The sequence below is a fragment of the Pseudomonas sp. PDM30 genome, assembly GCF_019218985.1.
GTDB classification, from domain to species: domain Bacteria; phylum Pseudomonadota; class Gammaproteobacteria; order Pseudomonadales; family Pseudomonadaceae; genus Aquipseudomonas; species Aquipseudomonas jessenii.
In genome coordinates, this window is sequence record NZ_JAHUWM010000007.1 from 112384 (window position 1) to 170054 (window position 57671).

Consider the following 57671-nt stretch of genomic DNA (forward strand, 5'->3'; position numbering starts at 1 on the left):
GGTCAGTGATGTGGATGGCATGCCGGCAATCCACTTGATTGAATGCCCGCTTTCCAGCCAACCCACTGCCGCATTGAGTAAAAGCCTGTTCGATAAAAGCGTGGCTCTGATGGCCATTATCGCTCTAAGCCCGTTACTGTTGATCATTGGCCTGGCCGTCAAATTCACCTCCCATGGTCCGGTATTTTTCAAACAGGACCGCCACGGGTGGAACGGAAAGGTCATCAAAGTCTGGAAGTTTCGATCCATGCGCGTGCACGACGATCACGAGGTGAAGCAAGCCAGTCGTAACGACTCGCGGATTACCCCGATCGGGCGCTTTATCCGTCGCACTTCCATTGACGAGTTGCCGCAGCTGTTCAATGTATTGCAAGGTCATATGGCGCTGGTCGGACCTCGCCCTCATGCCGTTGCGCACAACAACTACTACTCCGGCAAGATTCTCGCCTACATGGCTCGCCATCGAATCAAACCGGGAATCACCGGGCTGGCTCAAATCAACGGTTGCCGCGGCGAGACCGACACCATCGACAAGATGCAGAAGCGCGTCGAGATCGACCTCAAGTACATCAATAACTGGTCGTTGTGGCTGGATGTGAAAATCCTGGTGAAGACGCCGTTCACCTTGCTGTCAAAAGACATTTATTGAGGGGACGCCTGCAGGCTAACCAGGGGACGCAAGCCATTTACCCAGTGCGCTTGCGCCGTCACTAGTGGCTGGGTTTTCCCAGCCATGCCTGCAACTGCACCAACACCGGCAGGTTGTTCTGCTGTCGACTCTCGTGGCGATACTCATCGCCAACTTCTTTTAAGTCTCCGCTCGATACCGTACGGCTTTTTGACCAGGTTCAGGGCGATATCGACACGCCCGGGCTTACCTTCAGGCAGGCGCAACGGCAGCAGTTGACCGCTAAAAAGTGGATACCGGGTAATCGCGTGACGACAAACACCGTATTAGCGAACGGGAGCGTCAGCCATGGCGTAAAGCTGCGGCCCTGGCCGAGACCGCTGCTTTCCTGGTGCTGCGACAAAAGCTTAATGCCTACTGGGGAGGGGGAACTAAGACGACGGCAATTGACCTTGTTGCCAGGCGGTATCTGTTGATTGGCAGGCCGGGAGCAACGCTCCGTGTCAATGCTTACTGATACCAACCAAGGGCATGCTGATTCTTTGCTCACGTTGCAGCAATGTCATCAGGAGCAACACTCGCTGCTCGCCCTCCATCGCCAGGAAGATCGCTTCCACATCGACAAAAGGCCCCTCATTGATACGCACCCGCTCTCCACAGGCAAACCGAGCCTCCACAGGGGCTCCGCTATCGTGCTCATGAAGTTGTGCGATCAAGTCATCACCTACGGGTACCGGTTTGCCTCCAAAACTGACAATTCGCAATACACCGCGAGTAGAACGCAAAGGCGCCCAACTCTCACCTAAGCCGAGCTGGATAAACAGATAACCCGGAAACAGCGATTCGCGAACAACCCTCCTGCGCCCCTGCATATCACGCTCGCGCCGATGCGTAGGGCGAAAACAGGTATACCCCTGGTTAACCAGATTGATCTCTGCACGCTCGTCCTGGCTCGCCTTGCATTGCACCAAATACCATGCGCTAGAGGTGAGACTCTCAGGCAAGGTCATTTGAACAGCCGAAGCACTATGGATGGACACAATCAGCCCCTTCTGCACCTGTGTGGTCAAGTAGCTCCGTGGTTTTCTCATCGATCTTGCGACGAATTTCTCCCAAGGATGGAAATGCACCTGAAAAACGGAGTTGGCCGATCATGGAAACGTAACCCTTCAAAAACATACGAAACTTATTAGCAATACAGGAACGCTAGTGAACCCTTCGCCCAAGGCAAAACCCCGAACATCATTAGCATCAAATTACGTATCAAGACGTTTAACACACTCCAATACAGGACAACACAAAAAAGCCAAAAACGTTAAAATCCGTCAGGCAAGAACCAACAATGTTATTTAACTGTTATTTAATATCTGGCTTTATGTATGGAATTTTTTTTGCCATATGCTTTCAATACTCGCGTGGCATTTAATGGTTGATGTTGTCGTGGGTTGCCAGTTATGATTTTTAGCATAGCAACTGTCAAGCACACTCCAAGTCCGGATTCCAGCAGGCCAGAGTCTTCGCAGTCAAAAGCTTCATCCAGCACGGTAACTCCTCACGGAAAGAGGCACACACCCAATAGCTGCAAGCCGTCACAAAAGTGCCATTGAAGAAAAGCATAGTTTTAGTCTTTCCAATTGCACATCACCACAAGTGTGGAATTTCCAGGGAGGTTGCCTTGTTTAACAAGATTCTAATCGTTTGCATTGGCAACATTTGCCGAAGCCCCACTGCCGAACATTTGTTGCGAGCAGCACTGGGGCAGTCCGATATCGAAGTTAGCTCTGCCGGTCTTGGCGCACTACAAGATCACCCGATCGAACCCACCGCCCGGATCGTACTGGAAGAGCATGGCCATCTGCCAGAAGAGCACAAAGCCAATCAATTGACCCATGCAGCCATCAGCGAATCGGATCTGATTCTGGTGATGGAGCAGTCGCACATAGACCGTGTTCTCAAGATCGCGCCTGAAGCGCGAGGAAAGGTCTTCTTGCTGGGCAAGTGGCAGAACAACCGCGAAATCAGCGATCCCTACCGTCAAGGCAAACCTGCTTTTGTGCATGCATACGCGTTGACTGAAGAAGCAGTAACCGCCTGGGCAAGGCGTCTCGCACGCTAAACCACTCCTCGAATATCTGTTAAAAAAGAACCCACTTATGCAGCAAACTCCAGCATTAACCTCACATGACGATGATGAAATCGACTTGATGGGCCTACTCGGGACACTGGTCGATCATAAATGGTTGATTGCCGGGATCACTGCTGCCTCCATGGCCGTTGGCACGGCGTATGCGGTGCTGGCCAATCCTGTTTATCAGGCAACTGCCTTGATACAGGTGGAGGCAAAGAAAAATGACATGCTCGGCTTCTCCGATATCAACAGCATGTTGGGTAAAGAGTCACCTTCAGCCACAGAAATTGAATTAATCAAATCGCGCGCGATCATCGGCAAGGTTATCGACAATCTATCGCTCGATATTACCGTCGAGCCGAACCATTTTCCGGTGATCGGCGACTTTATTGCTCGTCGGTTCAAACCAGACGCTGTTAATACGGTCGCAACGCCATGGCTTGGCATGAACAGTTTTGCCTGGGGTGGCGAAACCCTGAAAATATTTCAGCTCGAGCTCCCACAAGAGCTCCTGAGCAAGACGCTTACATTGGTCACCGGTGAGAACGGTCACTTCACGTTGATGGATGAAGACGACAATGCCCTGGTCCAAAGCCAGGTAGGCCAAGCCTATGAGCAGAACGGCATCAAACTGCAGGTCGAAGTGTTGCAGGCGAATCCTGGTACAACGTTCAGCATTGTGCGTGACCCACGTCTGACCAGTATTTTGAAGTACCAAAAGGTACTTGATGTATCAGAGCGCGGTAAAGAATCCGGCATGATCGGGCTTGCTCTTGAAAGCGAGAAACCGGCTGAAGCCATTCAAATCCTCAATGAAATCGCCAAGCTCTACGTACGGCAGAATGTCGAGCGGACTTCGGCCGAAGCCGCTCAAAGCCTGGAGTTTCTAAAAGATCAACTGCCTCAGGTCCGCAAAGACTTGGAGAAAGCCGAAAACGCCCTGAACAAGTATCAAATTCGCAGTAAATCCATCGATATCAGCCTGGAAGCCAAAGCCATTCTCGATCAGATCGTGGCGCTTGATACCAGCATCTCCGAACTGAAATTGCAGCAAGCGGAAATGGATCGCAAGTTTACCCGTCAGCATCCCGCCTATCGGGCCTTGCTCAGCCAATTAGGCGAGCTGACAGCCAAGCAGGATGGCCTCGCCAAAAAAGTCGAGGGCCTGCCTTCAACACAGCAAGAACTGCTTAGCCTCACCCGCGATGTAAAAGTCAGTACCGAAATTTATACCCAGCTCCTGAATAAATCCCAGGAACTGGATGTGATGCGTGCCGGCACCGTGGGCAACGTGCGCTTGATCGATACCGCCGATGTGGATCTGCTTAAGCCCGTTAAACCCAGGAAGCCACTGATCGTTCTCATCGCCACCCTGTTCGGGGCTTTCCTGGCGACTGCAGTGGTGCTTTTTCGCAGAGCCCTTAATCGTGGCGTGGAAAATCCGGATCAAATTGAACAGCTGGGATTACCGGTGTACGCATCCATTCCTTTCAGCACTCTGCAAAAAACTGAAGAAAGCAAAACCTTCCGAAGTGGCCGAGGCCGCGCTAACAACGCCGCCCCCATACTGGCCAGCAGTCACCCCACCGACCTGGCCATAGAAGGATTGCGCAGCCTGCGCACCAGTCTGCACTTCGCCATGCTCGAAGCCAGCAATAATCGCCTTATGATCTCCGGCCCGAGCCCCAAGGTTGGTAAAACGTTCGTTTCCGCCAATCTCGCTTCAGTCATCGCTCAGACCGGCCAGCGTGTATTGCTTGTCGACGTGGATATGCGCAAAGGGTATTTGCATAAAGTATTCGGGACCCCCGCTGAAAACGGGCTTTCTGATCTACTCGTCAAGCGCTGCGACCTGGCAACCGCGATCAATAAAACTGAATTCGAGCACCTTGACGTTATCGGTCGCGGACAAATACCGCCCAACCCTTCAGAACTGCTAATGCATGCAAACTTCAGTGCCTTTCTGGAGCAAGTCAGCGCCCAGTACGACCTGGTAATTCTGGATACACCACCGTTGCTGGCGGTGACGGATGCGGCGATTGTCGGTCGCCAGTCGGGTACAAGTTTGATTGTGACGCGCTTTGCGCTCAACCCGGTTCGTGAAATTGAATTGACCATGCGCCGCTTTGCACAAAATGGTGTTGATTTGAAAGGCGCCATTTTCAATGGTGTTGAAAAAAGAGCCTCGGCCAAATATGGCTATGCCGACTATGGTTATTACAACTACGAATATAAATCAGAGAACGTTTAGTTAATTAACTGCTGTCTGTACCCCCGCTACCGTCGAGCAGTAATGAATGGCGGTAGCCATATCAACTCCACCTTGCTACCTGCAGCTGAAAAAAATGCAGACACATTAATAAATAGTGACGCTCTCAGGGACTGGCAATTAATCCTGGGGCGGTAGCGTGGCAAAAATCAAATTCGTACTGCCCCACATCGATGGCTATCCGTTAATTCGGCGTATTTCTCTGGATCAACAAAGGTTGGGTCGCCGTTGTTTTATACAGCATCGGTCCGAAACGACATTTGTTATGTCATCCAAACATTCCTCCACCTTAAGCTACGAACATAGCAATGGATCGCCCTATGAAGACCCTATGCATTTTTGGTACCCGTCCTGAAGCCATTAAGATGGCTCCACTTGCATTGGCACTGGCGGCAGATGAACGCTTTGAGGCGAAAGTCTGCGTCACCGGCCAACACCGTGAAATGCTCGATCAAGTACTGGGGTTGTTTGCCATTGAGCCAGACTTCGACCTGAACATCATGAAACCCGGTCAGGACCTGACCGATGTGACCAGCGCGATCCTGCAAGGGCTGAAGAAAGTCCTGGCAGAATTCAAACCCGATATCGTGTTGGTTCACGGTGATACCGCCACCACCTTTGCTGCCAGCCTCGCGGCCTACTACCAGCAGATTCCGGTTGCGCACGTAGAAGCCGGTTTGCGCACGGGTAACCTCTACTCTCCGTGGCCGGAAGAAGGCAATCGTAAACTCACCGGGGCGTTGGCCAACCTGCACTTCGCGCCAACCGAAACGTCAAAAGCCAATCTGCTGCGCGAGGGCGTTGATCCAGACACAATCGTCGTCACTGGCAACACAGTGATCGATGCCCTGCTGGATGTCGTCAAACGTCTCGATCAGGATCAGGCCCTGCTTGCCCAGGCCTCTGCACCGGCGGCCTTCCTGAACCCTGCTCGAAAATTGATCCTCGTAACAGGCCATCGCCGGGAAAGTTTCGGTGACGGCTTCGAGCGCATTTGTCAGGCATTAATGGAGGTTGCCCAGCAACATCCAGAGGTTGATATCGTCTATCCCGTGCACCTCAATCCCAATGTGCGCGAGCCCGTCAATCGTCTACTGACCGGCATTGACAACATCTACCTGATCGATCCCCTGGACTACCTGCCTTTCGTTCACATGATGAGCCGTGCGCATATCATTTTGACCGACTCCGGAGGCATCCAAGAGGAAGCGCCGTCACTGGGCAAACCTGTACTGGTGATGCGCAATACCACGGAACGGCCAGAGGCTGTTGCCGCAGGCACCGTGAAACTGGTCGGCACCGAAACCGCCGATATCGCCCGCGAGTTGAACCGCTTGCTGACCGATACGGTCGCCTACCGCACCATGAGTTACGCCCATAACCCCTACGGCGACGGTAACGCCTGCCAGCGCATCATCGAGGCGCTGCTCGCTCGATAACCCCCTCCCTTGCTTAACAGCCGTTGCGTTGCGCGGCTGTTATCTCGCTTGAAAAACGTATCAACACATCACTATTCAAGGACGTTCCATGCCTTTCAAAACCATCTCCGTCGTTGGTCTCGGGTATATCGGCTTGCCCACTGCGGCTGTCTTCGCTTCGCGCAAAAAACAAGTGATCGGTGTCGACGTCAATCAAAACGCGGTTGATATCATCAACCGTGGAGAGATTCATATCGTTGAGCCAGACCTGGACATGGTTGTGCATGCGGCGGTGACGGAAGGCTACCTGCGCGCCACCACCCGGCCGGAACCCGCCGATGCTTTTCTGATAGCGGTGCCCACACCATTCAAGGGCGACCATGAGCCAGACCTGGGCTACATCGAATCGGCCAGTAAAAGCATTGCCCCGGTGTTGAAAAAAGGCGACCTGGTCATTCTTGAATCGACCTCCCCCGTCGGCGCTACCGAACAGATGGCCGCCTGGCTAGCCGAAGCCCGTCCAGACCTGAGTTTTCCGCAAACCCACGGTGAAAGCTCCGACATCCGCATTGCTCACTGCCCGGAACGGGTACTGCCCGGCCATGTGCTGCGCGAGCTGGTGCAAAACGACCGTGTTATTGGTGGCATGACGCCAAAGTGCTCCGAATTAGCCATCAGCCTTTACAAGGTTTTTGTCCAGGGCGAATGCATCGTCACCAACGCCCGCACTGCAGAAATGTGCAAACTCACCGAGAACAGCTTTCGCGACGTGAACATTGCCTTCGCCAACGAACTCTCGATGATTTGCGACAAGCTGGATATCAACGTCTGGGAACTGATCCGCCTTGCCAACCGCCACCCAAGGGTCGATATCCTGCAACCCGGGCCAGGAGTCGGCGGACACTGCATCGCTGTTGATCCATGGTTCATTGTCAGCAAAACTCCTGAAACTTCAAAACTAATAAGAAGTGCCAGGGAAGTTAACGACTCAAAACCACAATACGTAATTGAAAAGGTAAAACGCGAAGCCGATCGCTTTAAACAACCAAAAATCATGTGCTTTGGTTTAGCTTTTAAAGCCAACATTGATGACCTCCGCGAAAGCCCAGCTGTCGAAATTACAAAAGAACTATCCGAGCTATATCCGGACGCTGTATTTGGAGTAGAACCAAACATAGAAAAACTGCCTGAAACCCTTAGCAAAAAAATACAACTAATAAGTCAGGAGCAAGCCCTCCGCGAGGCAGACATCATTTTACTTTTGGTGGACCACAAAGAATTCAAAGCTATTGAGAAAAACAGACTCGACAGAGCCCTAGTAATAGATACAAAAGGGATATGGTGACGAGTGAACGCGCAGACAAAAAAGGCTGCGTCAACAAATGAAAAATATTATCTACAGCGCCTTAAGCAACCTGATTAACTTTCTTTTCTCAAAAGGCGCAATGGTCGTAGCGGGGGCTTTTGCCTCCCACTACGCAACCATTGAAGACGCTAAGACCCTGACAATAATAATCACGACCATCTCAGCCTTTGGAACACTATTCCAACAGGCCATTAGCACCACCCACATTAGATACAATGGAGATACGATTACCCATGACAAAAAATACAAAGCAACCTTAGTCGCTTTAATTGGAGTGATGTCGGTACCTGTTTCGATGTACCTATATTACTCGTCCTCTCTCTCACTCACCAATGCAGCATTAACAATAGTACTTCTAATTGCACACGGCGCTAGCGGCTTCAAGATAGCCGCAGCAACCCAATCAAAGAAATTTAAACTAATCTCTTTGATTGGCACCCTGCAAGGATTATTACTATTATTAACGTTACTACCACTTATAGCATACTCAGGAAACTCTTACTTATACACCGTTCCATTTCTTCTCACCTCCATACTATGGCTATTTGTAAACCCCACCCGAACTGAAACAGAAAAATGTTCTGCAACAATTTTAAGCATTGTGAAAAGAACATTTCTCCCTGCCATCTTTACCGGTTTATTTTTCATGCCCGTAATTTGGTTACTCCTCGGGTATGTACAGAGTAGATTTGGAGATCAGGAGTCTTTTCTGCTTGCGACAGCAAATCAGTGGAGAATGACCATAGGTATATTGCCCACGATTTTTGGAGGATATTTACTTCTGCTACTCGTCAACAGCCCGAAAGACACTCAACACAATAAAAACATAAACTTTTCGATCACCTACTACCCTGCCGTAATCATTGCAATTTTTCTTGCATTATCCACAAATAAATTATCAATGATTTATCCGGATGCGATTGTAAGAAACGGGGACCTTCAGCAAACAATAATGTTATTTATGCTTGCGAGCATTCTTACCTCATTCAAGAGCTCAATATCTCGAGAAATGGTAGCTGCTGAACTTGCAAAACTAAGCATACTAAGCAACATGATATGGGCGGGAATATTCTCTCTAATTTACTTTACGGCTTTCAATGAATCAGGAGCCACCGGAGTTGCTAAAGCCTTTTTAGCATCCCAGGTTATACATCTAATTCTTTGGGCCCCAGCACTTTCGAAACACAACTTAGTACCCAAAAGCTTCTTTGACAAGAAATTCTACATCAGCCTAATACCAATCGCCTGGATAACGTACACCTATGCCATCTAACAAAAAACCTTTAAACGCTTATATTCGAGGTGCTTATGGTCCGGGAAACCTGGGCGACGACGTCCTTCTTGAGGTGTGCATTAACATCTTGCGCCCGCACTTTAAAGAAGAAAATATATCCATAGGAGTTAAGCAGCCCAATAACGTCGGCTATCTAAATAAATACAAATGCAATTACGTGCCGATATCTGCCCCCATCAACACAGATTTTCTTTTTTTTGGAGGTGGAGGACAGTTTTTTGAGTTTAATGGGAACAAGGCCAAAAAGCCCTTTATCAAAAAATATCTGGAAGTTAGAAAACAAGGCCTAACTCACTTTGATATTTTGAAGATATTTTTATTGCGAGCGCTAAAAAAAAATCACCCTTTATACAAAAGAAGCGCAGCCATCTGTTTGGGCGTGGGCCCGTTTGAGACTTCTTCGCCCACTCAAATAGAACAAGCCATAAGTCCTTTTCTCAGCTGTGACTTCAGATCCGTACGGGACACTGTAAGCCTCGACATACTCAAAAAACTTCTTCACACGTCTGCTCTCTATACTGATCCGACCTTTCTACTTAGCCACTGGAATATTGATACATCGAAACCAGTTAGAGAAAAAAGTGATTCTATTGGAGTCATATTACGAGATTGGAAATTAAATCAGCACGGCGAGAATGTACTACAAAACACTATTGAAGCAGCGCGCCAACTTATTTCCCGAGGTTATGTAGTTAAACTCATTTCGCTATATCACGAGCATGACCGCGCAATTATAGATAAACACCCTGATTTTGAATGGCTAATCTGGGATCCTCAAAAGGGCACACCAAGCACATTCATAAGCAAATTACAACAAGAGTTCGACATATTAGTCAGCACTCGGGCCCACGGGGTTTTGCTACCCGCACAAGTTGGACTACCGAGCGTAGTAGTTGGCATAGAACCCAAACTGAAAAACATCCACAACTTATTACCTCAAGGCACCCTTTACAGTGACGGGCTGAATCCAGATGACATTATTGAGAAAACCTTAATCGGCCTCAATAATCAAAATGAGCTTTCTCAACAACTGCTTAGCGATGTTAAAAAGCAGACCACCGTTGCCAACAACTTCTTAAAAGACATAAATTCATGGATAACAAAAAGCGTTCGGGAACTGCAGTAATCCTATACTTCGGGGTTGGAATTGAAACAACCCCAAAAATCGCCTTAATAAAGAGCACACTTGAAAAACAATATGAAAAAGTAACAATCGCAGGCATTACAGCCAATCACTATTCATCAACTGAACCACACAAAGTTATAGCGGTGAGCGCCAAAAATAAGCCATTGAAAATATTTAAATCTGTAACTGGAATATTAAAACTTTGCCACTGGATCAACAAAACACCTCCACAATTGATTTACGCAGTTAACCCAATACCAGGTTTGATTGCGGCTGTATTTAAAAAATTTAAATCCATTGAGTACATCTACGAAACACTCGAGATTTTTTGCGGACTAGATTACTTCCCCTATAGCAAAAAATATCGCCCAATCTGGTACTTCTTAGAGAAGATGACCATCAACAACAGCCTAAAGTCGTTCACGACAGATGAGTTCAGAGTAAAATTTCTTCGACGATTACTAAAAGTAAAAAAAGAAAAAATCACCTATACCTACAACACCAATAGCCAAGCGCATATTTTACCAGAGCAAGCCAAAAGTCAGCCGACCATTTTAAGCTACTGTGGCGGTGTATATCCAGGCAGAGAAATTGATAAAATTATTCGAGCATTTTCCCTACTAAAAACATCTACACCGAATATCAGACTAATAATAGCGGGCGGGGGAAATGCACTTTACATCCAAGAATTAATGCAATTGAGTAGTGACTTAGAAATAGCCTCATGCGTTGACTTTACAGGATCCATATCCAATAGCCAGCTTAAGAAAATAATGAGCGAATCCAAAATAACATTCGCCTTTTACAAGCGAGATTCACTCAACAACAGGCTCAACAGCCCCAACAAAATTTTTGACGCAATTTTCTGCCGCACACTTCTACTAACTACTAACTCTCCACTCTCAAGAAAAATCATACAATTAAACAACATAGGAGAATTGATTAAAGAAACCAGCGCTACAGAAATCAGTAAAAAATGTCATGAGCTTCTCAACAACCGCGAAAACCAATCACATTTCAATGAACTGATAGACAAGTATTCCTGGGAAACAGAAGAAAGAAAAATATTAAAAGCACTTGGATCAGCCTTACAATGACTTACATCGTTCTTTCTCTTCTATTTTTATGCCTAGGCCTTCTGAGGGAAAAAGGCCTACTACCTTTCCTGACGTTAATTGCCTGCTTACCATTCTCAAACTCTTTCTCCATTTATTTTTACCAATACGGATTGTACTCTTACGACTATTTTTTCTTCGGAGTACTGATTTCGACAAGTATCAGTGGCATTGCCACTAAAGCCAACGTTATAAATGTTCCCAAATGGGCAACCATTTCGTTTTTAATAATTGCAACTTATTCAGTCATCCCTGTCTTCTCTGGGACCTCCCTGGATGTATATTTTTTGCGGGATTATAGGCCCGCAATTTTTGCTCTTGAGTTAATCGCGGCATCGTTACTGCTCAGGTCACGAAAACTACAATTATCAAGTCGCAACATCCTCACCATAGCAACTCTAGCAGGCGCTACAAATCTCATTTGGCTGGCACTTTCCATCGCGGGGGTAATGTCATCAGAGGACGAGTATTACACGACAAACAACTTCAAGTACTTTGATGCAAGTACATATATATCCGCACTATTCATAATATATTTTTTCTCCAAAGCAAAGGCTCACAGGCACCCCGAACGCAAACTAGCTTTTAATCTGAGACAGACCCTCGCAATCACTGCTTCATTACTTTCAGTCATTTTGTCAGGGTATAGAATACTCGCCTTCGCGACGATTATTGCAGCCGCCTTAGCTGCAGCCAAAAGCCCAAAAAAACTTATCCCTATCGTAATAATTTTGGCCATCTCCTCACTGATATTTATATACTTGGCTGAATATTTCGGTGCCGCAAGGGTAGCTGAAGGTCTCACTGCAAGTGGATTACTACAGCAATTATCGACTAGGTATGGGCCAGCCTTAGACGTCATATCCTCTTTTAAACCATATAACTATTTATTTGGAAGCGGCTTTGGCACTTCATTCGATATAACATGGTTTGAATACAGATCGCTAGACACCAGAAACAATTTCGTTGACAGCGCCTACATTACATTTTTCGCAAAATATGGACTTCTCGGAATACTGTACATCACATCAATCACTTTATCCCTTCTATCCCTAGTACCAAAGCCGATCAAACTTTCGCTCTTGGCATATCTACTTATTCTATTCATTGCTTACGCAATATCTTACCAACCAGCATCAGCGGGAATCATCATAGGCTGCATGATAGTTAGGATACTTCAATCAAATTCGGACAGCGCGGCAAAAATATGACCACGAGATTAAACATGCAAAGAATCGATTTTTTGGACTGCCCCATGGATGTCGCCTCCATGGACAACACCGTCGAGACAATTCGTAGCGCGATTACTGCCGGCCAGTTCACCCAGCACGTGGTGGTGAATGTCGCCAAGCTTGTAAACATGCGTGACGACCCTCAGTTGAGCGAATCTGTTCGTTCTTGCGACATCATCAATATCGACGGTATGGGTGTGGTGTTGGGTGCCCGCTTTCTCGGCCACTCAGTGCCCGAACGCGTCGCGGGTGTCGACCTGTTTCATGAATTGCTGGAGATGAGCGCGGCCAACCACTTTTCGGTGTTCTTGTTAGGCGCCAAGGACGAGGTCGTTTCCACCGCCGCCAGCAAGGTGAAAGCGCTTTACCCTGGGCTGAAAGTCGCCGGGTATCACCATGGCTATTTCTGGGACGACGAAGCCGCACTGGTCGAGAAGGTTCGGGCTTCAGGTGCTCAGCTGCTGTTCGTCGCCATCACCTCGCCGATGAAAGAAAACTTTATCAACCGCCGGCGCGATCAGTTGGGGGTCACCTTTGTGATGGGGGTGGGCGGAACGTTCGATGTGGTCGCGGGGAAGGTAAAACGTGCGCCGCAATGGATGCAGAATTACGGGCTGGAATGGCTGTACCGTGTTATCCAGGAACCCGGCAGGATGTGGAAGCGCTACTTGACCACCAACAGCAAGTTCGCTTGGTTGCTTATCAAAGAAAAGCTTAAGCGGTCTTGAATATCATCGCCGTACTCGTGGCGTGGGCGGACAATGTTAGAAACAGTGGGTGCGCGTTATAAAACGTCAGACCTGTCAGGCGTCCTACACAGGTATTCTTAAGGCAATAATCGCAAGATAAACCTCACTGAGGAATGACCCAGAGGTCCACTCTCATCGAGTTCGAATCAATACTATCCTTAACGTTAATGGACGCTCAGCGTTTTTGGCCTTGCACGCTCGCTTTTTAGTTTCACCGCCAATACCGACGATGCATCAAAAAGGAATCTACTATGACCAAACTACTTGCTTCCGCTCTATTGCTGTCTTTAAGTGCCTCCGCTTTAGCCGCTGAGCCCCCTGCAGCGTCTTCCGCTCCAGGCACACCTGTAAAAAACACTTCTTTGAATCAGTCCACCCCTCTCGTGGGCAGCCTGTCCACAGAGGCTGCTCTTGGCCTCGGCGCCGTGGTTGTCGCCGGAGCCGCTGCACTGTCATCCAGTGGTGGCAGCAGCAATGGCGGCGGCACTACCGGCACTACTGGTACTACCGGCACCACCGGTACACGCTAAGCGTACCGCGAGGTCGATAGCCTTCCACCACCCGGAGCAATCCGGGTGGTTCAGTTCTGATGTGTTCCCTCCACAAGTGTCCTCAATCATGATTCGTAGTTTGTCGCTCGCTGTGCTTGCAGGCGTAGCCCTGCAAGGCTGTATGTTCTCACCCGGTCAACACTTGGATACCAGTCAGGTCGGCCGTGATGGCTCACCGGAAAGCAGTCGGATCGAGTTGATTCCGATAACGCCCAAACTGATTGCCCAGAACGCGGCGACAAAAGTGCAAGCCTCGGTGCCAGCCGAGTTGTTGGCGTTCAAGCCGCAGGCTTACCGGATTGGCGCCAATGATGTGCTGTACATCACGGTGTGGGACCATCCTGAGTTGACTGCACCATCGGGTGCGCAACAGCAAATCGATGCGAACGGTCGCCTAGTACGCCCGGACGGCACCATGTTTTACCCCTATATCGGCAATATTCATGCCGCAGGTAAAACTATCGAGGAGCTACGCGGTTTTATTGCCGAGCGCCTGACGCAATTTGTCGACAGCCCCCAGGTTGACTTGAGTGTTTTGCGGTTTGCCAGTCAAAAAGTGGTGATTTCCGGTGCCATTTTAAAAGCCGGTCAACAACCCATTACCACTTCGCCACTCACTGTCGTCGAAGCCATGGGTACTGCTACTGTCGATCCGTTGAATGCCGACCTTGCAGGCCTGACACTGACCCGGGACGGACGTGAGTATCCGCTCGACCTGGACTCGCTTAACAGCAAAGGCTCGCAGTTGCACAACGTCTATTTGAAAGACGGCGATCAGTTGTACCTGCCCTACAACGACCGGAAAAAGATCTACGTCATGGGTGAGGTCAACCAGCCTCGGGCGCTCACGTTCAAAATCAACCGGATGAACCTGGCGGATGCGATCGGAACGGTCGGTGGACTGAACCAGACCACCTCCAACGGCAATGCGCTGTATGTCATTCGAGGTGCCGAGAATCTTGAAACCGAGCCGGCAAAGGTCTTTCAGCTGGACGCCGAATCGCCTACCGCGTTTGCTCTCGCCAGCCGCTTCGATCTGCAACCCCAGGACATCGTCTACGTCGGCCCTGCAGGCGTGACCCGCTGGAACCGCTTGATCAGTCAGTTGCTGCCCTCGGCTACTATCCTGGGTACCGGAGCGGCCGCTCAAAACAATCTCAGTGAAGCCAGCAGTCGATAAGGTTTGAGCCGCTTTGAAAACTTTGCGTAACAGCTCATGCCTGGCGGTGGGTTTACTGCTGTGTGGCTGCAATCCGTTGATGCAGGCGTCCCTGGATACCTTTAAAGCCGCCACACTGGGCGTCCAGCCGCTGCAAGTGACTGCAGCGCAAGTGGAGGCCGTGCCCTATGCGCAGATCAAGGTCACCACGGACGTCAGCGAAGGTGTGCTGGCGAAGCTTCGCCAGCAGGACGACCTGGAGTTCTGGGTCGCCTCCGGCAAGCAAGTGTTGTTGATGCGCGATGGTCTGGTCGTGCGCACTGTTGGCCTGAGCATCAATCTCGATGGCACGCGCTTCGACGGTGAGTCGCCGTTCAAGCGTGGCTTGCAGCAATTGCCCGACGGTTACAGCAGTACCCGCTGGATTGATGTCTATCAGGGTCCGCGGGTCGGTCTGGCTGTTAACAGTCGTTTCAGTCGACAGGGCATCGAAACCGTCACCATCCTGGACAAGGACTATGCGTTGCAGCGCATAGATGAACGCGTCGACATCCCCGAGCTGGGATTCAAGGCCACCAACCGTTTTTGGGTCAGGCCTGACGATGGCTTGATCCTGCAGAGCGAACAACATCTCACGCCGGAACTTTTCTTGAAGATTGTGCAATTGCGCCCTGACCGGGAGACGGCTCGGTGAGATATTCGAAAACGCTGTCGGCTTGCCTGTTGCTGGCAAGTTCTACGATGACTCAGGCCGCCGTCACGGTCACGGGTGATGTACTGAACGCCGGATCCTTCACGTTCGTGCCAGGCTCGCGCTTGCTCGATGCCGTCAGCGAGGCACGCCCGAACGCCGAAAGTTACTGGTTGGCCGCCGCCTGGCTGCACCAGCCACTGCTGGAGCAGCAAACCCGCCTTAAGGCCGGCGTGCTGTTCGATCTGAAGTTGCTTCAACGTGGGGCCTTGCTTGAAGAAAAAAGCAGCCTTGCGGCCCTGGCTGCGCGTCTGTTTGAAGAGGTCAGCCGACTGCCCGTTACCGGCCGAAAAGTCGCGGTGCTCGACCCTGTGGCGCTGGAGGTTGGGTTCGCCCGCAATTACTCGCTCAGTGACGGTGACCAGCTGATTTACCCTCTACGCCCGACGACGGTCACTGTCCTGGGTGCAGTTGAACAGCCCTGCACGCTGCCCTATCGCGCCCAGCAGCCAGCCCAGGAATATCTCAAAAGCTGTCTGCCGGTGACCGACGCAGATGCCGATTACCTGTGGTTGATTCAGCCCGATGGCCTGGTCAAGCGAGTCGGCAACGCCGCCTGGAACCGCGAAGATGGTGTGATTGCCGCCGCCGGCAGCACAATTCTGGTGCCCGTGCGCAACGATGATCTGGATTTGCCCACACCCGACTTGAACGAGCAGCTTGCTCAGTTTCTCGCCACCCAACCGCTGCCCGAGGTGGCCCCTTGAAGTTACGTTTTGCCGCCGTAGTGTTGTTGCCCTACAGCTTGGCTCATGGAGAGCCGCGTTTTACTCAGAATGATTTCGGTGGTGTGGGTTTGTTGCAAACCCCCACCGCACGGATGGCACCCGCCGGCGAATTCAGCTTGAACGCCAACCGGACAGACCCTTATTCGCGCTATAGCATTTCAATACAGCCCCTTGATTGGCTGGAAGGTAGTTTCCGTTATACCGCTATCGGCAACCATAAATACGGGGCCGAATCATTCAGTGGCGACCAAAGCTATAAAGACAAGGCGGTCGATGTCAAAGCCCGCCTCTGGCAAGAAAGCCACTGGTTGCCCGAGGTCGCGCTCGGTTTTCGGGATGTCGGGGGCACCGGCCTGTTTTCCAGCGAATACTTTGTGGCGAACAAACGTTACTACGACCTGGATTTTAGCCTGGGCGTTGCTTGGGGCTACATCGGTAACCGCGGTGATTTCGATAACCCGCTGGGGTACATCGACGAGCGTTTTGATACACGCCCGGTAAACACCGGCGCGGACGCGGGCAACGTCAATACCGGCTCGTATTTTCGCGGTTCGCCCGCGTTGTTTGGCGGTGTGTCCTATCAGACGCCCTGGTCGCCCTTGAGCTTGAAACTCGAGTTCGACGGTAACGACTACAAGCACGAGCCGTTCAACAGTAGCCTGGAGCAGGACTCGCCCATCAACATCGGGGCGGTCTTCAAGCTAAGTGACTCTGTCGATCTGACCGCCGGTTGGGAGCGCGGCAACACCGCGCTGTTCGGCATCACTTTTCATACCAACTTCGTCAGCCGCAAGGCGCCGGCCAAGCGCTACGACCCTGCCATCGAAGCGCTTCCGGCAAACGCGCCGACTACGCCCCTCAATCAGGTCGACTGGGCCGGGGTTTCCAAACGACTGGAAAACAACGCCGGTTATAAGGTCGAGCGTATTGCTCAGCGCGATTCCGAGCTGATTGTGTATGGCGAGCAGTCGCGCTATTTCTACTCAGCCAAAGGTGTAGGCCGGGCCAGCCGGATTCTGGACAACAGCGCGAATGACGACATCGACTGGTTCACGATGGTGAACAAGCGTTACGACATGCCCGTGGAAGAAACCAGTGTGCCGCGCGAAACCTTCCGGGAAGTGGTGAACAACCAACAGGACCTTGCAGACCTGCACCGCACCACCGAATTGAACCGGGCCACGCCACACATTGAAAACACGCTGTACACCCAGCCCCTTGAGCCTTTTACCTACGGTATCGGCTTGGGTTACAAGCAAAACATTGGTGGTCCTGACGGTTTGCTGTACCAGTTGACCGCTGATGTGGACGCAGAGTACCGCTTTACCCGCAACACGTGGACGAGTGGGGTCATAAGCACCAATCTCCTGAACAACTTTGATAAGTTCACCTACGACGCGCCGAGCAATCTGCCCCGAGTGCGGACCGATTTGCGCAAGTACGTCATCACCTCTGATGTAACAATGCCGACATTTCAGCTCAACCATGCCAAGCAATTGGATCAAGACTTGTATGGCATGGTGTATGGCGGTTATCTGGAATCAATGTTCGCCGGGGTCGGTGGTGAATTGCTGTACCGCCCCATGGGCGAGCGTTGGGCCGTGGGTGCTGATTTGAACTTTGTACGCCAGCGTGACTTTGACCAGGGTTTTGGTCTGCGCGATTACAACACCACGACCGGTCACATCACCACCTATACCGAACTGCCGTTCGACTTGCAGGCGGCGGTCAGTGTTGGACGTTACCTGGCGCGCGATTGGGGTGCCACGATCGATCTGTCGCATGAGTTCACTAACGGCGTGAAGTTCGGTGGCTGGGTCACCCGCACCACGGCCTCGAAAGAAGAGTACGGCGAGGGTAGCTTCGACAAAGGTATCTACATCTCGGTCCCCTTCGACGAGTTGATGAGCGTCTCCACGATGCGTCGCGCCAACCTGGTCTGGGCTCCGCTGACCCGCGATGGTGGTGCGCGTCTTAACCGCCAATATTCGCTGTACACAATGACCAATGGCCGCGACAAAGATGCGTTCTATAAGAACTTTGAGAAAATCACCGAATGAGTTCGTTGTTCCTGGGCATAACACAACTTCCCCAATGGATACGAACTCTGATTTTCATCAGCGTTGGCGCGGTCTTGCTGGCAGCCGGGTTGCGAGCGCAACCCATTCCCGAAGCCTTTGTCCAGGAAGACAAGCTGCATCACTTGATAGGCTTTTTCGCTTTGTCGTTTAGTTGCCGGCTGGCCTTCCTGCGGGTCAACGTGCGCTGGATCGCCTTGGGCTGTCTGGTGACGGGTATCCTGATCGAGTATGCACAAGGACTGATGCCGCTGCGCACAGCATCACCTTACGACGCCCTGGCGAATGCTGTCGGTGTGCTGATCGGCTTGATTGTGTGGCGTTGTAAGCACCCAATCAAACAGTCCGCAGAGCTCCCGGACACTTAAGACCATGGCTTCGTCCGTGAGCATAGCGAGAATTGGGAGGCTCTGCCCATTGGCGGGGGCATCTGTGCTGTCCGCAGAAAATGACGGCTTCTCTTATACATTGGAAAAAAGGACGCTTCTATGATCCGTAAATGTCTATTCCCTGCTGCCGGCTATGGCACGCGCTTTCTGCCCGCCACCAAGTCGATGCCGAAGGAAATGCTGCCGATCGTCAACAAGCCGCTGATCCAGTACGGCGTTGAGGAAGCACGGGATGCCGGCCTGCAGCACATGGCGATCGTCACCGGGCGCGGCAAGCGGGCGCTGGAAGACCATTTCGATATCAGCTACGAGCTGGAGCATCAGATTCGTGGTACCGACAAGGAGAACTATCTCAACGGTACCCGCGAGTTGATGGATACCTGCACCTTCTCTTACACCCGTCAGGTGGAGATGAAGGGGCTGGGGCACGCCATTCTCTCTGGCCGTCCGTTGATTGGTGATGAGCCGTTTGCGGTGGTGCTGGCGGACGACCTGTGCTTGAACCTGGAAGGCGATGGTGTGCTGTCGCAGATGATCGCGCTCTATAAGCAGTTCCGTTGCTCGATCGTGGCCATTCAGGAAGTACCCAACGACCAGACGCACAAGTACGGCATCATCGCCGGCGAGCAGATTCGCGAAGGTATTTACCGGGTTAACAGCATGGTTGAAAAGCCTAAACCGGAAGATGCCCCGTCCAATCTGGCCATTATTGGTCGTTACATTCTGACGGCCGATATCTTTGACTTGATTGCTGATACCGAGCCCGGCAAGGGCGGTGAGATCCAGATCACTGACGCGTTGATGAAGCAGGCACAAAGCGGTTGTGTCCTGGCATACAAGTTCGAAGGTCACCGCTTTGACTGCGGCGGAGCGGAAGGTTATATCGACGCGACCAATTTCTGTTATGAGAATTTGTATAAGAAAGGCCTGTAACCGGTAATTTTCAGCTCTTGGGTGCCGCGTTTCCGAGCGGCCATAAACCTTTTGCAAGGCAGACCACTATGAACGCTTCCAGATCACCGATCGACTCTGTCTATAAATCGCTGGACCCTTTTGCACCGGGCAATATGGTTTTGGGGCAGGAGTTCACCGAGGGCAACAGTGGATTGATGGCCTGGTTGCGGACGTACGAAAGAGCACCCTCCTCTACCTCCCCTCAACCCAGATTGCTGGTGGAACGCATCGGGCTTTTCCCCTCCTCCGGGGACATTCGATGTGCAGTCAGTAATCCGACTGCCGTACTGACGCATCTTCGTTCGTTGTACGCCAGTAAAGCGCTGGACGTAGACGAGAGCGACGGCCTAAGCCTGACGTTCACTGAATGGCGCTTCAAGATCCACCTCTCGCAGACCGAGCCAGAAATCGTGCTGAACGTTGAGAGTCGTGGTGATGTTGCACTGATGCAGTTGAAAACTGCAGAGCTGCTGGCCCGGATTGATGAGAAAAGCAGTAGTGAGTCCTAGCTCCACCCTCTTGCCGGGACTCGACATCAAGCCAATCGCTATAACCGTGACGGCCCGCCAGAAGTACGCCAATGAGGCTGCATAAAAGCCTTTTCTGCCCCCGACAGAGTCACTGCCAGCGAGTTCAAGACCCCCTCGGCGGTGTACTTGGGAATGCTCGTACTCAGTAGAATCCCCGCGAGCCCCAGCGCCAGGGCCGGCAAAGGAATTTTGCGGATTTCCCTTCTCTCCAGCCTGAAAAGAAAGACGCACGCCGCGGCTGATCCCACAACCGCCCCGGCAATCGCTTCCGGCAGAGGATGAATCGTCTGACCGACATACTGGATGCTGAACCACCAGGTCGACAGCAGCCCCGCTCCCAGCGCCAGCCATCGAAGGCGATGATCCAGTTGGCGCAACAGCAAACTCAGTACAACGGTCGACACCAGGCAGGCGTTCATTGCGTGGCCACTGATGACCGCGATATCCAGGCTTTCCAGGCCGATTCCCCAGCCCTTGAAAAGCACTTTACTGAAACCTACGACGAGATAGGCTACGAACAGTACGCCTAGCCATAAGAGGGCGAGTTTTCTGGATGCCGTGCACCATAACCAACCCGCGACGACCATGGCCGCTGGAAGCATGACTGTGATTCCGGCGTATTGTGCGATATACAGTTTTGACTCCAACCTACTTCCTCACGCCTGATGCAATTTTCCAGTGTAATGGACACTGGGCGCGTGTTCAGTAGATACAGCGCTCATCGATCCGAAAAGCACTTCAGACGGTTCTCTACGACAAGCACCGAATAACTCGCGATGTGCATTGCCAGTCCATCCTCTACCAGCGCGTCCAGCAAGGCAGCCTGTGCCGCGAAGCGCAGGTCGCGGTTGAGTTTTCGAGAGGCGTGCATCTGATCGATCAGAACATGCGTTACTTGATAAGGAGTGTTAACCCTCAGACGTCCCAGCCAGACAGGTAGTTTTTTTGCAGTTTTAGTCTGCTTGATATCCTGTACGCCTGTTGCCTTGTCCGAAGAGGGGCTTTTCGAAACTTCAACGATCTCTTCAAACACGTTGGTCAACTTTTTTAATGCGTAGCCGAGCATCAGATCATCAAACGCATCCAAAAACATATACCTCTTCACTTTGTGAAGTCATTTCCACCATGCAAACACTTGCTATTATCACACTACACTTTATTCGCTTTATATATTCGACGTATTCTAACGATCACACCTTATTAGATAACACCCCACCAAAAGTAAGATAACCCTTGCGACAACTTAGTAGACTTTTTATAACAATCACTGAGGGCGCAACCAAACTATATAGAATTCAAAAAATTAGCGGTATTACACCCAGGGCACAGTGGGCGTTATCAGAAGATTCAGGTGTCAGGTGATCTGATTGCAAGGCGATAACCGTCAGCTGAGTTGAACCTGTGAGCCCGCCTGGCATCCTATTTATCGATACCGCCCCCCACCTTTCAAACACCTGTTTTCAGGTTGTTGCCACAGGGGGCATTGATACACGTACACGCCCTTGAGTGGCTGTCAGCGCTCGGGTAATGTCATCAGACCCATAGGACAGAGCACGCCCATGACTTCCAAGCTGGAACAACTCAAACAAATGACAACCGTGGTTGCCGACACCGGCGACTTCGAAGCTATCGCTCGCGTTAAACCCGTGGACGCCACTACCAACCCTTCCCTGCTGCTCAAGGCCGCGGCCATTCCTGCGTATGCCGAGTTGCTGAACGCCTGCGTCAATGACTGCAAGGGCGATGTGGGCCTGGCCAGCGACCGTTTTGGCGTGGCCGTGGGGCAAGAAATCCTGAAAGTGATTCCGGGCCGTATTTCCACCGAAGTGGATGCGCGCCTGTCGTTCGACACTGATGCCATGCTCAAGCGTGCGCATCGCCTGATCGAGCTGTACGACAAGGCCGGTATTGGCCGCGACCGCGTGCTGATCAAGATCGCGTCCACCTGGGAAGGCATCCGCGCTGCCGAGATCCTGGAAAAGGAAGGCATCCAGACCAACCTGACCCTGTTGTTCTCCTTTGCCCAGGCAGCCGCCTGTGCCGAAGCCGGGGTGTTCCTGATTTCGCCGTTCGTGGGCCGTATCTACGACTGGTACAAGAAAGCCAACGGCAACGACTACACCGGCGCGGATGATCCGGGCGTGCAGTCGGTGACGCGCATCTACAACTACTACAAGGCCAATGACTACAAGACCGTGGTCATGGGGGCGAGCTTCCGCAACCTGGGCCAGATCGAGCAACTGGCCGGCTGTGACCGCCTGACCATCAGCCCGGACCTCATCGACAAGCTGGCCGCGGATACCGGCAAGCTGGAGCGCAAACTGGCGCCTGGCCATGCCGGTGAAGCGCGCCTGAGCCTAAACGAATCGCAGTTCCGCTGGCTGTCCAACGAAGATGCGATGGCGACCGAGAAACTCGCCGAAGGCATTCGTCAGTTCGCGCGGGATCAGGAGAAGCTCGAGGCGTTGTTGCAGGCCAAGCTGTGATCTGAGCGGGTGTAATGCAAAAAGGGCGAACCTGTGAGGGTTCGCCCTTTTTTGTATGTGCTTGGTGACTGGCAGGACGCCATCGCGAGCAAGCTCGCTCCCACAGGAGTTCGCGGGATGACTGAGGTCGTGTGCTAAACGAGGACCTGTGGGAGCGAGCTTGCTCGCGATGGGGGTCTGGCTGACCCACATCAATTCAGGGGATCAATGGCGTTCGAGCGCATTCACCAGGTCATGGAAGGCTTCACGATTGGTGTCGTTCAGGCCCATGAGGATCTTGTGCGCTTCGAGCACCTTGATCCGCACCACTTCTTCGGACTGATCCTGGTCTGGCAGGTCGTCCAGGCATTCCGGGCACGGCACCGGCTTGTCAACGATGTTGAACACCTGCTCGAAGCCCATGGACTGCAGCAGCCGCGTGATGTCTTCGTGGGTGGTGACGACGGTCGGCAGCAGGCCAACCTTCTGCCGCGACAGGATCGACAGCTTGGCCAGCAGGCCAAGTGTGGTGCTGTCGATGCTGCGGGTTTCGGTCAGATCGATCACGATCGAATTGAAATTCAACGCGCTGAAGATCCGCTCAATAGTCGCATCCAACGCCGAACACAGGGTCAGGCGAACTTCACCGACGAACTTCAGGACGAAGGTGCCATCCTGCTCGGCGAACTGGATTCTACCGGTACTCATCAAAGATTCCTGCTCAACACCAACAGGGCGATATCATCCGGCATCTCCCCTAGCGTGGCCAATCCAAAAACCTGCCGCAGCCCATCCAGGGTGCCGCCCGCAGCCTTGACCCGTTGGGGCAACGCCGCTTCTTTCTCTTTGAGTGTGGGTTCTGGCAAAAGATCCAGAATGCCATCAGACATCAGCGTCAGGCTGAACGTCGGTGGCAGTTCCAGCACGTGGTCTTCGTAGGTGGCTTCGTTGAAGAGGCCCACCGGCAGACCACGCCCTTGCAGATAACGAACACTGTCTGGCGTGTACAACACTGGCAACGGCAAATGACCGCCGATGCTATAGGTCAACAAACCGGTCTCCTCGTCGATGACTCCACCGACCATTGTGACGTGTTTACCCAGCTTACAACTGATCAGGCCCCGGTTGATATGACCAAGAACCTCTGAAGGCTTGAATTCCGGCAGGGTGCCGCTGCGCTTGGACTCGAACAGCAAGCGCGTGGTCATGAACTTCAACAGCACGGTGACGAAGGCTGAGGAGGCGCCGTGACCGGAAACGTCCGCCAGGTAAAAGGCGACCCGGCGCTCGTCGACCCGGAAGTAGTCGACGAAATCACCCGACAGGTACAGCGACGGGATGATCTGGTGAGCAAACTTGAACTCGTCGATGGTCCAGGGGCTGACCGGCAGCATGTTCATCTGCACCTGGCGACCGGCGTTCTGGTCCTCCTGGAGCAGGTTCAGGCTGGCTTCGAGCTCGCGATTGGCCTTCTCCAGCTTCTCGCGGTAGCGCTGGTTCTCCAGCAGCAGGCGCGCACGATCCAGGGCCCGGCGCACAGAGTGCTCGAGCACAGCCAGATCTTCGAGAGGCTTGATCAGGTAGTCCGCCGCGCCCAGGCGCAGGGCTTCGACCGCGTCATTCATCACGCCGGCACCCGACACCACAATCACCGGGGTTTGCGGCGACAGTTCGGTGACCTGGCGAATGAGTTCGAGACCGCCCATCTGCGGCATGCGCAGATCGCAGATGACCAAGTCGGGCTTGTCTTGCTCGAATACCTGAAGACCCTGCTGACCATTGCTGGCCTGCAAGACGCTGAAACCACTGTCTTCCAAATAGGCGGCGAGGCTCGCGCGCACTACTTCGTCATCATCGATTATCAGCAGCGTGGCACTGGTTTTTGGCATGTGGGCAAACGGCGCCAGAATTAGGTTGGCGTAGCAGGCGGGGATTTTGGCCCGGCGCTGACTACTGGATTCGCTTTCTAGCCTCTCTGTAGCACCGCTTTCGGGCATTTGCCCTACACACGTGTTCACCAGAGGTGCCCTTCTAAGGCGCAGACGGTACTCCCATCCGCGGGGCGTTTCAAGCTCACGCCGATGGTCGCTTGACGTCTTTATTTGTCAAATCACCGAGAGTTATAAGAACAGGCAAATCCGTAACCCAATGAAAGGTTCGAACCTGCGAGTCAAACCGGCCGGGACTACAGTGAAAACCGCGATTTCATCCGCATGCGGGTCTTCGCAGACAAAAAAGGCGGCCTTGATGGCCGCCTTTTTCAGTTTACCGGTCGAGATCAAAAATCGTCTTCGACCTGACCGTCTTTCACCTTGAATTCACGGTTCTGCAAGTACGCATTACGGATGAAGGTGTACTTGTCGCCGGTGATCAGCTTCTCGCTCGACAGCAGGTTGGCACGGGTATCGATGATGTCCAGGGCGTGGAACGAGTTACGCACCGAAACGTCGTTTACGTAACGATAAGCGCCGGTGTAGCTGTCGACGTACTTGGACGGCGCATCACGCAAGGTGCTTGGCCCCAGCAGCGGCAGCATCACGTAAGGGCCGCTGCCGACACCCCAGTAGCCCAGCGTCTGACCGAAGTCTTCGTCATTGCGCTGCAGGCCCATTTTCGTGCCGACATCAATGACGCCCAGCAAGCCGAAGGTGGTGTTGAAAATGATTCGCGCGGTATCAACGCCTGCGGCATGAGGTTTGGCCTGCAGGATATCGTTGGCCAGGTTGCGCACATCGCCGATATTACGGAAGAAGTTGTGAACGCCGTCTTCGACAAACTGTGGCGTCACGTACTCGTAGCCCTGGGCCAGGGGTTTGAGCGCGTAGGTGTCGATCACGTCGTTGAACTTGAAAATCGGGCGGTTGACGCTTTCCCAAGGATCCTCTTCCGTGGCTGCCTGGGCAGCGAACGGAACCAGCATCACGCTGGCGCATACACAAATCCTGGCTAGATGATTGCTCCAGCGCATAGAAAAAAACTCCTTGGTTTGTACTGGCTCGGGCACTTGGCCCAGGCAATAAGTTGGCAAGTATAAGACGTAAACGCCGTTTAACGCACTTTGTACGAGATCCACACGGAAGGAATCGTGCCAAATGTGAGCGTTTCACATCCATGTCATTCAACTGTCACCGTCGTCCACTAGCCTTCAGGCTATTTCAGGGACGTCCACATGCCGCTCGCCGAAGCCTTGCCCCAAACCGCACCCAGCCTGACCGCCGTACTGTTCGGCCTCAGTGGCTGCCTGGTGGATTTCGGCGCGCACACGCACCGGCACGGCAGCCACTCGGCCGAACACGCCGAGGCCACCCCCGGCGCACTGGATAGCCTGCGCAGCTTGCAGCGCCAGCAAATCCCCTGCGCCTGGCTCGATGAACTGCCCCCTGCCCTCAGCCAATCCCTGGCCGCGGCGCTGCCGGAATGGATCAAACCCTCGCAACATTCAGCTACAAACAACCCATGGCCCGCCCCGAATGCCTGCTGGCACGCCTTGATGACCCTGAACGTCGAGCGACTCGACGGCTGCGTACTGGTGAGCGGCGAACCCCGTTTGCTGCAAGCGGGGCTCAATGCCGGGTTGTGGACCATCGGTCTGGCGTCCTGCGGCTCGCTGTGCGGGCTGGCACCCGAGCAATGGCAAGCGCTGCCCCCGCAGGAGCGCGACATCAAACGCGCCAAGGCGACGATGCAACTGTTTGGCCTGGGCGTGCATTCGGTGATCGATCACCTCGGTGAACTCGACACCTGCCTGGCCGATATCAGCTTGCGTCGGCTCAAGGGCGAAAAGCCCTGATCGAGATCATGCACGTTGGCCGCGAGTGGATTAATCTAAAGGTCAGCCATCGACCTTTGGCCTGCCGCCATGGTCTATGCCAGTGCCTATCGATAAAAGAAGGAAGAACGCCATGCCTGCCCGCGAACTGCAAGAACAGCTCAATGCCCTGCGCGAGCAATTGGAACAGAATCCTCCATTGTCTGAAGCCGAACGCGCAGAGTTGAACGAACTGATGCAACAGATCGAGTTGAAGCTTGAACTCGAAACCAAAACCCAGGATTCCAGCCTCGCCGATGGCGTCAACCTGGCCGTGGAACGCTTCGAGCTCGAACACCCTACCCTTGCCGGCACCCTGCGCAACATCGGGCAGGCCTTGGCCAATATGGGGATCTGAAACCAACAATGCCTTTGCAGGAGCGAGCTTGCTCGCTCCTGCAGGGTTTCGTTACTGACGGACCAGGCGATGGTTCGGCAGCTGCACCTCTTCAGTGCTGCGATACGGGTTGATATCCAGCCCGCCCCGACGCACATAACGCGCATACACCGTCAGTTTCTCTGGTTTCAGCAACCGCTGCAGGTCGAGAAAGATCCGTTCTACACACTGTTCATGGAAGTCCGAGTGCTGGCGGAAGCTGACGATGTACTCGAGCAGGCTCGCATGATCCAGCGCCGCGCCACGGTACTCCACCGCGACGCTGCCCCAGTCCGGCTGGCTGGTGACCGGGCAGTTGGACTTGAGCAAATGGCTGTGCACGCTCTCCTCGACAATGCGCGAATCATCGCAACGCAGCAGTTCCGGCCGTGGATGCTCGTAGTTGCTGACGCTGATATCCAGTTCATCGATGCACACGCCCGGCAAGGCCACGACGCCTTCGCTCTCGACCTCCTTGAGACTGCGAATGCGCACACCCACCGGCTTGCCGGCAGCCGCAGACAAGTCCTTGGCCAGCGTCGCCTCAAGGCTCGCCGTATCGACAAACGGCGTCTGGTTCAGGGAGTTCAGGTAGAGCTTGAACGACTTCGACTCGATGATGTTCGGCGAATCCGCCGGAATGCTGAATTCGCCGATCGCCACCACTGGCTTGCCCGACGGCAGCAGCCAGGACAGCTCGAAGCAGTTCCAGAAGTCCACGCCTTTGTACGGCAGGGTTTGCGCCGTCAGGCCCAGCTCCGCCCACTTCGCGGTGCGCGGGATCGGGAACAGCAAGGACGGCGTGTAGGTGGCGATGTATTCGCTGGACTTGCCCAGCGGCGAGTGTTCGGCTGCGGGATGCATGGCGGAAACCTGACTGAAGAATCAGCGGATTCTATCAGCCTTTGCTCCCGCCTTTGAGTGCTTACTGACTGACAGTCAGTTTGCCGACCATGCCGGCCTGGTAATGACCGGGAATATTGCAGGCGAACTCAAGGCTGGTGGCCTTGCTGAAGGTCCAGGTCAGCTCGGCGGTCTTGCCCGGTTCCACCAGCACGCTGTTGGGGTCATCATGCTTCATGCCGTGGTCCATTTTGCTGTGATCCATGCCGGCCATTGCCTTCATTCCGGTTGGCGCCAGCATGCCGCTCTGTTGCATCTGCAACATTTCCTGCTGGTGCCTGGCGTGCAACGCCGCATCCCCCAAGTTGAACTCATGCAGCAACTGGCCTTTATTGACCAGCACGAAGCGCACGGTTTCCCCGGCCTTGATATCGAGGGACTTCGGCGTGAAGGACATGTCCCCCATCACCACCTCGATGCTGCGGGTCGCCTTGGCCGCCGAGGCCGGTTGACCGAAATCGTAGGTATGCCCGGCGTCTGCCCACACCGGTGAACTCAGCGCCAGCAAACACAGGATTTGCGCCACGGATTTGCGTAAAAACATCGTCATACTCCAACAAGTTAAGGCTCAGCATGCGCAAAACTCTAAACTGCTGCCACTGCCCGCAACCTGACAGCCAGATTACAACTTTGTCAGGTTGCCCTGTGCGAATGCTGCCCACGGTATAAAGCCTTCGTTCCACTTGCCATGAGTCGCCCATGAAACTGCTGATCGTCGAAGACCAACCGAAAACCGGCCATTATCTGCGCCAAGGCCTGACCGAGGCCGGGTTCAACACCGAACTGGTGGCCGACGGCAACACCGGTCAGCAATTGGCCCTCAGCGGCGAATATGCCCTGCTGATTCTTGATGTGATGCTGCCGGGTCGTGATGGCTGGCAGATTCTGCAAGCGGTGCGCAGTGCCGGCCTGGACACGCCGGTACTTTTTCTGACCGCCCGTGACGCCGTGGAGGACAGGGTTCACGGCCTCGAACTGGGCGCCGATGACTATCTGGTCAAGCCGTTTGCCTTCTCCGAACTGCTGGCCCGGGTCCGCAGCCTGTTGCGTCGTGGCAGCGCCACGCCTCAGGAGACCAGCCTGCAACTGGCCGATCTGCGCCTGGACATGATCCGGCGCCGGGTCGAACGCAGCGGCCAGCGTATCGACCTGACCGCAAAGGAATTCGCCCTGCTGGAAATGCTCCTGCGCCGCCAGGGCGAAGTCCTGCCCAAGTCGCTGATTGCATCCCAGGTCTGGGACATGAATTTCGACAGCGACACCAATGTCATCGAGGTGGCGATCCGTCGCCTGCGCCTGAAGATCGACGATGAATTCCCCAACAAGCTGATCCATACCGTACGCGGCATGGGCTACGTCCTTGAAGAGCGTCCCGCCTGATGCGCCGCCTCTCCATGAGCAACCGCCTGGCCCTGCTGTTTGCCGCGTGCACCGCCGTGGTGTCGTTGTTCGCCGGGGTGCTGTTCAGCCGCGCCAGCGAGGCGCACTTCGTTGAACTCGACCAGCAACTGCTGGACGGCAAGCTGATTGGCTTGCGTCGGGCCCTGCACGACTTACAGTCGAGTGACAGCGAAGTGAAACTGGCCGAGGAACTGAGCCGGCAGGCTGACCTGTCCCTGCGAATCACCGGCAGTGACGGCCAGCGCTGGTATGACAGTTCGACCAACATTCCCCAGGCACTGCCGCGCCGGTCCGGATTGTCGACGGTGAGCCATGAAGGCACAGATTACCGCGTCCTGAATGCACCGCTTTTCGCGGACAAACCCGAGTCACCGCAACTGACTCTGCTGTTGGACATCACCCATCACCAGCACTTTCTGCAACGCATGCAGCATTTGATCTGGCTGACCGTCGGCCTGTCAGCCCTGGCCACCGCACTGCTGGGCGCCTGGGCGGCACGCAGCGGCTTGCGCCCGTTAAGGCGGATCAGCGCGGTGGCCAGCGGTGTTTCCGCGCAATCGCTGAACTCGCGACTACCTGAAGAAAACATGCCACCGGAACTGGCGGAAATGGCCCACAACTTCAACGCCATGCTCGGACGCCTCGACGACTCGTTTCAGCGCCTGTCGGCCTTCTCCGCCGACATTGCCCATGAACTGCGCACGCCATTGTCGAACCTGCTGACCCACACCCAGGTCACCCTCACCCGCCCTCGCCCCATCGAGGACTACCGCGAAGCCCTGCACAGCAACCTCGAAGAGCTGCAATGGATGGCGCAACTGGTCAACGACATGCTCTATCTGGCCAAGGCTGACCATGGACTGTTAATCCCCAAGCGCGAACCGCTGGAACTGGGACAGGAAACGGATCTGCTGCTGGAGTTTTTTGCGCCGCTGGCGGAAGACGCGCAGGTAAAACTGAGTCGTGACGGCAATGCCCGCATCGAAGGTGACCGCAGCATGTTGCGCAGGGCACTGTCGAACCTGCTGGACAACGCACTGCGTTTCACGCCGATCGATGGCGAGGTTCGGGTGCGAATCGTCGATCAGCCAAAAGAGTTGCGCCTGACCGTTGAAAACACGGGCCAACAGATTTCCAAAGATCTATTGCCGCGCTTGTTTGACCGGTTTTACCGGGCCGATCCTGCGCGTCGTGAAGGCAGTAGCGAACATGCGGGACTGGGACTGGCGATCACCCAGTCGATCATCCGTGCCCATGGCGGGCAGATTCGTTGCGAATCGGAGAATGGGTGGACGCGGTTTGTGATCGAGTTGCCAAGGGGGGATTGAGGCCGGCAGGTACAGCCCCATCGCGAGCAAGCTCGCTCCCACAGTTGACCGAGTTGACTCAGATCTACTGTGGGAGCGAGCTTGCTCGCGATGGCGGTGTTACTGGTTACGAATATCTAAGTGCATGAGCCGGCTCGATCTTCGCCGCACGCCAGGCCGGGTAAACCGTGGCCAGGAAGCTCATGACAAACCCCGCCGTACAGATCAGCGCCACATCCGCGCCTTGCAGCTCAGACGGCAGGTTACTGACGAAGTACACGTCGGAACTGAAGATGTGCTGCCCGCTGACCCGCTCGATCCAGCCCACGATCTGGCTGACGTTCAGTGCGGCGATCACGCCCAATACACCGCCAATCAAGGTGCCGACGATGCCGATCACCGTGCCCTGCACCACGAAGATCGCCATGATCTGCCGTGGCGTGGCGCCGATGGTGCGCAGGATCGCGATGTCCGCCCCCTTGTCGTTCACCACCATGATCAGGGTCGCGATGATGTTGAACGCCGCCACCGCGACGATCATCAGCAACAGCAGGCCGATCATGGTTTTTTCCATCTTCATCGCGCTGAACAGGCTGCCCTGGGTGTGGGTCCAGTCGTCAGCCTTGTAGGCGGCGCCCAGCCCATTGGCGATGTCGTTCGACACTTGCGGCGCGGCATACAAGTCCTTCACCGCCAGGCGCACGCTCTGCACCTGATTCGGCTCCCAGTGCTGCATCTGCGCGGCATCGGCCATGTGGATCAGCGCCATGGTGCCGTCCAGTTCCGCACCGACCTTGAACACGCCGACCACATTCAGCCGCTGCATGCGCGGGGTAATGCCGCCCGGCGCATTGCTGACCTCAGGCACGATCAAGGTGATCTTGTCGCCCACGTTCAAGCGGAAGCGGCGCGCCGTGATCTGCCCGATCACCACGCCGAATTCGCCCGGCTTCAGGGCTTCCAGGCTCCCCTGAACGATGTGCTTGGCAACGATCGACACCTGGCCTTCCAGCGCCGGGTCGACACCGCTGACCTGGATCGGCTGCATCGTGCCCTTGTAGGACAGCATGCCCTCCATCTCGGTGAACGGCACCGCCGCCGTCACTTCCGGGTTTTTCATCGCGGCCGCCGCCACGGGCTTCCAGTCGTCAATCGGGTTCACGCCGACGATGGTGGCGTGCGGCACCATGCCAAGGATGCGCGAGCTCATTTCGCGCTGGAAGCCGTTCATCACCGACAGCACCACGATCATCGCCAGCACGCCGAGGGCGAGGCCGATCATCGAGGTCATCGAGATGAAGGAAACAAAGCGATTGCGGCGCTTGGCGCGGGTATAGCGCGTGCCGATAAAGATCGATAACGGTCTGAACATTCGCTGGGGCACCGTATAAAAATATAAGACCCGACGCACCTTTCGGTCGCGTCGGGTTTCAATCCGTTAGATGGGAGTCAGGCAACCTTCCTGCAAGTGCAGGACGCGGTCCATCTGGCGGGCGAGGTTCATGTCGTGGGTCACCACCAGGAACGCCGTACGCATCGAGGTGCTGAGCTCCAGCATCAAGTCCTGGATCCCCTGGGCGGTGTGGGAATCGAGGTTGCCGGTCGGCTCGTCGAGCATCACCAGGCCCGGATTGTTCACCAGGGCGCGGGCGATGGCCACGCGCTGACGCTCACCACCGGACAGTTCGGCCGGCTTGTGCTCCAGGCGATGTCCCAGCCCTACCCGCTCCAGCAACGCCTTGGCACGCTGACGCGCTTCGGGGATCGCGGTCTTGCCGATCAGCAACGGCATGCAGACGTTCTCCAGGGCGGTGAATTCCGGCAGCAGGTGGTGGAACTGATACACGAAGCCGAGGGCGCGATTACGCAGCAGGCCGCGTTTCTTCTCGCTCAGCGCCGACAGTTCTTCACCGTCGAGCCAGACGCTGCCCTTGGTCGGTGTATCGAGGCCGCCCAGCAGGTTGAGCAAGGTACTTTTGCCCGAGCCCGACTTGCCGACAATCGCCACACGCTCGCCCGGGTGCAATTCCAGTTGCAGGCCGGCCAACACTTCCACCGATTCCGGGCCTTCCTCGTAGGATTTGCCCAGGCTGCGGCAGCTCAAGATTGCTTTATCACTCATGCCCGACTCACTCATAACGTAGCGCCTCCGCAGGCTGGGTGCGCGCGGCACGCCAGGCTGGATACAGGGTGGCGAGGAAACTCAGGACCAACGCCGCGGAGCAGACCATTACGACGTCCTGGCTCTGCACCTGCGACGGCAGGTAATCGATGAAGTACACGTCGGCGTTGAGGAACTTGTGCCCGATCAGGCCTTCGAGGGCCGAGATCGCGGCGCTGACGTTCAGCGCGGCGAAGATCCCGACCACCGCGCCGATCGCGGTACCGACTACGCCAATGACGGTGCCTTGCACCATGAACGTGCGCATGATCGTGCCCGGTGTGGCGCCCAGCGTGCGCAGGATCGCGATGTCGCCCTTCTTGTCATTCACCACCATCACCAGCGTGGAAATGATGTTGAACGCAGCGACGGCAACGATCAGCAGCAGCAACAGGCCGATCATGGCTTTTTCCATGCGGATCGCCTGGTACAGGTTGCCGTGGGTGCGGGTCCAGTCGCGGGCGTAGTAGCGGTCTTCGCCGAGGTCGCGGGCGATGCTCCACGCGGTGCGCGGCGCCTGGAACAGATCGTCGAACTTCAGGCGCAGGCCCTGGACCTGATCCGGTTTCCAGCGGTGCAGCCGGGCCAGATCCTGCAGGTTGGTGACGCCAAGATAGCCATCGAGCTCACCGGCGCCGACATGGAAGATGCCGACCACGGTAAAGCGCTTCATGCGCGGGAACATCCCGGCCGGGGTCACCGTGACTTCGGGCGCGACGAAGGTCAGCTTGTCGCCGATGGCCGCACCGAGCTTGGCCGCGGCCTTGTCGCCGATGACGATGCCGAACTCACCCGGCACCAGGTCGTCGAGTTTTCCCTGGGTCATGAATTGATCGATGATCGACACCTGGCGCTCTTGCGCCGGGTCGATGGCATTGAGCAGGACTTTCGAGACCTTGCCGTTATTGGTCAGCAAACCCTGCATTTGCGTAAACGGCGCCACGGCGGTCACCTGCGGGTTCTGCTTGACCTTCGCGGCCAGGCCTTGCCAATCGCTGATCGCCTCACCGGACTCGATGGTCGCGTGGGGCACCATGCCCAGCACGCGGGTGCGCATCTCATGATCGAAGCCGTTCATCACCGACAGCACCACGATCATCACGACCACGCCAAGGGCGAGCCCGATCATCGAAGTCAGGGAAATGAATGACACAAAATGATTGCGACGCTTTGCACGGGTGTAACGCGTGCCGATAAATACGAAGAGAGGTCTGAACATGTCGGGGCTTGTTCGGAGGGAAAAGGAACGTCCTTGTGGCGGGGGTCGATAACCAGCTTTACACTCAGACCACCGCCGCTACCATGGGTTCGCCATGTCGACATTAGATGAAGAAGATCGCCGCGAATACTACCGTATCGAGGATACGATCGCACTGGAAATTCGGCCCCTGTCCGCTACTGAAGCCACAGGCCAGGAAGTGTTGCAGGATGCTTCTCCACTCTTCAACTTGCTCAGCGAACTGCACCTGAGTGAATTCGAGTCGCAACACCTGTTACGCCAGATCAGCGAACGCGACCGGAACCTCGCGGCGTTCCTCAAATCCCAGAACAAGCGCATCGACTTGCTGAGCCAGGTGATCGCCATCACCGTGCTCGGGCAGATCGGCGAACCACAGCCGGTGATCATCTCCGAAGGCGGCATCGACTTTCAGCACCCATCGCCCATTGCCGCCGGCGCACGCCTGTCGGTCAAACTGGTGCTGATGCCGCAGGCCCTGGGCCTGCTGCTGCGCGCCCGCGTCACCCATTGCGACCGCAAGGGCGACGGCTATGACGTCGGCACCGAGTTCGAACACCTGACCGACGCCCAACGCCAACTGCTGGCCCGCCACATCTTGCAAAAGCAGGCCCAGGAACGACGCCTGGCCCGCGACCAACTCGAATCAGGCAATTAAATTAAGGAAGAACCGTGACCCTCATCTACGGCCATCGCGGCGCCAAGGGCGAAGCACCGGAAAACACCCTGACCAGCTTTCAGGAATGTCTCAAGCACGGCGTGCGTCGCTGCGAACTGGACCTGCACCTGTCCATGGACGGCGAGCTGATGGTCATCCACGACCCGAGCCTCAAGCGCACCACTGACCGTCGCGGCAAGGTCGTCGAACACACAGCGGCCGAGCTTGTGACCTATGACGCACGCAAGGGTGGACCGGGCTGGATCAAGCCTTGCCCGATTCCGACGCTGGAACAGCTGTTCGAGCAATGCGACTTCGATCACTGGCAGCTGGAAGTCAAAAGCGCATCACGGATGCGTGCCGCGACCACCGTGCTGGCGATTCGCGAAATGGTGCAACGTCATGGCCTGATGGACAAGGTGACCATCACCTCGAGTTCCCGTGAAGTGCTCAAGGCTGCGCTGGAGTTGGTGCCGGACGTATCCCGCGGGCTGGTGGCCGAGTATGCCTGGCTTGACCCACTGAAGGTCGCCGCCAGCTATGGCTGTGAGATTCTGGCGCTGAACTGGACCCTGTGCACGCCGGAACGCCTGCAAAGGGCGCAGCGTCAGGGGCTGCATGTGTCGGTATGGACCGTCAACGAGCCCGCGCTGATGCGCAGACTCGCCGACTTCGGCGTTGACAGCCTGATTACAGACTTTCCCGGTTTGGCCACCGCCACGCTCGAGAATTGCTGAAATCGGTCTCCCCGGCCGGCTCAGGCCACCGGCCGGAGCCCGTCAAAAAAGCCGGTTGAGGCCGTCGTACGCGGCTACCCGATAGGCTTCGGCCATGGTCGGGTAGTTGAACGTGGTGTTGACGAAGTACTTCAACGTGTTGAGTTCGCCCGGCTGGTTCATGATCGCCTGACCGATGTGTACGATCTCCGACGCCTGATAACCGAAGCAGTGAACACCCAGCACTTCCAGGGTTTCACGGTGGAACAGGATCTTCAGCATGCCTTGCGGCTCGCCGGCGATCTGCGCCCGCGCCATGCTCTTGAAGAAGGCCTTGCCCACTTCGTACGGCACCTTGGCCTGGGTCAGTTCCTGCTCGTTCTTGCCGATCGAGCTGATCTCCGGAATGGTGTAGATGCCGGTCGGCACGTCATTCACAAAGCGCCAGCTACCGTTATCGACGATGCTGCCAGCGGCCGAACGACCCTGGTCGTGGGCGGCACTGGCCAGGCTCGGCCAGCCGATCACGTCACCGGCGCCGTAGATGTTCGGCACGCAGGTGCGGTACGCCTCGTCGACTTCGATCTGGCCACGGCTATTGACCTTCACGCCGATGTTTTCCAGACCCAACTGATCGGTGTTGCCAGTACGACCGTTACACCAGAGCAAGGCGTCGGCCTTGATCTTCTTGCCAGACTTGAGGTGCAGGATCACGCCGTTGTCCACGCCTTCGACGCGGTCGTAGTCTTCGTTGTGGCGAACCGTGATGTTGTTGTTGCTGAAGTGATAACTCAGGGCCTGGGAAATTTCCGAGTCGAGGAAGCTCAGCAGTTGCCCACGGTTGTCCACCAATTCAACCAATACACCCAGACCGCTGAAGATCGAGGCGTATTCGCAACCGATCACGCCGGCGCCGTAAACGATGAGTTTACGCGGGGTGTGGCCGAGGCTGAGGATGGTATCGCTATCGTAGATACGCGGGTGGTGGAAATCGATGTCCGCCGGGCGATAAGGACGCGAACCAGTGGCGATGATGATGTGCTTGGCCACCAGTTTCTCGACCACGCCGTTGGCGCAGACCACTTCGATGGTTTGCTCGTCGGCGAAGCTGCCGGTGCCGAAGAATACGTCGACGCGGTTACGGGCGTAGTAGCCGGTACGCGAAGCGACTTGCTTGGAGATGACTTTCTCGGCGCTTTTCAACACGTCCGGGAACGAGAACCAGCGCGGCTCACCAATGGCCCGGAACATCGGGTTGGTGTTGAATTGCATGATCTGCCGCACCGAGTGACGCAGTGCCTTGGACGGGATGGTGCCCAAGTGAGTGCAGTTGCCGCCGACCTGGCGACGGCTATCGACCATCGCCACCTTGCGCCCTGCCTTGGCGGCGTTCATTGCCGCGCCTTCCCCTGCCGGGCCGGAACCCAACACCACCACGTCGTAGTTGTAGACAGCCATGCGTACTCCTCAGAACAGGCCGCGGCACCCTCGGCACCTGCGGCTAAATCACGCCAATGCGTGGCATGAAGGAACAATTTGGGGCCAGTGCAGAACCCGGACACAGTCTATAGAAGCGTCAACGCCGCGCACATTAACCCTTGGTCGCGTCGTAGGCTACTTTTGCCTGCGCTACAACGCCAGTTTTCAATGCTCAAATCGCCGAAATCATTCGGTTTTTTTGCCACTGATGCGTTCAAAAGCGGGACTGCTGCGTGTGACGAAACCTGTATCGGCACGAATCACAAAAAATGCGCCGATATCGTGTTTTTCTGCGTAGTCCCAACCGCGCTCCGGGCCGAGAATCAGCAACAGCGTCGATAAGCCATCGGCCATCAACGCAGAAGGATGAATCACTGTGACGGACGCCAGGGTGTGTGAGACCGGCGCACCGGTGCGGGCATCGAAGGTGTGGGAAAAACGCTGTCCGTCCTGCTCGAAATAATTCCGGTAGTCGCCGGAAGTGGACAGGCCATAGCCGTCGACGACAATGACCCGCTCCGCCACCTGCCGGTCATCCCGCGGCTCTTCCAGGGCAATGCGCCACGGCGAGCCGTCAGCCTTCCTGCCGGACGCCTTGAGCTCACCCGTGGCCTCGGCGAGGTAGTCATGGATGCCCATCGCCTCGAGTCTTGCGGCAATCGTGTCCACCGCATAACCGGCGGCAATGCTGTTGAAGTCGACCTCGACGGCGGCGTCCTTGCACAACCGGTCACCATCGATGCGCAAATGCTGGTGACCGACGCGCTTGCGGACTTCGGCGAGCGCGTCGGCGGTCGGGACTTTTTCCCCGCGGGCCTGCGGACCAAACCCCCAGAGGTTCAGCAACGGCTCCACCGTCAGATCGTAGGAACCGTCGCTTTGCGCTGACAGTTGCTCACCCACGCGGACCAATTCGAGGATCGACGCCGGCATTGCCTGACAGCCGTTGGCCGGTAACGCATTGAAGCGCTCGATGTCCGAGTCGCTGCGGTAGGTCGACATTTGCCGGTCAATGTCAGCGAGGATCTGCTCGACCTGGACACGGACTTCGTCCGGCGCCGGAAGGTCGGCATGGCGCACATACTTGATCGAATAAGTGCTGCCCATGGTCGGGCCACCGAAGCTCTCCAGAGTGTCGCCGTTGCCGCAGCCTGATAGTGCGCCGAGCAGCAAAAATGCCACCCCCTGCCACCTGATCAACAATTTCCGAGCTCCCCAATGCATCCCCTGACACACCGCCAGGGCCAGCCATTATGCGATAGAACCGTGGGAGCGGGCTTGCTCGCGAAGAGGCCATCACATCCAGCATTGATAGCTCTCTCAGACCGCTATCGCGAGCAAGCTCGCTCCCACATTGGATAGCTGGCGTGATCACTACCGTGCAAACACCACCATACCCTGTGGGAACGAGCTTGCTCGCGATGAGGCCAGTGCGAACAACACATCCCCCAACAGACAAAAGCAGCACAAACAAAAACGCCCCGACCAAGGCCGGGGCGTTTTCATGTGCAGCTAAGGCTTAGCGCGGGAATGCTGGCGGGTTTACACCGGCCATGTCTTCCATCACGCGAACCACCTGGCAGCTGTAACCGAACTCGTTGTCGTACCAGACGTACAGAACAACGCGGTTATCCTGGGTGATGGTCGCTTCAGCGTCCACTACGCCTGCGTGGCGCGAGCCAACGAAGTCGGTGGAAACCACTTCCTGGGAGCTGACGTAGTCGATCTGCTTGTGCAGATCCGAGTGCATGGCCATCTGGCGCAGGTACTCGTTGATCTCTTCGCGAGTGGTGGCCTTTTCCAGGTTCAGGTTCAGGATAGCCATCGACACGTTCGGCGTAGGAACGCGAATCGCGTTACCGGTCAGCTTGCCCTTCAACACTGGCAGAGCCTTGGCGGCTGCAGTGGCGGCACCGGTCTCGGTGATTACCATGTTCAGCGGCGCGGCGCGGCCACGACGGCTGCCCTTGTGGAAGTTGTCGATCAGGTTCTGGTCGTTGGTGAACGAGTGAACGGTTTCGACGTGGCCGTTGACGATGCCGTACTTGTCATTCACAGCCTTGAGCACCGGCACGATGGCGTTGGTGGTGCACGAAGCGGCCGAGATGATCTTGTCGTCAGGGGTGATTTCGCCGTGGTTGATGCCGTGCACGATGTTCTTCAGCGCGCCCTTGCCAGGTGCGGTGAGGATTACGCGGGCAGCGCCCGGGCAAGCCAGGTGCTGGCCCAGACCATCGGCGTCACGCCATACACCGGTGTTGTCGACGATCAGAGCGTTTTCGATGCCGTACTGGGTGTAGTCGACTTCGGCCGGGCCCTTGGCGTAGATAACCTGGATCAGGTTGCCGTTGGCGGTGATGGTGTTGTTGGCTTCATCAATGGTGATGGTGCCATCGAACGGGCCATGAACCGAGTCGCGACGCAGCAGGCTGGCACGTTTGACCAGGTCGTTCTCGGCGCCCTTGCGGACAACGATGGCGCGCAGACGCAGGCCGTCGCCACCACCGGTTTTCTCGATCAGGATGCGCGCCAGCAGACGGCCGATACGACCGAAGCCGTACAGGACAACGTCGGTGCCTTTGCGGGCGGAAGCGTTCTGCTGGCCAACCACGTCGGCCATCTCTTCACGGACGAACTGCTCGGCACTACGACCATTGCCTTCGGCCTTGTATTTGGCCGCCAGCTTGCCCAGGTCTACCGAAGCGGCACCGAGCTTGAGCTCGCTCATCGCCTTGAGTAGCGGGAATGTTTCGTGGACGGAGAGTTCGGTTTCGTCGGTCTGGCGATGACGGGCAAAGCGGTGCGCTTTGAGGATCGAAATCACCGAGCGGTTGATCAGGCTGCGGCCATAGATCGAGCTCACCACGTTGTTATTGCGGTAGAGCTGACCGATAAGCGGAATCATCGCTTCTGCGAGTGCTTCACGGTCGATCCATTCACCAAGACACTGGTCGGGCTTCTGAGTCACGGGAACCTTCCACATGTAGGGGCAGAAAAAAGGGGCTACATTATGCCGCCGAGTGACAGCGGTAGCAATGCGCGCCCGTCGCGCTTTACGTAACAAATCGTCGTTCAAAAAAATTACGCCTCGCTCCAGCCCAATAAAACCGGGGCTTTCAGCACAGTCAATTTTTTGGAGCCAAAGTCTCCTTATCCGTAACCCTCCGTAACACTCGTTGTTTTTGCCACTACATATTCATTAATTTTAGGTAAAAAAGCGCAGAATTTTGTCTTTACCACTACATTTCGCCAAACCCGTGCTTTAGACACAGTCAGCAACTGACAGGCGGCATCGTAGACCGCTACAATTACCGACTTTGTCGCAACGCTTGGAGCTCAACCTTCCGTGCCCGTTCTGCGTCTACCGCTTCTCCCTGCCGCGGCAGGTAAACAGCACTGGGGCAACCTGCCCGGTGCCGCCCTGAGCCTGGCCATTGCCGAGGCCGCCAGCGCTGCCAAGCGCTTTACCCTGCTGCTGACCGCCGACAGCCAAAGTGCCGAACGGCTGGAACAGGAGCTGGCTTTCTTCGCCCCGGATTTGCCCGTATTGCACTTTCCCGACTGGGAAACCCTGCCCTACGACCTGTTCTCACCGCACCAGGACATCATTTCCCAACGTATCTCGGCGCTCTATCGACTGCCGGAGTTGAGTCATGGCGTGCTGGTGGTGCCGATCACCACGGCCCTGCACCGCCTGGCGCCCACCAAATTCCTGCTCGGCAGCAGTTTGGTGCTGGATGTCGGCCAGAAGCTAGACGTCGAGCAAATGCGCACCCGGCTTGAAGCCACCGGTTATCGCTATGTCGATACCGTGTACGAGCATGGCGAGTTCACGGTCCGCGGCTCGTTGATCGACCTGTTCCCGATGGGCAGCAAACTTCCATACCGCATCGACCTGTTCGACGACGAAATCGAAACCCTGCGCACCTTCGACCCGGAGAATCAACGCTCCATCGACAAGGTCGACTCGGTCAAACTGCTGCCGGCCAAGGAGTTCCCGCTGGAGAAAGAAGCCGTGACCCGCTTCAAGGCGCGTTTTCGCGAGCGCTTCGATGTCGATTTCCGTCGCTGCCCTATCTTCCAGGACTTGAACAGCGGGATCACCCCGGCCGGTATCGAGTACTACCTGCCATTGTTCTTCGAAGAAACCTCGACGCTATTCGATTACCTGCCACAGGACACGCAAGTGTTTTCCCTGCCAGGCATCGAACAGGCCGCCGAGAATTTCTGGAACGATGTGCGCAATCGCTATGAAGAACGCCGTGTCGATCCTTCCCGTCCTTTATTACCGCCAGCCGAGTTGTTCCTTCCAGTGGAAGACTGCTTCGCGCGCCTGAAGAACTGGCCGCGCGTAGTGGCCAGCCAACAGGACATTGAAAGCGGTGGCGGCCGCGAGCGCTTCCCGGCTCGAGAACTGCCGAACCTGGCCATCGAAGCCAAGGCCACCCAGCCATTAGCGGCACTGGCTGGTTTCCTCGACGAATTCCCCGGTCGCGTGTTGTTTACCGCCGAATCGGCAGGCCGCCGCGAAGTGTTGCTGGAGCTGCTGGAACGCCTGAAGCTGCGACCGAAAACCGTCGACAGCTGGCCGGACTTTGTCGCCGGCAAGGAACGGCTGGCGATCACCATCGCCCCGCTCGACGAAGGCTTGCTGCTCGATGACCCGGCCCTGGCCCTCGTCGCCGAAAGCCCGCTGTTCGGCCAGCGCGTGATGCAGCGCCGTCGCCGCGAAAAACGCGCCGATGCCAACAACGATGCTGTCATCAAGAACCTCACCGAGCTGCGCGAAGGTGCGCCGGTGGTGCACATCGACCACGGTGTCGGCCGCTACCTGGGCCTGGCGACCCTGGAAATCGACAGCCAGACCGCTGAATTCCTCGCCCTGGAATACGCCGAAGACGCCAAGCTTTATGTGCCGGTGGCCAACCTGCACCTGATCGCCCGCTACACCGGCAGCGACGATGCCCTGGCCCCGCTGCATCGCCTGGGCTCCGAGACCTGGCAGAAAGCCAAGCGCAAAGCCGCCGAACAGGTGCGTGACGTGGCCGCCGAGTTGCTCGACATCTATGCACGTCGCGCTGCCCGCGAAGGCTATGCTTTTGCCGATCCGAAGGCCGACTACGCCACCTTCAGCGCCGGTTTCCCGTTCGAAGAAACCCCGGACCAGCAAACCACCATCGAAGCGGTGCGCGAAGACATGCTTGCGCCCAAGCCGATGGATCGCCTGGTGTGCGGCGACGTCGGCTTCGGCAAGACCGAAGTGGCAATGCGCGCCGCGTTCATTGCGGTGCACGGCGGTCGCCAGGTGGCGATTCTGGTGCCGACCACCCTGCTCGCCCAGCAGCACTACAACAGCTTCCGCGACCGCTTTGCCGACTGGCCGGTGAGCGTGGAAGTGATGAGCCGCTTCAAGTCAGCCAAGGAAGTGAATGCGGCGGTCGCGGACCTGGCCGAAGGCAAGATCGACATCGTCATCGGCACGCACAAGCTGCTGCAGGACGACGTGAAGATCAAAAACCTCGGGCTGGTGATCATCGACGAAGAGCACCGTTTCGGTGTCCGTCAGAAAGAACAGCTCAAGGCCCTGCGCAGCGAAGTCGACATCCTGACCCTGACCGCCACGCCGATTCCGCGCACGCTGAACATGGCGGTGTCGGGCATGCGCGACCTGTCGATCATCGCCACGCCGCCGGCCCGTCGCCTGTCGGTACGCACCTTCGTCATGGAGCAGAACAAGAGCACGGTCAAAGAGGCCTTGCTGCGTGAGTTGCTGCGTGGTGGCCAGGTCTACTACCTGCACAACGACGTGAAAACCATCGAGAAATGCGCTGCCGATCTGGCCGAACTGGTGCCGGAAGCACGGATCGGTATCGGCCACGGGCAGATGCGCGAACGCGAACTCGAACAGGTGATGAGCGACTTCTACCACAAGCGCTTCAACGTGCTGATTGCCTCGACCATCATCGAGACCGGCATCGACGTACCGAGCGCCAACACCATTATCATCGAGCGTGCCGACAAGTTCGGCCTGGCACAGTTGCACCAGTTGCGCGGCCGGGTCGGACGCAGCCACCACCAGGCGTACGCCTACCTGCTGACGCCGCCACGCCAGCAAATCACCCCGGACGCGGAAAAGCGCCTGGAAGCAATTGCCAACACCCAGGACCTCGGCGCGGGCTTCGTGCTTGCCACCAACGACCTGGAAATCCGTGGCGCCGGCGAACTGCTCGGCGACGGCCAGAGCGGGCAGATCCAGGCCGTCGGCTTCACGCTGTACATGGAAATGCTCGAGCGCGCGGTGAAGTCGATCCGCAAGGGCGAACAGCCAAACCTCGATCAACCGCTTGGCGGCGGTCCGGAAGTCAACTTGCGGGTACCGGCGTTGATCCCGGAAGACTACCTACCGGATGTCCATGCCCGCCTGATTCTCTACAAGCGCATTGCCTCGGCCACCGACGAGGACGGCCTCAAGGATTTGCAGGTGGAGATGATCGACCGTTTCGGCCTGTTGCCGGAACCGACCAAGAACCTGATCCGCATCACAGCATTGAAATTGCAGGCCGAGCAACTGGGCATCAAGAAAGTCGATGGCGGCCCCCAAGGCGGTCGCGTCGAGTTCGCCGCACAGACGCCGGTCGACCCGTTGACCCTGATCAAACTGATCCAGAGCCAGCCAAAACGCTACAAATTCGAAGGTGCCACGATGTTCAAATTCATGGTTCCGATGGAGCGCCCGGAAGAGCGCTTTAATACTGTAGAGGCGCTTTTCGAGCGCCTCGTTCCGAAAACTGCTTGAAGGACGCCGCATGCGCCTGTTTCGCTCACTGACCCTGTTGACCCTGCTGATGCCAGCGCTGGTCGCACCCACGGCATATGCCGATGACCTGTATCAGGTCGAAATGATTCTGGTCCGTCAAAACGCCGTACCGGCAATCGTCAGCCGCGCCGCGCCGGAAGACTGGGCCGCTGGCGCCCAACCGGTCAGCCCCGACAGCCTGCGCACGCCAAGCCTCAATGGCGAGGTGGAAAAACTCACCAGCAGCGCCGACTACACGGTGTTGCTGCACAAGGCCTGGCAACAGCCCCTCGGCGAAACCGCCAGCAAAGTGGCGATCAGCGACGGCAAGGAACAGTATGGTCAGTACCCGATCGAGGGCACACTGAACATGAAACTGGGGCGCTTTACCGACGTCGACGCCGATTTCTGGGTCAACCAGATCGATGCCAATGGCATGGTGACCGCCAGCGAGCGCTTGAAACAGGAAAGCCACACCAAAAACGGCCAATTGAACTTCCTCGACAACGGCCACCTCGGCCTGCTGATCAAGATCACCTCGCTGACCGCCCCCGCCCCCCGAGCAGCTCCCGAAGAAATTCCGGACTGATTCCCAATGTCCGCGACCCTGAGCAAACCCCTGGCACCGTCCTGGGTCAGCCGATTCAAGGAACAGAGCCTGGAGCGTGGCCGCCGCTACGCGCTGGAGAATCGTGTCAGGATCGTCGAAGCCGGCGACGCAACCATCGTCGCCGCGTGTGAAGGCTCGGGCGGTAACGTTTACCGCCAGACCATTCGCCTGCGCGAGTCAGCCAAGGGCACTCTGCTGATGGTCGACGCCACCTGCTCCTGCCCGGTCCACAGCAACTGCAAACATTGCGCGGCGGTGCTCCTGCAAGTGCAGGAAACCCTCGACTACCCCGCTGCCGCCAAAGATGCCGAACTCCTGGAAAAACTCCAGGCAGTCCTGGAAAACCGCAGTCCGAAAGCACCGCCGCAAGTGCTGGTGGACAATGTGCAGCCCGTTCCGCGCCTGTGGCTGGCCAGCATCGAGTTCAGCGCGTTCGAACCGCGCAACGGTCGAATGCAGCGTTACATCCAGCATCGCGCGGCGCTGTCTTTCAGTTACCTGGACGAGTACGTTTCCGGGCAGAAAAACACCGACATCCTGATTCGTCAGGAAACCCAGACGCTGCGGATCAAACGCCACCCGGAAGTGGAACAGTCCTACCGAGAGCAACTGCGAATCCTCGGCTTCAAAATCGCCACCCGGCAAAGCAAGGCCCTGCCGGAAAGTGCCGGCGAGCTGTTCGAGATGGTCAATGACAGCGCCTGGCTGACCTTTACCCTCAATGAACTGCCGAAGTTGCGCACCCAGGGCTGGGAATTGCAGATCGACGAGGACTTCGGTTTCGACCTGACGGCGGTAGACGACTGGTACGCCACGGTCGACCAGGCACCGGAGCGAGACTGGTTCGACCTGGAACTGGGAATCATCGTCAACGGCGAACGCCTGAGCCTGTTACCGATCCTGCTCAACCTGATGCGCTCCCACACCGAAATCCTCAACCCGGAGCGTCTTGCCCGACGCCGCGACGACGAGCTGATCCTGGTCAACATCCCCAATCGCCCGAACTCCGGGCACGGCCCGCTGCAAGTCGCCCTGCCCTTCGGCCGCTTGAAACCGGTGCTGGCCACCCTCGGCGAGTTCTACCTGCAGGAGCCCGGCGACACCACGCTGCGCCTGAGCAAGGCCGATGCCACGCGCCTGAACCCACTGGAAGACATTCCACTGCTCTGGGAGGGTGGCGAACAGATCCGCACCTTTGCCCAGCGCCTGCGCGACATCAAGGACCACACGGCCGTCGCCCCGGACGGTCTGAATGCGACGCTGCGTCCGTATCAGCTTGAGGGCTTGAGCTGGATGCAATCGCTGCGGCAACTGGAAGTGGGTGGAATCCTTGCGGATGACATGGGTCTGGGCAAAACCCTGCAGACACTGGCGCACGTCCTGAGCGAGAAAAACGCCGGTCGTCTCGATCGGCCGTGCATGGTGGTGATGCCGACCAGCCTGATCCCCAACTGGCTCGACGAAGCGGCGCACTTTACGCCGCAGCTCAAGGTGCTGGCGCTGTACGGTGCCAGCCGCAAAAAACACTTCGACAAGCTGGCCGACTACGATCTGATCCTGACCACCTATGCGCTGCTGCCCAAGGATGTCGAACGCCTGGCGGCGCAGCCCTTGCACATACTGGTGCTGGACGAAGCGCAATACATCAAGAACCCGACCAGCAAGGCCGCCCAGGCTGCCCGCGAGCTCAATGCCCGGCAGCGCCTGTGCCTGAGTGGCACGCCACTGGAAAACCATCTCGGTGAACTCTGGTCGCTGTTTCACTTCCTGTTGCCCGGCTGGCTGGGCGACGTCAAAAGCTTCAACCGCGATTACCGCGTGCCGATTGAAAAACGCACCAGCGAGGTCAGGCTCCAGCACCTCAACGGCCGGATCAAACCTTTCCTGCTGCGCCGCACCAAGGAACAGGTTGCCACCGAGTTGCCGCCAAAAACCGAGATCATCCACTGGGTCGAACTCAATGAGGCCCAGCGCGATGTGTACGAAACCATGCGCCTGGCCATGGACAAGAAAGTCCGCGACGAGATCACCCGCAAAGGCGTGGCCCGCAGCCAGATCATCATTCTTGAAGCCCTGCTCAAGTTGCGACAGGTGTGCTGCGATTTGCGCCTGGTCAACGAGGCGACCCTGCCAAGCCGTGGCAGCACGTCAGGCAAGCTCGATAGCCTGATGGAAATGCTCGAGGAATTGTTCGAGGAAGGTCGGCGGATCCTGCTGTTCTCGCAGTTCACTTCAATGCTGTCACTGATCGAAGACGAACTGAACAAGCGCGGCGTGGCCTACGCTCTGTTGACCGGCCAGACCCGCGACCGCCGCACACCGGTGAAGGAATTCCAGAGCGGCAAGCGTCAGATTTTTCTGATCAGCCTGAAGGCCGGTGGCGTTGGCCTGAACCTGACCGAAGCGGACACGGTGATTCATTACGACCCGTGGTGGAACCCGGCGACGGAAAACCAGGCGACCGACCGTGCGTATCGCATCGGCCAGGAGAAGCCGGTGTTCGTCTACAAACTGATTGCGCGCGGCACGGTGGAAGAAAAGATTCAGCACCTGCAAAAGGAAAAATCCGACCTCGCGGCCGGCGTACTGGATGGGCGCAAGGCCGGGGACTGGAAACTGCAAAACGATGATATTGAGGCGCTGTTTGCGCCGCTGCCGGAAAACCTCGAAAAACGTTGAGATCTGTGGCGTTTTTTAGTCCGTCATCGCGAGCAAGCTCGCTCCCACAGTGTCCGCAAAAGACGCGGACACTGTGGGAGCGAGCTTGCTCGCGATGAAGTCAACTCGGTATCAAGCGGGACTCAGCCCTTGAGCACCCTCGCCAGCGTCGATTTCACCTTGCCCATGCCGTCATGCAACGCCTGCTCGATCTCGGCCATGGTGATCACCGCCGTCGACTTGCCCGCCGCCGGGTTCACCACCAGCGCCAGACAGGCGTAATCGAGTTCCAGCTCGCGGGCCAAGGCGGCTTCCGGCATACCGGTCATGCCGACGATGTCGCAGCCATCGCGCTCCAGCCGGGCGATTTCAGCCACTGTCTCCAGGCGCGGCCCTTGAGTGCAGGCATACACGCCATGACTGCTGTAGCCCACGCCTTCCGCCGCCAATGCCGCAATCAGTTGCTGACGCAATGGCTCGCTGTAGGGGTAGCTGAAGTCGATATGGGTGACGTGCTCTAGGTCATCGGCAAAGTAGGTGTGCTCACGACCGCTGGTGTAGTCGATCAACTGATGCGGCACGCAGAAATGCCCGGTGCCCATCGCGGCATGGATGCCGCCCACGGCGTTGACTGCCAGAATGGCTTCGGCACCGGCCTGCTTCAGCGCCCAGAGGTTGGCGCGGTAGTTGACCTGATGCGGTGGAAAACGATGGGGATGACCGTGACGCGCGAGGAACAGTACTTCCTTGCCGGCATACTCGCCGATCTGAACGTCGGCCGAAGGTGCGCCATAAGGCGTGTCCACTGCCAGTGACTGGCGAATGCTCAGGCCTTCGAGTTGAGTCAGGCCAGTGCCACCGATAATCGCGTAAACCGTCATAACGAACAGTCCTTAATCAATCAATTGAGCTTCTTTGAGCGCGCCGACAGCGGCCAGCCAGCGCGGGTCTTGACGGTATTCGGTGCTGGCAAACGACTGGCCGCGCATCCGCGCAATACGCTCGGAAGGCTTGACCTTCAGACGCTGGGCAGCGCTCAGGGCCAGTTCGGCGGCCGCACGGTCGTTGCACACCAGACCCATGTCGCAACCGGCAGTCAGCGCCGCTTCGATACGGCTGGCGGCATCGCCGACCACGTGAGCGCCCGCCATGGACAGGTCGTCACTGAAGATCACGCCATCGAACTGCAACTCGCCACGCAGGATGTCCTGCAACCAGCGGCGGGAGAAGCCGGCGGGCTGGGAATCGACTTGTGGATAAATGACGTGGGCCGGCATGACGGCGGCCAGTTGCTTGCTCAGCTTGGCAAACGGCACCAGGTCATTGGCGCGGATCTCGTCGAGGCTGCGTTCGTCGTTGGGAATCGCGACGTGAGAATCCGCTTCAGCCCAGCCGTGGCCGGGGAAGTGCTTGCCGGTGGCAGCCATCCCGGCGCTGTTCATCCCGCGGATGAATGCACCTGCGAGCAAGGCAGCGCGCTCGGGATCACCTTCGAACGAACGGGTGCCAACAACGGCGCTGCGCTGGTAATCCAGGTCCAGCACCGGGGCAAAGCTCAGGTCCAGGCCAACGGCCAACACTTCAGTCGCCATTATCCAGCCGCATTGCTCGGCCAGGTATTCGGCGTTCGGGTTGTCGGCAATGGCGCGCATGGCGGGCAATCGCACGAATCCCTGGCGCAGGCGCTGCACGCGGCCGCCCTCTTGATCAACCGCCAACAGCAGATCGGGACGAATGGCGCGAATGGCCGCACTCAGCTCGCGCACTTGACGCGGATGCTCGATGTTGCGGGCAAAGATGATCAGGCCACCCACTTCGGGCTGGCGCAACAATTGGCGATCTTCAGCCGTCAGCCAGGTACCGGCGACGTCCACCATCAACGAGCCTTGCAAGCCAGCAGTCATAGAAATTCCTTGATAACAGAAAACCCGGCCCACACGAATTCGCCGCCAGACGCTGTGCCCGGCAGGTCGGCAATTTCAATGGGAAACGGGTTCAGAACGAGAGTCGGCATGGGCGGCTAGCTTAGCGGATGTCAGCTGCCGCGCCCACCCGTGTGCGGTTAAACCTTGGCGGCAACCGGTGTCGATTTGCTACGCGGACGCAACTGGGCCGTGGCCATGGCCGTGTCGGTAACGCCGGATTCGGCGCGCATGCCGGCAGCCAGGAACGGCACCATCAGGCGCATGACCTGCTCGATCGAGGTGTTCACGCCGAAATCGGTTTCGGCAATCGCGCGCAAGGCCTTGATACCGGACATGCTGAACGCCGCCGCACCCAGCATGAAGTGCACGCGCCAGAACAGTTCGATAGGTGGAATACGTGGCGCCGCTTCGTTGACCAGCATCATGTAGCGGCGAAACACCTTGCCGTACATGTCTTCCAGATAACGACGCAAGTGCCCCTGGCTCTGACTGAACGCCAGTCCCAGCAAACGCATGAAGATAGACAGGTCGTTGCCACTGCGCGGCTGCACCACCAGTGCCTGCTCGACGAGGATTTCCAGCAACTCTTCGAGTGTCGGCTTGATTTCAGGCTTGGCCTGACGCCGCTCCAGTTCTTTATCGAGGCTGATGCAGAATGGCCCGAGGAACCGCGAGAAAACCGCTTGGATCAACGCTTTCTTCGAACCGAAGTGATAGTTCACCGCCGCCAGGTTGACACCCGCCTTGCTGGTGATCAGACGCAACGAGGTTTCGGCGAAACCTTTTTCCGCGAACAACTGCTCGGCGGCATCAAGAATGCGTTCAACGGTTTCCGACTGGGCCATGGCTACTCCGCCTGACAAACACTTGTTTGAAACATACGTTTCAGCCTGTGCATTGTCAAGTCTGGCAGTTCGTTTCGGGAATGGTCGGTCAGACATTTAACCACACAACGGCAAAGCTTCAATCCATCGGCTGTTTGACCGTCCGGCGGCGACTGAAAAATGGAGCATTGCCAAGACCGACTTACTGTATATAATCCCAGTCACTGTATAAAAAAACAGAGCGATCGATATGCTAAAGCTGACGCCACGACAAGCAGAGATTCTGGCCTTCATCAAGCGCTGCCTGGAAGACAACGGGTATCCACCCACCCGCGCGGAAATCGCTCAGGAACTGGGTTTCAAGTCACCCAATGCGGCGGAAGAACACCTCAAGGCACTGGCCCGCAAGGGTGCAATCGAGATGACGCCTGGCGCCTCCCGTGGCATCCGCATTCCCGGCTTCGAAGCCAAGGCCGACGATTCCACCCTGCCGATCATTGGCCGGGTAGCAGCCGGCGCCCCGATTCTTGCGCAGCAACACATCGAAGAGTCCTGCAACATCAATCCCGCCTTCTTCCATCCGCGCGCCGACTACCTGCTGCGCGTCCATGGGATGAGCATGAAGGATATCGGCATTTTCGACGGCGACCTGCTGGCGGTCCACACCACCCGCGAAGCCCGTAACGGCCAGATCGTCGTTGCGCGGATCGGCGACGAAGTGACCGTCAAGCGCTTCAAGCGTGACGGCAGCAAAGTCTGGCTGATCGCCGAGAACCCCGAGTTCGCCCCTATTGAAGTGAACCTTCAAGACCAGGAACTGGTGATCGAAGGCTTGAGTGTCGGCGTCATTCGCCGCTAAAGGAGGCACCATGCAGTTCCCACAGACATCACCACAGCAAACCCAACTGCCGTTGTTCGAAGCGTTCATGGCACAGCCATTGGCGCCGATCCTGAAAGACGTAGTCGAGTCCCCCTGGAGCGCCGAACCTGACGTTTTCAGCGAGCTGTCACTGCGTGGTGCAGCCGGGAACTGCCTGAGCCTTCTGGCACCGATCCTCAGGGAATTGAGCCAGGACCAGGACGCACGCTGGCTGACACTGATCGCGCCACCCGCCAGCCTGACTCAAGCCTGGCTGCGAGATGCCGGCCTTAACCGCGAGCGCATTCTGCTGCTGCAACCCCGGGGCACCCAGAGCGCCCAGCAACTGACTTGCGAAGCCCTGCGCCTGGGTCGTAGCCACACGGTGGTCAGCTGGATCAACCCGCTGAGCCCCCAATCGCGACAACAACTGATCAGCGCCGCCCGTACCGGGGACGCTCAGAGCCTGAATATTCGACTGGGTTAACCGGCGGACAAACGCGTGATTCACCGCGCAAGGCTTCTCCAGGGACAGAGAAGCCGATGAGTAACGACATCAGGAAAAGCGACAGGCGGCGGTCAATGAAGAACCCGCGCCCCCTCTTCCTTGTCGAATTCGCCTTCAACCAGGCGACCGGCCATCTGAACACCGACGCTCAACATCGCCTTGGCGACTTCCACGTGCTGCCCTTGCAGGAATGCCTTGGCGTCCTCGGAGAAATCCAAAGTAACCAGAGAACCCTCGTCCTCGGCCCTGCGCAGCTCGATACGGCCGTCTGGTAACTCGACAATTTCTAGAAAGGACGTTGGCATAAAGGACTGTTCTCCACGAAAGGCGGGGATTATATAGGCATCGGCCAGGCTTCGCTCGGGATCTTGACCAGATGCCATCCCAAAACTGTTTCTGTCAGCACTCGTTCAGGCCTTCGCGAAAGCGGATCGCCAACCCCTTCAGGTTCTGACGCCAACTCTCCAGCTCTTCCCGACTCAGCTCTTGCGGCGCCTCCTCTTCATCCAGATTGACAGCCTGAATCAGTGGCTGGGTCACGTCGCCTTTTGGCTTGTGGGGCGCCCGCGGCGGCTGAAACAACGCAGCATGGGCAGCCAACAGCTTGGCCAGCCAGGTCTCCGGGTTATTGGCCAGCTCGACCAGCTCAGCCATTTCCGGAATGGCGATGGTGTCCAGCACCTCGCGAGTCAGCAACAACTCTGCACGGGGCGCATTGGCCTGAGGCAAGCGATAGAAACCGGCGATCTCGTGACACAGGCCCAGCAGCGCGCCGTACAGATGAAACAGCGCGGATTCGCGCCCAGCCTGGATCAGCGCCAGCGAATTCATCGCCCGCCCCTCTTCAGTGCGGGCCAGCGCTTCAAGCGACAAGCCGGCGAAATAAATCTTCTGATTGGTGCGGGTGTACAGTTCGTGGGCCATGACGGCAGCCTCCACAACGAAATAATTGCTTCACGCAGGTTTGACAGTGTCATGGATCAGCCGATCCGACCGCAAGCCCAAAACAAAAAAGCCGCATGAAAACCCGAGGGTTCTCATGCGGCCTTGCGCACTAACTGTAGGAGCGAGCTCGCGATGGACCTGAGAGCAACGCGGGCATTCTGATGGCCCGCGTCATCGTTGACGACCATCGCGAGCAAGCTCGCTCCTACAGTTTTTTAAGCCTTGGCTGCCGGACGCTTGTCTTCAACCGTCCACTTGCCACCGTCGTAGTAAGCCTTCCAACCGGTTGGCTTACCGTCAACCTCGGTCTGCACGTACTGTTCCTTGGTCTTGCGACTGTAACGAATCACAGTCGGGAGGCCATCCGGATCTTTCTTCGGTGCTTCGCAGAGGAAGTGATACTTCGGATCGATCTCATCCTTGTGCGGGATGATTTCCATCACCAATGGAGCACGAGTCTCGCGGTTTTTCGGGAACTGGCTGGCCGCCAGGAACAGACCGGATGCACCGTCGCGCAGAATGTAGGTGTCGTTGACCTTTTCGCACTTCAGCTCAGGCATCTTCACCGGATCCATCTTCGGCGGCGCCGCATCACCACTCTTCAGCAGTTTGCGGGTGTTCTTGCAGGTGGCATTGGTGCAACCGAAGAACTTGCCGAAACGGCCGGTCTTGAGCTGCATCTCGCTACCGCACTTGTCGCACTCCAGGCTCGGACCTTCATAGCCCTTGATGCGATAGGTGCCCTCTTCGATTTCGTAGCCATCGCAATCCGGGTTGTTACCGCAGATGTGCAGCTTGCGCTTCTCATCGAGCAGGTAGGCGTCCATCGCCGTGCTGCAGATCGGGCAGCGATGCTTGCCACGCAACACCAGCGACTCCGACTCACCCTCGTCGTCCGCAGCGATTTCATCGCCCGGCACCAGGTTGACGGTGGCCTTGCAGCGCTCTTTCGGCGGCAGGCTGTAGCCCGAGCAACCGAGGAACACGCCGGTCGACGCGGTACGGATCTGCATCGGGCGACCGCAGGTGGTGCACGGAATGTCAGTCATGACGGGCTGATTGGCCCGCATGCCGTGTTCCGGGCTTTCGGCTACTTCGAGTTTCTTCTTGAAGTCGCCGTAGAACTCGTCGAGCACGTTTTTCCAGTCGCGTTCGCCCTGGGCCACGTCATCAAGATGCTCTTCCATACCGGCCGTGAAGCCGTAGTCCATCAGGTTGGAGAAGCTTTCGGCCAGACGCTCGGTGACGATGTCGCCCATCTTTTCCGAGTAGAAACGACGGTTGTGCAGCGCCACGTAGCCGCGGTCCTGAATGGTCGAAATGATCGCCGCGTAGGTCGAAGGACGACCGATGCCGCGTTTTTCCATTTCTTTTACCAGGCTGGCTTCCGAGTAACGCGCCGGCGGCTTGGTGAAGTGCTGGGTCGGATCAAGCTTGATCAGCTTCATCGCGTCGCCCTGGGCCATGTCCGGCAGCACGTCGTCATCGCCCGGCTTGGCGATTTGCGGCATGACGCGGGTGTAACCGTCGAACTTCAGGATGCGGCCCTTGGCGCGCAGCTCGAAGTCGCCGGCACCGACAGTGACCGTGGTCGACAGGTATTGCGCCGGCAGCATCTGGCAAGCGAGGAACTGGCGCCAGATGAGCTCGTAGAGGCGCTCAGCGTCACGCTCCATGCCCGACAGCTTGCTTGGCTCGGTATTGGCGTCGGACGGACGAATCGCTTCGTGAGCCTCTTGTGCGCCTTCCTTGCTGCTGTAGACGTTCGGGGTTTCCGGCAGGTATTTCTTGCCGAATTCGCCTTCAATATAGGCACGCGCCATCGCCACGGCATCAACCGAAAGGTTGGTGGAGTCGGTACGCATATAAGTGATGTAGCCAGCTTCGTAAAGACGCTGGGCCATCATCATGGTCTTCTTCACACCGAAGCCCAGGCGATTGCTTGCGGCTTGCTGCAAGGTGGACGTGATGAAGGGTGCCGACGGCTTGCTGCTGGTCGGTTTGTCTTCGCGCTTGACGATGCTGTAGCTGGAAGCCTTGAGCTTCTCCAGCGCGGCCATGGCCTGGGTTTCATTGAGCGGCTTGAAGGCTTCGCCTTTCTCGCGGGCCACGTCGAAGCGCACGGTCGCGCCTTTTGCGGTGCCGAGGTCAGCGTGAACTTCCCAGTACTCTTCCGGGATGAACGCGCGGATTTCACGTTCGCGCTCGACCACCAGCTTCACGGCAACCGACTGCACGCGACCGGCGGACAGACCGCGAGCGATCTTGGCCCACAGCAGCGGCGAAACCATGTAACCCACCACGCGGTCGAGGAAACGACGCGCCTGCTGGGCGTTGACGCGATCGATATCCAGCTCGCCTGGTTTCGAGAAGGCTTCCTGAATCGCCTTCTTGGTGATTTCGTTGAACACCACGCGCTTGTAGCGGGTATCGTCACCACCGATGGCTTCGCGCAGGTGCCAGGCAATGGCTTCCCCCTCGCGGTCCAAGTCGGTTGCGAGATAGATGGTGTCAGCATCCTTGGCGAGCCGGCGCAGCTCTTCGATGACTTTTTCCTTGCCCGGGAGGATCTCGTACTTGGCTTTCCAGCCATGATCCGGATCGACACCCATGCGCGCGACCAGCTGCTTGCGCGCTTTTTCTTTCGGCGACAGTGCCGGCGCTTCACCCGCAGCAGCCTTGCCGCGCTTGGCGGCTGGCTCTTTGCTGGCGCTAGCCGAACCGCTGGTGGGCAGGTCTCGGATATGGCCGATACTCGACTTCACCACGTATTCGTTGCCCAAATACTTGTTGATGGTCTTGGCCTTAGCCGGGGATTCCACAATGACCAGCGATTTGCCCATGGATCAGAAAATTCCTGAATTCGAGAAGTGAAAGGCGGTTGGCGCCTGACGCGGCACCGCTATATATAGTGGCTACAAGATGAGGTCAAGCGCAGGGCTCTGCGCGAACTCCCCTTATGGCTGCGGAAAAACGCTCGGTTCGGCCTGCACCAAAGCAAAGCGTGGCACCTGTTCGCCGTCAACCTCGACGGACTCCAGGAACATGCTCAAGGGACGCACCCAAAAGCCGTAATCGCCATACAGGGCTTGGTAGAAGACCACTTCTTCTTCGGTTTCCGAATGCCGCGCAACACTGAATACGCGGTACTGCGGACCTTTGTAATGTTGGTAGAGCCCAGGTTGTATCGGCATGCTTTGGCCCTCACTCAAATTTTTTCAAAATAAAAAAATAAATCCGGAAAAACAAAAACCGGGGCACTTGGCCCCGGCTTCCATCAACGAGACGCTTAAACGCGTTCGAAGACGGTGGAGATGCCTTGGCCGAGACCAATGCACATGGTGGCTACCCCGAAGGTACCGCCATTCTGCTTCATCACATTGAGCAAAGTGCCGGAGATACGCGCACCGGAGCAACCGAACGGGTGGCCCAGGGCGATCGCGCCGCCGTGCAGGTTAACCTTCTCGTTCATCTTGTCGAGTACTTTCAGATCTTTCAGCACTGGCAGGGCCTGTGCGGCGAAAGCTTCGTTGAGCTCGAAGAAGTCGATGTCGGAAATGCCCAGACCCGCGCGCTTCAGTGCTTTTTGTGTGGCCGGTACTGGACCATAGCCCATGATTGCCGGATCCACACCTGCCACTGCCATCGAACGAATCACCGCCAGAGGCTGGATACCCAGATCCTGTGCACGCTGCGCCGACATCACGATCATGCACGAGGCACCATCGGTGATCTGCGACGAGGTACCGGCTGTCACGGTGCCGCCCTTCGGATTGAACGCCGGCTTCAGAGCCGCCAGGCTTTCCAGGGTGGTTTCCGGACGAATGGTTTCGTCGTAGTCGAAGGTTTTCAGGAAACCGTTCTCGTCGTAGCCCTGCATCGGGATGATTTCGTCTTTGAACTTGCCTTCCACGGTCGCCTTGTGGGCGAGTTGGTGGGAGCGCACGCCGAAAGCGTCCTGTTGCTCGCGAGTGATGCCGTGCATCTTGCCCAGCATTTCCGCGGTCAGGCCCATCATGCCCGAGGCTTTCGCCGCGTACAGCGACATGTGCGGGTTCGGATCGACACCGTGCATCATGCTCACGTGCCCCATATGCTCGACGCCACCAACCACGAAAACGTCACCGTTGCCGGTCATGATCGCTTGCGCGGCAGTGTGCAGAGCGCTCATGGACGAGCCACACAGGCGGCTGACAGTCTGGCCGGCCGAAGTGTGCGGGATCTGGGTCATCAGCGACGCCATGCGCGCGATGTTCCAGCCCTGCTCCAGGGTCTGGTTCACACAGCCCCAGATCACGTCTTCGACTTCGTTCGGGTCGACCTTGACGTTACGTTCCAGCAGTTTGCTGATCAGGTGCGCCGACATGTCTTCGGCACGGGTGTTGCGGTGCATGCCGCCCTTGGAGCGGCCCATCGGAGTACGACCGAAGTCGACAATCACGACGTCTCTAGGATTCAAGCTCATAAGTTCACTCTCACTCTAGTTGGGGGCACTTAACCGAAGAAGCTCTGGCCGTTCTTGGCCATTTCGCGCAGCTTCGCGGTCGGGTGGTACAGCGCGCCCAAATCAGCGTACTGGTCAGCCAGGGCAACGAACTCTGCCACACCGATCGAATCGATGTAACGCAGCGCACCGCCACGGAATGGAGGGAAACCAATACCGTAGACCAGACCCATGTCGGCTTCGGCAGCGGTTTCGACGATGCCGTCTTCCAGGCAACGCACGGTTTCCAGGCACAGCGGGATCATCATCCAGTTGATGATGTCTTCGTCGGTGACTTCGCGCTGCTCGTAAACGATCGGCTTGAGCACTTCCAGTACCGAAGGATCGGCAACCTTCTTCTGCTTGCCTTTCTTGTCGGTCTCGTAGGCGTAGAAGCCCTTGCCGTTCTTCTGGCCCAGGCGCTTGGCTTCGTAGAGCACGTCAACGGCCGAGCGACGGTCGTCTTTCATGCGGTCCGGGAAGCCTTCAGCCATCACGTCACGACCGTGGTGACCGGTGTCGATGCCGACCACGTCCATCAGGTACGCCGGGCCCATAGGCCAGCCGAATTTTTCCATGATCTTGTCGATACGGACGAAGTCCACACCGGCGCTGACCAGCTTGGCGAAACCGCCGAAGTACGGGAACAGGACGCGGTTGACCAGGAAGCCCGGGCAGTCATTGACCACGATCGGGTTCTTGCCCATTTTCTTGGCGTAGGCAACGGTGGTGGCAACAGCCAGCTCGCTGGACTTCTCGCCACGGATCACTTCCACCAGCGGCATCATGTGCACCGGGTTGAAGAAGTGCATGCCGACGAAGTTTTCCGGACGCTTGAGGGCCTTGGCCAGCAAGGTGATGGAAATGGTCGAGGTGTTGGACGCCAGGATGGTGTCCTCCTTGACCTTGTCTTCAACTTCGGCCAGTACCGCTTGCTTGACCTTCGGGTTCTCGACGACCGCTTCGACCACCAGATCCACGTGACCGAAGTCGCCGTAAGACAGGGTTGGACGGATGCCGTTGAGCACTTCAGCCATTTTCGCGGCGGTCATGCGACCTTTATCAACGCGGCCGACCAGCAGTTTGG

Annotated in this window: 53 protein-coding genes (2 of these 53 only partly in view); 30 read left to right on the forward strand and 23 right to left on the reverse strand. The window is 56.7% G+C overall.

The window, feature by feature from the left end:
- Positions 1-649, forward strand: the 3' portion of a protein-coding gene (locus KW840_RS17940; RefSeq protein WP_090454165.1) for an undecaprenyl-phosphate glucose phosphotransferase. The gene continues 746 nt to the left of window position 1, outside the view; 649 of the gene's 1395 nt are visible here — the last part of the coding sequence; its start codon lies beyond the left edge, outside the window; it ends in the stop codon at positions 647-649.
- Positions 650-1131: 482 nt separating this feature from the next.
- Here the strand turns inward: KW840_RS17940 and rfaH are convergent, their stop codons facing one another.
- Positions 1132-1638 (reverse strand): transcription/translation regulatory transformer protein RfaH, encoded by a 507-nt coding sequence (gene rfaH / locus KW840_RS17945; RefSeq protein ID WP_154863131.1) that lies wholly within the window; start codon positions 1636-1638, stop codon positions 1132-1134.
- 665 nt (positions 1639-2303) lie between these two features.
- Between rfaH and KW840_RS17950 the strand changes: the two genes are divergently transcribed.
- The 17 genes from KW840_RS17950 to KW840_RS18030 all read left to right on the forward strand — a co-directional run bounded on the left by KW840_RS17950 (position 2304) and on the right by KW840_RS18030 (position 20444).
- A complete protein-coding gene (locus tag KW840_RS17950) occupies positions 2304-2744 on the forward strand; it encodes a low molecular weight protein-tyrosine-phosphatase (RefSeq protein ID WP_218496633.1) in 441 nt (146 codons plus the stop codon).
- A 37-nt stretch (positions 2745-2781) separates the two neighbouring features.
- Positions 2782-5007: a polysaccharide biosynthesis tyrosine autokinase gene (locus tag KW840_RS17955; RefSeq protein ID WP_218496634.1), complete on the forward strand. Its 2226-nt coding sequence runs from the start codon at positions 2782-2784 to the stop codon at positions 5005-5007.
- Between the two features lie 338 nt (positions 5008-5345).
- The gene (gene wecB / locus KW840_RS17960) at positions 5346-6464 is read left to right on the forward strand and encodes a non-hydrolyzing UDP-N-acetylglucosamine 2-epimerase (RefSeq protein ID WP_218496636.1); all 1119 of its coding nucleotides are present in this window, start codon (positions 5346-5348) and stop codon (positions 6462-6464) included.
- Between the two features lie 88 nt (positions 6465-6552).
- Positions 6553-7788 carry a UDP-N-acetyl-D-mannosamine dehydrogenase gene (gene wecC, locus KW840_RS17965; protein ID WP_218496638.1) on the forward strand — a complete coding sequence of 412 codons (1236 nt, stop codon included), beginning with the start codon at positions 6553-6555 and terminating at the stop codon, positions 7786-7788.
- 37 nt (positions 7789-7825) lie between these two features.
- Positions 7826-9082 carry a hypothetical protein gene (locus KW840_RS17970; protein WP_218496640.1) on the forward strand — a complete coding sequence of 419 codons (1257 nt, stop codon included), beginning with the start codon at positions 7826-7828 and terminating at the stop codon, positions 9080-9082.
- Complete coding sequence (locus tag KW840_RS17975; protein WP_218496642.1) at positions 9072-10229, forward strand: polysaccharide pyruvyl transferase family protein; 1158 nt, start codon at positions 9072-9074, stop codon at positions 10227-10229. The genes KW840_RS17970 and KW840_RS17975 overlap by 11 nt, the downstream gene beginning before the upstream one ends.
- Complete coding sequence (locus KW840_RS17980) at positions 10196-11326, forward strand: glycosyltransferase (RefSeq protein WP_218496644.1); 1131 nt, start codon at positions 10196-10198, stop codon at positions 11324-11326. The genes KW840_RS17975 and KW840_RS17980 overlap by 34 nt, the downstream gene beginning before the upstream one ends.
- Positions 11323-12555 (forward strand): DUF6369 family protein, encoded by a 1233-nt coding sequence (locus KW840_RS17985; RefSeq protein WP_218496646.1) that lies wholly within the window; start codon positions 11323-11325, stop codon positions 12553-12555. Before KW840_RS17980 ends, KW840_RS17985 begins: the two co-directional genes overlap by 4 nt.
- A gap of 14 nt (positions 12556-12569) precedes the next feature.
- On the forward strand, positions 12570-13304 hold the full coding sequence (locus tag KW840_RS17990) for a WecB/TagA/CpsF family glycosyltransferase (RefSeq protein WP_218496648.1): 735 nt from the start codon (positions 12570-12572) through the stop codon (positions 13302-13304).
- Between the two features lie 383 nt (positions 13305-13687).
- Entirely contained in the window at positions 13688-13855 is a 168-nt protein-coding gene (locus KW840_RS28575) for a hypothetical protein (protein WP_224795414.1), read from the forward strand.
- 88 nt (positions 13856-13943) lie between these two features.
- The gene (locus KW840_RS18000) at positions 13944-15056 is read left to right on the forward strand and encodes a polysaccharide biosynthesis/export family protein (RefSeq protein ID WP_218496867.1); all 1113 of its coding nucleotides are present in this window, start codon (positions 13944-13946) and stop codon (positions 15054-15056) included.
- A gap of 13 nt (positions 15057-15069) precedes the next feature.
- The gene (locus tag KW840_RS18005) at positions 15070-15729 is read left to right on the forward strand and encodes a YjbF family lipoprotein (protein ID WP_057715627.1); all 660 of its coding nucleotides are present in this window, start codon (positions 15070-15072) and stop codon (positions 15727-15729) included.
- Positions 15726-16493 (forward strand): capsule biosynthesis GfcC family protein, encoded by a 768-nt coding sequence (locus KW840_RS18010; RefSeq protein WP_371318476.1) that lies wholly within the window; start codon positions 15726-15728, stop codon positions 16491-16493. The genes KW840_RS18005 and KW840_RS18010 overlap by 4 nt, the downstream gene beginning before the upstream one ends.
- A complete protein-coding gene (locus tag KW840_RS18015) occupies positions 16490-18574 on the forward strand; it encodes a YjbH domain-containing protein (protein ID WP_218496662.1) in 2085 nt (694 codons plus the stop codon). Before KW840_RS18010 ends, KW840_RS18015 begins: the two co-directional genes overlap by 4 nt.
- Positions 18571-18960: a VanZ family protein gene (locus KW840_RS18020; RefSeq protein WP_218496665.1), complete on the forward strand. Its 390-nt coding sequence runs from the start codon at positions 18571-18573 to the stop codon at positions 18958-18960. Before KW840_RS18015 ends, KW840_RS18020 begins: the two co-directional genes overlap by 4 nt.
- 120 nt (positions 18961-19080) lie before the next feature.
- A complete protein-coding gene (galU, locus tag KW840_RS18025; protein WP_057715631.1) occupies positions 19081-19914 on the forward strand; it encodes a UTP--glucose-1-phosphate uridylyltransferase GalU in 834 nt (277 codons plus the stop codon).
- Between the two features lie 68 nt (positions 19915-19982).
- The gene (locus KW840_RS18030) at positions 19983-20444 is read left to right on the forward strand and encodes a hypothetical protein (protein WP_090454133.1); all 462 of its coding nucleotides are present in this window, start codon (positions 19983-19985) and stop codon (positions 20442-20444) included.
- A 38-nt stretch (positions 20445-20482) separates the two neighbouring features.
- Here KW840_RS18030 and KW840_RS18035 read toward each other — a convergent pair whose 3' ends face one another.
- The gene (locus tag KW840_RS18035; RefSeq protein ID WP_057716642.1) at positions 20483-21067 is read right to left on the reverse strand and encodes a hypothetical protein; all 585 of its coding nucleotides are present in this window, start codon (positions 21065-21067) and stop codon (positions 20483-20485) included.
- Between the two features lie 116 nt (positions 21068-21183).
- The gene (locus KW840_RS18040) at positions 21184-21552 is read right to left on the reverse strand and encodes a hypothetical protein (protein WP_090457794.1); all 369 of its coding nucleotides are present in this window, start codon (positions 21550-21552) and stop codon (positions 21184-21186) included.
- Between the two features lie 472 nt (positions 21553-22024).
- Between KW840_RS18040 and tal the strand changes: the two genes are divergently transcribed.
- Positions 22025-22951: a transaldolase gene (gene tal, locus KW840_RS18045; protein ID WP_218496668.1), complete on the forward strand. Its 927-nt coding sequence runs from the start codon at positions 22025-22027 to the stop codon at positions 22949-22951.
- A gap of 204 nt (positions 22952-23155) precedes the next feature.
- On the opposite strand, the gene rssC is transcribed toward tal, so the two are convergent.
- From rssC to KW840_RS18060, 3 genes are all read right to left on the reverse strand, one after another.
- A complete protein-coding gene (gene rssC, locus KW840_RS18050) occupies positions 23156-23638 on the reverse strand; it encodes an anti-sigma factor antagonist RssC (RefSeq protein ID WP_057715633.1) in 483 nt (160 codons plus the stop codon).
- The gene (rssB, locus tag KW840_RS18055) at positions 23638-24819 is read right to left on the reverse strand and encodes a two-component system response regulator RssB (RefSeq protein WP_057715634.1); all 1182 of its coding nucleotides are present in this window, start codon (positions 24817-24819) and stop codon (positions 23638-23640) included. The genes rssC and rssB overlap by 1 nt, the downstream gene beginning before the upstream one ends.
- A gap of 389 nt (positions 24820-25208) precedes the next feature.
- The gene (locus tag KW840_RS18060) at positions 25209-25898 is read right to left on the reverse strand and encodes a VacJ family lipoprotein (RefSeq protein ID WP_218496671.1); all 690 of its coding nucleotides are present in this window, start codon (positions 25896-25898) and stop codon (positions 25209-25211) included.
- Positions 25899-26099: 201 nt separating this feature from the next.
- On the opposite strand from KW840_RS18060, the gene KW840_RS18065 reads away from it, so the two are divergent.
- Together KW840_RS18065 and KW840_RS18070 are read left to right on the forward strand one after the other, a co-directional pair.
- On the forward strand, positions 26100-26720 hold the full coding sequence (locus tag KW840_RS18065) for a phosphatase (RefSeq protein WP_057715636.1): 621 nt from the start codon (positions 26100-26102) through the stop codon (positions 26718-26720).
- A gap of 112 nt (positions 26721-26832) precedes the next feature.
- A complete protein-coding gene (locus KW840_RS18070; RefSeq protein WP_057715637.1) occupies positions 26833-27096 on the forward strand; it encodes a DUF4404 family protein in 264 nt (87 codons plus the stop codon).
- Positions 27097-27147: 51 nt separating this feature from the next.
- On the opposite strand, the gene queF is transcribed toward KW840_RS18070, so the two are convergent.
- Together queF and KW840_RS18080 are read right to left on the reverse strand one after the other, a co-directional pair.
- On the reverse strand, positions 27148-27978 hold the full coding sequence (queF, locus tag KW840_RS18075; protein ID WP_218496673.1) for an NADPH-dependent 7-cyano-7-deazaguanine reductase QueF: 831 nt from the start codon (positions 27976-27978) through the stop codon (positions 27148-27150).
- A gap of 61 nt (positions 27979-28039) precedes the next feature.
- Positions 28040-28561, reverse strand: coding sequence for a plastocyanin/azurin family copper-binding protein (locus KW840_RS18080; RefSeq protein ID WP_150812439.1), 522 nt, complete (start codon positions 28559-28561; stop codon positions 28040-28042).
- 155 nt (positions 28562-28716) lie between these two features.
- Between KW840_RS18080 and KW840_RS18085 the strand changes: the two genes are divergently transcribed.
- Entirely contained in the window at positions 28717-29397 is a 681-nt protein-coding gene (locus KW840_RS18085) for a heavy metal response regulator transcription factor (protein WP_218496676.1), read from the forward strand.
- Complete coding sequence (locus KW840_RS18090; RefSeq protein ID WP_218496686.1) at positions 29397-30746, forward strand: heavy metal sensor histidine kinase; 1350 nt, start codon at positions 29397-29399, stop codon at positions 30744-30746. The genes KW840_RS18085 and KW840_RS18090 overlap by 1 nt, the downstream gene beginning before the upstream one ends.
- Positions 30747-30852: 106 nt before the next feature.
- Here KW840_RS18090 and KW840_RS18095 read toward each other — a convergent pair whose 3' ends face one another.
- From KW840_RS18095 to KW840_RS18105, 3 genes are all read right to left on the reverse strand, one after another.
- Positions 30853-32097: a lipoprotein-releasing ABC transporter permease subunit gene (locus tag KW840_RS18095; RefSeq protein WP_218496688.1), complete on the reverse strand. Its 1245-nt coding sequence runs from the start codon at positions 32095-32097 to the stop codon at positions 30853-30855.
- A gap of 66 nt (positions 32098-32163) precedes the next feature.
- Complete coding sequence (gene lolD / locus KW840_RS18100) at positions 32164-32847, reverse strand: lipoprotein-releasing ABC transporter ATP-binding protein LolD (RefSeq protein WP_167362852.1); 684 nt, start codon at positions 32845-32847, stop codon at positions 32164-32166.
- Between the two features lie 7 nt (positions 32848-32854).
- Positions 32855-34105, reverse strand: a complete 1251-nt coding sequence (locus KW840_RS18105) for a lipoprotein-releasing ABC transporter permease subunit (protein ID WP_102668916.1) — start codon at positions 34103-34105, stop codon at positions 32855-32857.
- Positions 34106-34199: 94 nt separating this feature from the next.
- Between KW840_RS18105 and KW840_RS18110 the strand changes: the two genes are divergently transcribed.
- Both KW840_RS18110 and KW840_RS18115 read left to right on the forward strand, forming a co-directional pair.
- Positions 34200-34781, forward strand: coding sequence for a PilZ domain-containing protein (locus tag KW840_RS18110; protein ID WP_150812437.1), 582 nt, complete (start codon positions 34200-34202; stop codon positions 34779-34781).
- A gap of 14 nt (positions 34782-34795) precedes the next feature.
- A complete protein-coding gene (locus tag KW840_RS18115) occupies positions 34796-35518 on the forward strand; it encodes a glycerophosphodiester phosphodiesterase (protein WP_218496690.1) in 723 nt (240 codons plus the stop codon).
- A 42-nt stretch (positions 35519-35560) separates the two neighbouring features.
- Here KW840_RS18115 and sthA read toward each other — a convergent pair whose 3' ends face one another.
- The 3 genes from sthA to KW840_RS18130 form a co-directional block, all read right to left on the reverse strand.
- Positions 35561-36955: a Si-specific NAD(P)(+) transhydrogenase gene (gene sthA / locus KW840_RS18120; RefSeq protein WP_007984277.1), complete on the reverse strand. Its 1395-nt coding sequence runs from the start codon at positions 36953-36955 to the stop codon at positions 35561-35563.
- A 207-nt stretch (positions 36956-37162) separates the two neighbouring features.
- A complete protein-coding gene (locus tag KW840_RS18125; RefSeq protein ID WP_218496692.1) occupies positions 37163-38200 on the reverse strand; it encodes an FAD:protein FMN transferase in 1038 nt (345 codons plus the stop codon).
- Positions 38201-38495: 295 nt separating this feature from the next.
- A complete protein-coding gene (locus KW840_RS18130) occupies positions 38496-39959 on the reverse strand; it encodes a glyceraldehyde-3-phosphate dehydrogenase (RefSeq protein ID WP_057715647.1) in 1464 nt (487 codons plus the stop codon).
- Positions 39960-40322: 363 nt separating this feature from the next.
- Between KW840_RS18130 and mfd the strand changes: the two genes are divergently transcribed.
- From mfd to KW840_RS18145, 3 genes are read left to right on the forward strand one after another with little or no spacing between them, the layout of a single operon-like run.
- On the forward strand, positions 40323-43772 hold the full coding sequence (gene mfd, locus KW840_RS18135) for a transcription-repair coupling factor (RefSeq protein ID WP_218496694.1): 3450 nt from the start codon (positions 40323-40325) through the stop codon (positions 43770-43772).
- A 10-nt stretch (positions 43773-43782) separates the two neighbouring features.
- Positions 43783-44361 (forward strand): CsiV family protein, encoded by a 579-nt coding sequence (locus KW840_RS18140; RefSeq protein WP_090454107.1) that lies wholly within the window; start codon positions 43783-43785, stop codon positions 44359-44361.
- A gap of 6 nt (positions 44362-44367) precedes the next feature.
- Positions 44368-47061, forward strand: a complete 2694-nt coding sequence (locus KW840_RS18145; RefSeq protein WP_218496696.1) for a DEAD/DEAH box helicase — start codon at positions 44368-44370, stop codon at positions 47059-47061.
- 122 nt (positions 47062-47183) lie between these two features.
- Here KW840_RS18145 and KW840_RS18150 read toward each other — a convergent pair whose 3' ends face one another.
- From KW840_RS18150 to KW840_RS18160, 3 genes are all read right to left on the reverse strand, one after another.
- Positions 47184-47921, reverse strand: a complete 738-nt coding sequence (locus tag KW840_RS18150; protein WP_007974037.1) for an S-methyl-5'-thioinosine phosphorylase — start codon at positions 47919-47921, stop codon at positions 47184-47186.
- Between the two features lie 12 nt (positions 47922-47933).
- The gene (gene nagZ / locus KW840_RS18155) at positions 47934-48944 is read right to left on the reverse strand and encodes a beta-N-acetylhexosaminidase (protein WP_056722002.1); all 1011 of its coding nucleotides are present in this window, start codon (positions 48942-48944) and stop codon (positions 47934-47936) included.
- Positions 48945-49102: 158 nt separating this feature from the next.
- Complete coding sequence (locus tag KW840_RS18160; RefSeq protein WP_007974041.1) at positions 49103-49810, reverse strand: TetR/AcrR family transcriptional regulator; 708 nt, start codon at positions 49808-49810, stop codon at positions 49103-49105.
- A 229-nt stretch (positions 49811-50039) separates the two neighbouring features.
- Between KW840_RS18160 and lexA the strand changes: the two genes are divergently transcribed.
- Positions 50040-50648, forward strand: a complete 609-nt coding sequence (gene lexA, locus KW840_RS18165) for a transcriptional repressor LexA (protein ID WP_007995278.1) — start codon at positions 50040-50042, stop codon at positions 50646-50648.
- Between the two features lie 10 nt (positions 50649-50658).
- Positions 50659-51135: an SOS-induced cell division inhibitor SulA gene (sulA, locus tag KW840_RS18170; RefSeq protein WP_007991406.1), complete on the forward strand. Its 477-nt coding sequence runs from the start codon at positions 50659-50661 to the stop codon at positions 51133-51135.
- A gap of 92 nt (positions 51136-51227) precedes the next feature.
- Here the strand turns inward: sulA and KW840_RS18175 are convergent, their stop codons facing one another.
- The 6 genes from KW840_RS18175 to fadB form a co-directional block, all read right to left on the reverse strand.
- Positions 51228-51461 carry a hypothetical protein gene (locus KW840_RS18175; protein ID WP_007995277.1) on the reverse strand — a complete coding sequence of 78 codons (234 nt, stop codon included), beginning with the start codon at positions 51459-51461 and terminating at the stop codon, positions 51228-51230.
- A gap of 94 nt (positions 51462-51555) precedes the next feature.
- On the reverse strand, positions 51556-52080 hold the full coding sequence (locus KW840_RS18180; protein WP_057715652.1) for a DUF6586 family protein: 525 nt from the start codon (positions 52078-52080) through the stop codon (positions 51556-51558).
- A 236-nt stretch (positions 52081-52316) separates the two neighbouring features.
- Positions 52317-54944, reverse strand: a complete 2628-nt coding sequence (topA, locus tag KW840_RS18185) for a type I DNA topoisomerase (RefSeq protein WP_218496699.1) — start codon at positions 54942-54944, stop codon at positions 52317-52319.
- 114 nt (positions 54945-55058) lie between these two features.
- Complete coding sequence (locus KW840_RS18190; RefSeq protein WP_057715655.1) at positions 55059-55295, reverse strand: DUF1653 domain-containing protein; 237 nt, start codon at positions 55293-55295, stop codon at positions 55059-55061.
- A 95-nt stretch (positions 55296-55390) separates the two neighbouring features.
- Positions 55391-56566 carry an acetyl-CoA C-acyltransferase FadA gene (fadA, locus tag KW840_RS18195; RefSeq protein WP_008023006.1) on the reverse strand — a complete coding sequence of 392 codons (1176 nt, stop codon included), beginning with the start codon at positions 56564-56566 and terminating at the stop codon, positions 55391-55393.
- A 29-nt stretch (positions 56567-56595) separates the two neighbouring features.
- Positions 56596-57671, reverse strand: the 3' portion of a protein-coding gene (gene fadB, locus KW840_RS18200) for a fatty acid oxidation complex subunit alpha FadB (protein ID WP_057715656.1). 1072 nt of this gene lie beyond the right edge of the window; the window shows 1076 of its 2148 coding nt (coding positions 1073-2148); the start codon falls outside the window, past its right edge; the stop codon is at positions 56596-56598.

Coding starts and splice junctions, on each gene's coding strand:
- KW840_RS18160 (WP_007974041.1), bottom strand. CDS start 49,810: ATGGCCCAGTCGGAAACCGTTGAACGCATTCTTGATGCCGCCGAGCAG.
- KW840_RS18150 (WP_007974037.1), bottom strand. CDS start 47,921: ATGACGGTTTACGCGATTATCGGTGGCACTGGCCTGACTCAACTCGAA.
- KW840_RS18145 (WP_218496696.1), top strand. CDS start 44,368: ATGTCCGCGACCCTGAGCAAACCCCTGGCACCGTCCTGGGTCAGCCGA.
- queF (WP_218496673.1), bottom strand. CDS start 27,978: ATGCATCCCGCAGCCGAACACTCGCCGCTGGGCAAGTCCAGCGAATAC.
- sulA (WP_007991406.1), top strand. CDS start 50,659: ATGCAGTTCCCACAGACATCACCACAGCAAACCCAACTGCCGTTGTTC.
- KW840_RS18095 (WP_218496688.1), bottom strand. CDS start 32,097: ATGTTCAGACCGTTATCGATCTTTATCGGCACGCGCTATACCCGCGCC.
- KW840_RS18065 (WP_057715636.1), top strand. CDS start 26,100: ATGCCGCTCGCCGAAGCCTTGCCCCAAACCGCACCCAGCCTGACCGCC.
- KW840_RS18130 (WP_057715647.1), bottom strand. CDS start 39,959: ATGTGGAAGGTTCCCGTGACTCAGAAGCCCGACCAGTGTCTTGGTGAA.
- KW840_RS18070 (WP_057715637.1), top strand. CDS start 26,833: ATGCCTGCCCGCGAACTGCAAGAACAGCTCAATGCCCTGCGCGAGCAA.
- KW840_RS18035 (WP_057716642.1), bottom strand. CDS start 21,067: ATGCTTCCAGCGGCCATGGTCGTCGCGGGTTGGTTATGGTGCACGGCA.
- KW840_RS18085 (WP_218496676.1), top strand. CDS start 28,717: ATGAAACTGCTGATCGTCGAAGACCAACCGAAAACCGGCCATTATCTG.
- sthA (WP_007984277.1), bottom strand. CDS start 36,955: ATGGCTGTCTACAACTACGACGTGGTGGTGTTGGGTTCCGGCCCGGCA.
- KW840_RS18105 (WP_102668916.1), bottom strand. CDS start 34,105: ATGTTCAGACCTCTCTTCGTATTTATCGGCACGCGTTACACCCGTGCA.
- KW840_RS18060 (WP_218496671.1), bottom strand. CDS start 25,898: ATGCGCTGGAGCAATCATCTAGCCAGGATTTGTGTATGCGCCAGCGTG.
- KW840_RS17970 (WP_218496640.1), top strand. CDS start 7,826: ATGAAAAATATTATCTACAGCGCCTTAAGCAACCTGATTAACTTTCTT.
- nagZ (WP_056722002.1), bottom strand. CDS start 48,944: ATGACTGCTGGCTTGCAAGGCTCGTTGATGGTGGACGTCGCCGGTACC.
- KW840_RS17955 (WP_218496634.1), top strand. CDS start 2,782: ATGCAGCAAACTCCAGCATTAACCTCACATGACGATGATGAAATCGAC.
- KW840_RS18180 (WP_057715652.1), bottom strand. CDS start 52,080: ATGGCCCACGAACTGTACACCCGCACCAATCAGAAGATTTATTTCGCC.
- lexA (WP_007995278.1), top strand. CDS start 50,040: ATGCTAAAGCTGACGCCACGACAAGCAGAGATTCTGGCCTTCATCAAG.
- KW840_RS18080 (WP_150812439.1), bottom strand. CDS start 28,561: ATGTTTTTACGCAAATCCGTGGCGCAAATCCTGTGTTTGCTGGCGCTG.
- KW840_RS18000 (WP_218496867.1), top strand. CDS start 13,944: ATGATTCGTAGTTTGTCGCTCGCTGTGCTTGCAGGCGTAGCCCTGCAA.
- KW840_RS18125 (WP_218496692.1), bottom strand. CDS start 38,200: ATGCATTGGGGAGCTCGGAAATTGTTGATCAGGTGGCAGGGGGTGGCA.
- wecC (WP_218496638.1), top strand. CDS start 6,553: ATGCCTTTCAAAACCATCTCCGTCGTTGGTCTCGGGTATATCGGCTTG.
- fadA (WP_008023006.1), bottom strand. CDS start 56,566: ATGAGCTTGAATCCTAGAGACGTCGTGATTGTCGACTTCGGTCGTACT.
- KW840_RS18030 (WP_090454133.1), top strand. CDS start 19,983: ATGAACGCTTCCAGATCACCGATCGACTCTGTCTATAAATCGCTGGAC.
- KW840_RS18190 (WP_057715655.1), bottom strand. CDS start 55,295: ATGCCGATACAACCTGGGCTCTACCAACATTACAAAGGTCCGCAGTAC.
- KW840_RS18090 (WP_218496686.1), top strand. CDS start 29,397: ATGCGCCGCCTCTCCATGAGCAACCGCCTGGCCCTGCTGTTTGCCGCG.
- rssC (WP_057715633.1), bottom strand. CDS start 23,638: ATGAGTACCGGTAGAATCCAGTTCGCCGAGCAGGATGGCACCTTCGTC.
- wecB (WP_218496636.1), top strand. CDS start 5,346: ATGAAGACCCTATGCATTTTTGGTACCCGTCCTGAAGCCATTAAGATG.
- KW840_RS17985 (WP_218496646.1), top strand. CDS start 11,323: ATGACTTACATCGTTCTTTCTCTTCTATTTTTATGCCTAGGCCTTCTG.
- KW840_RS17975 (WP_218496642.1), top strand. CDS start 9,072: ATGCCATCTAACAAAAAACCTTTAAACGCTTATATTCGAGGTGCTTAT.
- KW840_RS18020 (WP_218496665.1), top strand. CDS start 18,571: ATGAGTTCGTTGTTCCTGGGCATAACACAACTTCCCCAATGGATACGA.
- KW840_RS17980 (WP_218496644.1), top strand. CDS start 10,196: ATGGATAACAAAAAGCGTTCGGGAACTGCAGTAATCCTATACTTCGGG.
- topA (WP_218496699.1), bottom strand. CDS start 54,944: ATGGGCAAATCGCTGGTCATTGTGGAATCCCCGGCTAAGGCCAAGACC.
- KW840_RS18110 (WP_150812437.1), top strand. CDS start 34,200: ATGTCGACATTAGATGAAGAAGATCGCCGCGAATACTACCGTATCGAG.
- KW840_RS18140 (WP_090454107.1), top strand. CDS start 43,783: ATGCGCCTGTTTCGCTCACTGACCCTGTTGACCCTGCTGATGCCAGCG.
- KW840_RS17990 (WP_218496648.1), top strand. CDS start 12,570: ATGCAAAGAATCGATTTTTTGGACTGCCCCATGGATGTCGCCTCCATG.
- galU (WP_057715631.1), top strand. CDS start 19,081: ATGATCCGTAAATGTCTATTCCCTGCTGCCGGCTATGGCACGCGCTTT.
- rssB (WP_057715634.1), bottom strand. CDS start 24,819: ATGCCAAAAACCAGTGCCACGCTGCTGATAATCGATGATGACGAAGTA.
- lolD (WP_167362852.1), bottom strand. CDS start 32,847: ATGAGTGATAAAGCAATCTTGAGCTGCCGCAGCCTGGGCAAATCCTAC.
- KW840_RS18175 (WP_007995277.1), bottom strand. CDS start 51,461: ATGCCAACGTCCTTTCTAGAAATTGTCGAGTTACCAGACGGCCGTATC.
- rfaH (WP_154863131.1), bottom strand. CDS start 1,638: ATGACCTTGCCTGAGAGTCTCACCTCTAGCGCATGGTATTTGGTGCAA.
- tal (WP_218496668.1), top strand. CDS start 22,025: ATGACTTCCAAGCTGGAACAACTCAAACAAATGACAACCGTGGTTGCC.